Raw genomic sequence first — 53383 nt, 5'->3', positions numbered from 1 at the left:
GTAGTCGTGCAGCGCGCGGGCGACCAGCTCCTTGCCGGTGCCTGACTCGCCCGAGATCATCACGGTGAGATCGGTCTGCATCAGCCGCGCCAGCACGCGGTAGATCTCCTGCATCGCCGGGGAGCGGCCGACCAGCGGGATCGAGTCGAACTCGCCGTCGTCAGCGGGACTGGAGACCCGTTCCTTCGGCTCGGCCAGCGCGCGGCCGACGATGGTGATCAGCTCCTTCAGGTCGAACGGCTTCGGCAGATATTCATAGGCGCCGCGCTCGGAGGCGCGGATCGCGGTCATGAAGGTGTTCTGCGCACTCATCACGATGACAGGCAGGTTCGGCCGCATCTTCTTGATCCGCGGCAGCAGGTCGAACGCGTTCTCGTCGGGCATCACCACGTCGGTGATGACGAGATCGCCCTCGCCCTGGCTGACCCAGCGCCACAGCGTGGCGGCGTTACCGGTCAGGCGCACCTCATAGCCGGCGCGCGACAGCGCCTGGTTCAGGACGGTCCGGATGGCGGTGTCGTCGTCAGCGACAAGTATGCTACCTGCAGGCATTGTTGTTCCTCATCGTGCGCCCTGAGAGGCAGGCGAGGACGTACCCGGAACGTCATCGCGGTTGCTGTGATCGTGTTGCTTGGCGGCGCTGTACATCGGCATCAGCACGCGGAATGTGGTCTTGCGCGGCTGCGACTCGCATTCGATGATGCCGCCGTGATCGCCGACGATCTTGGCGACCAGCGCGAGGCCGAGCCCGCTGCCGGTCTGCTTGGTGGTGACGAAGGGATCGAACAGGTTCGGCAAAAGGTCTTCCGGCACGCCTGAGCCGTTGTCCTTGACGCAGAATTCCAGCGGCAGCGAGACCCGCGATTTCTTGCCGGGCACCGACAGCCGCACGCCGGGCCGGAACGCCGTGGTGAGGTGGATCTCCGCATCGGTGCCGAGATCGGCAACCGCTTCGGCGGCGTTCTTCACGAGGTTGAGGAACACCTGGATCAGCTGGTCCTGGTTGGCCAGCACCGGCGGCAGCGACGGATCATAGTCCTCGATGAAGCGGACGTTGCGGGCGAAGCCGGATTGCGCCAGCCGCTTCACATGGTCGAGCACCGAATGGATGTTGACCGGGCCGCGCGCCACCGGACGGTCGTCGCCGAACACTTCCATGCGGTCGACCAGCGTCACGATGCGGTCTGCCTCGTCGCAGATCAGCCGCGTCAGCAGCCGGTCCTCGGAGGATGCCTGCTGCTCCAATAGCTGCGCGGCGCCGCGGATACCGGACAGCGGGTTCTTGATCTCATGGGCGAGCATCGCGGCCAGCGCGATCACCGAGCGCGCCGCGCTGCGATGGGTGAGCTGGCGGTCCATCTTGTCGGCGATGGTGCGCTCCTGCAGCATCACCACGATATGCCCGGGCCGCTCGGTCAGCGGCGCGACGTGCAGGTCGACCTGGCGATCGCCGCCGATCCGCGGCGTGCCGAGATCGACCTTGTATTCGTTGACCGGCGAGCCGCTCGCCCGCACCTGCTCGATCAGCGCGAGCAGCGGGCTGCCGAACGGCACCAGCTCCTTCAGCGACTGCCGGCGCAAGAACTGCGTCGAGATCTCGAAGAAGGATTCGGCGGCGATGTTGGCATCGACGATCCGTCCGTCGGGTGCGACCAGCAGCACCGGATTGGGTAGCGCATTGAGGATGGCCTCGCCATCGGTGGGCACGGGCCGGCGAAATTCCATGGCTGACGTCATGCGGCAGCACTCCAGGCAAAGTCGTCATAGGCGTCCTCGAGCGCGCGATGCACGCTGGACGGCTGCTCCGAGGTCAGGATCGCCTGCCGCCAGGTCTTCAGCGTTGCCGCCGGCGCGCAGCTATAGGCCGCAGCAGTCTCCAGCGCCCAGCCGAGATGCTTGCGCGCATGCCTGAGCCCGATACGCAGGCCATAGTGGCTGCAGACCTCGTCATAGAGCGCGCGAACATGCTTGAGCTGCTCGGCAAGCGACGGCGCAGCCTCGGCGATGCCGGTCTCGAGCCGGCGGCCGATCTGGCCGGGCAGCCAAGGCTGCCCCTGCGCGCCGCGCCCGATCATGACGGCGTCGGCGCCCGACATCTCCAGCGCGCCGAGCGCCTTGTCGAACGAGGTGATGTCGCCATTGACCACGACCGGGATCGTGACGGCGTCCTTGACCGCGCGCACCGCGCTCCAGTTCGCCTCGCCCTTGTAGAACTGGCAACGCGTGCGGCCATGCACGGTGATCATCTGCACGCCTGATGCCTCGGCGCGGCGCGCCAGTTCGGGCGCATTGAGCGAGCGATCGTCCCAGCCGAGCCGCATCTTCAGCGTCACCGGCACCTTGACCGCCGACAGCGTTGCCTCGATCAACGTCACCGCGTGGTCGAGGTCGCGCATCAGGGCCGAGCCTGACTGGCCGCCGGTCACGTGGCGCGCCGGGCAGCCCATGTTGATATCGATGATGTCGGCGCCGGCGCCCTCGGCGATCCGCGCGCCCTCCGCCATCCAATGGGTCTCGCAGCCGGCGAGCTGAACCACATGCGGCCCGATCCCGGCTGCCTCACAACGCAGCTTCGACATCGGCTTGCCGTTCACCAGATCGTCGCTGGCGGTCATCTCGGAGACCACCAGCCCGGCGCCCAAAGTGGCGGCGAGTCGCCGGAAGGGCGCGTCGGTGATGCCGGACATGGGCGCGAGAAGAACCCGGTTGGCGACAGCAATATCGCCTATCTTCAATGGGTTACGAGGAGTACTTTGCACGCCGGTCACAGCCGTCTCGTCGTTCTGTCAGCCACGCCATTGCAGCCGACGCCGTCTATTCTGCGCACAATTCTTGTGCAGTCAAGGCTCATGCCTACAGTTTAGACATTCCTAGCACCTGTGCAAGTGCACTGCAACAAAATCTGCTTTTCCCACAGTCATCGGCAAACGCTCTGTTTTTGCGCAGCGGTCATGCTAAGGGCTGTGCGCGGCGGTCCCCGCCGCTCCCCTCATCCCCGATTCGTCTGTCACTGGTTCAACATGTCGAAGCCTGAGCGTACCGCAGCCATCCTTGTCGCAGCCGGCCGTGGACTGCGCGCCGGCGCAGGCGGACCAAAGCAGTATCGGACGATCGGCGGACAGACGGTGATCTACCGCGCCATGGAGGCGTTCTCCGGGCACCCCGACGTTTTTGCGGTGCAGCCGGTGGTCAATCCCGATGATGCGGCGCTGTTCGATGAAGCGGTCGCAGGCCTCCGCCATCAACCGCCGACGCCGGGCGGCGCGACCCGGCAGGCCTCGGTCCATGCCGGGCTCGAGGCGCTCGCCAGCGAGAAACCCGACATCGTACTGATCCACGATGCCGCGCGCCCCTTCGTCACCGCGGCCGTGATCTCGCGCGCGATCGCCGCGGCCGGCCGGACCGGTGCTGCGATCCCCGTGATTCCCGTCACCGACACGATCAAGGTCACCGGTGATACCGGCGATGTCGAGGCGACGCCGGAGCGCGCCCGCTTGCGGATCGCGCAGACACCACAGGCATTTCGTTTCGACGTAATATTGGAGGCGCATCGTCGTGCGGCCCGCGAGGGCCGCAGCGATTTCACCGACGATGCCGCGCTTGCTGAATGGGCGGGATTGACCGTTGCGACGTTTGAAGGCGATGCTGCCAACATGAAACTCACCACACCCGAAGACTTCGTGCGCGAGGAAGCGCGGCTCGCAAGCCAGCTCGGCGATATCAGGACCGGCACCGGCTACGACGTGCACGCCTTTGGCGACGGCGACCATGTCATGATCTGCGGTGTGCGCGTGCCGCACAGCAAAGGATTCCTGGCCCATTCCGACGGCGATGTCGGGCTGCATGCGCTGGTCGACGCGATCCTCGGCGCGCTGGCCGACGGCGACATCGGCTCGCATTTCCCGCCGAGCGACGCCAAGTGGAAAGGCGCCTCCTCCGACCAGTTCCTGAAATACGCCGTCGAGCGCGTCACCGCGCGCGGTGGCCGGATCGCCAATCTCGAAGTGACGCTGATCTGCGAGCGGCCGAAGATCGGGCCGCTGCGTGATACGATGCGGGCGAAGATCGCGGAGATCTCCGGCGTTCACATCTCGCGCGTGGCGGTCAAGGCCACCACCAGCGAGCGGCTCGGCTTCACCGGCCGTGAGGAAGGCATTGCAGCAACCGCAAGCGCCACGGTCCGTTTGCCTTGGGACGACAAAGGTTGGGACGAAAAAGGCTGGGGTGCCTGACATGGGCGGCAGCGACGCTCGTGCCCTCTCCCGCGCGCTGCTTGACCTGTGCCGGATGCGCAAGCTGACCATCGCGACCGCCGAGTCCTGCACCGGCGGCTTGGTCGCCGGCGCGCTCACCGACATCCCCGGCTCTTCCGACGTGATCGATCGTGGCTTCGTCACCTATTCGAACGAGGCCAAGCGGGCGATGCTCGGCGTCAAGGCGGCAACGCTCGAGACGTTCGGCGCGGTCAGCAAGGAAACCGCGACCGCGATGGCGATCGGCGCGCTGGAAAAGGCCGGTGTCGACCTTGCGGTCTCGATCACCGGGATCGCGGGCCCCGGCGGCGCGACGCCGGGCAAGCCGGTCGGCCTGGTGCACTTCGCCGTCGCCGCGCGCGACGGCCGCATCCTTCACCGTGAGCAGCGATTTGGCGCGATCGGTCGCAGCACGGTGCGGCAGCGCTCGGTGGTCGAAGCGCTGCGCATGCTGATGGAGTTTGCACGCCCGCCGCAGGCCGCAAAGCCGCGCCGCGAGGCTACCAGCCGATTACGGCCGCGCGTGGCCCGTTCGCCGCGAAGCCACGCCGCGAAACGCCGGCGGCCGCCACGCGGATAGGCCTACGCAAGTCGAATCGCGCGAAGGCCAACCTCACACACCCCTGTGTCAACTGCGACCCAGTGCCGCCTATCTCAGGTGGAACTGCGACGTCGCTTCGCCGTTTTCAAACGTTTTCAATTGTTCGAACTCTGCTGTTTGAATTGTTTGTCCAAGCAGCAAAATCCCACAACAAGGAGAAATGATGAAGTTGGGAACTTTGGTCGTGGCCGCAATCACCTCAGGCGCCATGACGCTGTCGACTATTGCCCCCTCGTTCGCCGCACCGCTCGCGCCTGCGCGGTTGCAGGACCGGCCGACCTCCGTCGAGCACGTGCAGTATCGTCACTGGCATGGCGGCCCGCGTCACGGTTACCGCGGTGGCTACTACGGTCATCGCCATGGCGGTGGTGGAAACGGCGCGGCGATCATCGGCGGGCTTGCAGCCGGCGCGATCATCGGCGGCGCCATCGCGGCGAGCCAGGCCAAGGCCAACAACGACGCCTATTGCTCCCAGCGTTTCCGCTCCTACGACCCGGCTTCAGGCACCTACATCGCGTCGGGCGGCGTGCGGCGTTCCTGCCCGTAACGGCAGCGAACGCATCTACCGCATCATCCGTCATGCCCGGCCTCGTGCCGGGCATTTGCGTTCCGGGGAAAAAGCAACCTCCTCGGCGGACGAGACGGCGTCGCTAGGTCGAGAGCTGGGGCTTGCCGTAGACCTGGTCGGCGCGCTTCTCGAACGCGGCGGCAAAGCGCGAGAATGCGGCGTCGAACATCGAGCCCATCAGCATCGCCAGCATCCGGCTCTTGAATTCGTAGTTCAGGAAGAAGCCGACGTCGCATTCGGTGTCCGACTTCGGTTCGAAGCTCCAGCGGTTCTCCAGATTGCTGAACGGGCCGCGCAGATATTCGACCAGGATCTTCAGGTTGGGCCGGTCGAGCGTCACCTTGCTGGTGAAGGTTTCGCGCACCAGCTTGAACGAGACCGTCATGTCGGCCACCACGACCTCGGTACCGTCGTCCTTGGGCGTCCGCTGGCGGATCTTGAGCGCCTGGCACAGCGGCACGAATTCCGGATAGCGCTCGACGTCGGCGACCAGATCGAACATTTGAGGTGCGGTGTGGCGGACCCGCCGCTTGCTTGAGAATCGTGGCATCAGTGGATACTCGCACGGTTTTGCTTCAGTGCGAGGCGCTTCAGATAATCGTCAGCCTGGGCCCGATCGGTGAAGCAGACCAGCGATTGATCGGCGCGCAAGCCCGAAAAATATTCGATCAGCTTCGGCCGCTGCTGCTGGCGATAGGTCCAGACATAGCGGAAGAATTCGAGATCGATCTTCTCCGGGCAACCTTCCGCCATCTCGGGGCGAACCTGGCCATAGCTGCCGGCAATCCGCCCCAGGATTCCGAGCATGCAGGTCAGCCGCGGCAGGTCGAACCAGATGATCGTATCGGAGAGCTGCCGGCGCAGTTCACCTGCACCGCTCTTCATGTAGTTCCCATCCATGATCCAGCGCGGCGCTTGCGTGACCTCGACCATGCGGCGCTCGAATTCATCCTTGTCGGACTCGACCCAGCCTGGCTTCCAGAACAGCGCGTCGATCGACACGGTCGGGATGCCCGTCATGGCGGACAGCCGTCGCGCAAAGGTCGACTTGCCGGACCCCGACGATCCCATCACCAGCACGCGTTGCATTGGTCCAGTCCAAGGCTCGATCAAGCAACGGCGCGTAATGGCGCCGGCTCACCGCCGTTTACAAAATCTAGCGGCCGCGAGCCGTGCGCGCCGCCTGCAGCTTCGCAAAATCCTCGCCGGCATGATGCGACGAGCGCGTCAGCGGACTCGCCGACACCATCAGAAAACCCTTGGTATAGGCGACACGCTCGTAGCCCGCGAATTCGTCCGGCGTCACGTAGCGCATCACGGCGTGATGCTTGCGCGTCGGCTGCAGGTACTGGCCGATGGTCAGGAAATCGACCTCGGCCGAGCGCAGGTCGTCCATCACCTGCAGCACCTCGTGCCGCTCCTCGCCGAGGCCGACCATGATGCCCGATTTGGTGAAGATGGTCGGGTCCATCTCCTTGACCCGCTGCAGCAGCCGGATCGAATGGAAATAACGGGCACCGGGACGGACCGTCAGATAGCGCGACGGCACGGTTTCCAGATTGTGGTTGAAGACGTCGGGCTTGGCCGCGACCACGCGCTCGAGCGCGCCGTCCTTGCGCAGGAAGTCCGGCGTCAGGATCTCGATCGTGGTGGTCGAGCAGCGCGCGCGGATGGCCCGGATGGTCTCTGCAAAATGCTCGGCACCGCCGTCGGCGAGATCGTCGCGATCCACCGATGTGATCACGACGTGGGTCAGACCCAGCTTCGAGACCGCCTCAGCGACGTATTCGGGCTCATGGGCATCGAGCGCGCCGGGCATGCCGGTCTTGACGTTGCAGAACGCACAGGCGCGGGTGCAGGTGTCACCCATGATCATGAAGGTGGCGTGCTTCTTGTCCCAGCATTCGCCGATGTTGGGACAGCCCGCCTCCTCGCACACCGTGACGAGGCCGTTCTCCTTCACGATCCGCCGCGTATCGGCATAGCCGCGCGTGTTCGGCGCGCGGACGCGGATCCAGTCCGGCTTCGGCGGCGACACGGCATCCGGCCGGTTCACCTTTTCGGGGTGACGCGGGCGGAGCTGAGTGGTGGAGATGGTGTCGACGATGGTGACCATTTGTGCCTGCAAGTCGCGAGAGGCCATAGCTAATCGGTGTTGACGCGGCTCGCAACCCACCCTGTGACCCTAGCAGATCAGCCCATATATTGGCAGTCTTGCGGTCCGTTCCACGCCGATTCCCACCTCAAAATGGCTCAAAAACCCCGATCGACCCGTGCGACCGCGCCGCGCCTCGGCAAAGCTCTGAAACGCGCCTTCTTCGATCGCAGCGTCCACGAGGTCGCGGCCGACCTGATCGGCGTGACCTTCCTGGTCGGCGGCGTCGGCGGCATCATCACCGAGGTCGAGGCCTACCATCACACCGAGCCGGCGGCCCACTCGTTCAACGGACCGACCCCGCGCAACCAGATCATGTTCGGCCCGCCGGGCTTCTCCTATGTCTACCGCTCCTACGGCATCCATTGGTGCGTCAACTTCGTCTGCGAGGCGCCGGGCTCGGCCAGCGCCGTGCTGATCCGCGCGCTCGAGCCGACCCACGGGCTCGCCGCGATGCGCCGACGGCGCGGGCTGGAGGATGAGCGCGCCTTATGCTCGGGGCCCGGCAAGCTCTGCGAGGCGCTCGGCATCACCATCGCGCACAGCGAATTGCCGCTCGACCGCCCGCCGATCGCGCTCCACGAGCGGACCGAGACGCCCGACATCGTCACCGGATTGCGGATCGGCATCACGAAAGCCGTCGACCTGCCCTGGCGCTACGGGCTGAAGGGATCGAAATTCCTCAGCAAGCGGTTTCCACTGTGATACGCCCGGTCAGCGCCGGTCGATGGTGACGATCCCATACGGATTGAACTTGAAATCGTCGGGTTCATAGGAGGTCTCAAAAGACAGCTGCGCCTTGCGGTCGGCGAGCATCGCCTCCAGCCCGCGCTGCGCAAGCTGGTCACCGACCTCATCCATCAGTGCAACCACCTCTCGTTCGCTGCCATAGGCTTTGGCCACATATACTTCGGGAAGCCCGACGAGGTGAAAGCCGACGGTCTCCAGGTGGGTCGCGCCGGCCAGCGGCCGCTTGGCGAAGGCCAGCCGGCAGGCCCGACGCAGAGCGATGTTGTCATCCGATTGCAAAGCTGCGGCAGCCTCGTGAGCAAACGCGACCCAACGCGTGAGGCCGTGGGCAACGCCTGCGCTCTCACCCTTGGCGGCCGTCGCACCTGCCTTGATCACGGCGTCGACCAGAAACAACGCGCCGGCCGAGCACATGACGGCATTGTCCGCCGACATCGGCGGTCCCAGCACATAGAGAACGGATTTGTGGTTGGCGACAGCCGCCTCGTCGGCGTCGGTCCAGGCATTCGGCGCGACGCGATCCCAGCACACGCCGAATGAGCGGCTCATATTGGGATCCGCCTTCCCTTGCGAATAGGTGGTATCGACGCTGAAGCCCGCCGCGAATTGTTCGATCGCACGCGAGGCTGCATCCTGCAGCCGCGGCAGCTCGCCGTCGCCGCCGAGCAAGCAGAGCACGTGGCGCGGCTTGACCGTCGATGCAGCCGCCTGAGCGCGTTCGCCGAAACCGAGCATTGGCAAGACTCCTGTCGCGATCAGCAGCGTTCTTCGGGATATCGTCATGATGATCTCGCGGCTCGGCGGAGCCGGAACGAATTGAGCGGCCGACCTGTCGTCTGGTTGGTCGGATGCCGGCGTGACCGGGTTCACACCGCGTGATGGTAGACCGCCTCGATCCGGTTGCCGTCGGGATCGCGCAGGAACACCGCATCATACGAGGTGTGATAGTCGCGCAGCCCGGGGCGCACCGTCTGCGGTGCCGCCTGTTATGATGCCCGCTTCAACAGCTCGATCGCCTCGAGAATCTTGGCGCGGCGCTCCGTTGCGGCCGCGCGCTTTTCTTTCTCTTCCTCGACAAGTTCTTCCGGCGCGTTGGCGACGAACTTCTCGTTGGAGAGTTTGGCGTCGACCCGCTTGATGTCCGCGTCGGCCTTGCCGAGCTCCTTCTCCAGCCGCGCGCGTTCGGCCGCAAGATCGATCACGCCCTTCAGCGGCAGCGCGACGACTTCGCCGCGCACAAGCAGCTGCATGGCGCCTTCCGGCGCGGCGTCTGCGAAGGAAATCTCCGACAATCGCGCGAGGCGCTTGATGGTGTCGTTCCAGCGCTGGGCACGGCCCCGCGTCTGGTCGGAGGTGGTCACGATCACCAGCGGTGTCAGCGTCGACGGCGGGATGTTCATTTCCGCCTTCACCGACCGCATCGCGGTCACGAGATCGACCACCCAGCCGATCTCGGCTTCGGCTGCGGGATCGCTGAACTCGTCGGCGTCGAGCGCGGCAATCACCGGCGGAATGATCGGATCGACCACCGGACCTGCGGTTGCGATTGCCGCCAGCTGCTCCCCGGTCACGCCCGACTTGCGCGGCCAGGGCGCCAGCACCAGGAGGCCGTCGCGCTTCGCGGTGACGGCCCACAGCTCTTCGGTGATGAAGGGCATGAACGGATGCAGCAGCTTGAGGATCTCGTCGCGGGTCCAGGCGATCATGGCGCGGGTCTCGGCCTTGGCCGCGCCCTCCTCGCCCATCAGTACCGGCTTTGCGAGCTCGAGATACCAGTCGCAGAACACGTTCCAGACGAAGCGGTAGATCGCGCCGGCCGCATCGTTGAAGCGATGATCCTCGATCGTCTCGGTCACCTCGCGGGTGACGCGCGAGGTCTCGTGCGCGATCCAGCGGTTCAAGGTCTCCTTGGCGCCCTTCGGATCGAAGCCGTCCGGCTTCACGCACTCGTTCATTTCGGCGAAGCGGCAGGCGTTCCAGAACTTGGTCGCGAAGTTGCGGTTGGTCTCGACCAGATGCGGAGACAGGCGAATGTCATGGCCCTGCGCCGCCTCGCGGGTCAGCGCGAAGCGCAGCGCGTCGGCGCCGAAATCGTCGATCACGCCGAGCGGGTCGATGACGTTGCCCTTCGACTTCGACATCTTCGCGCCCTTCTCGTCACGGACGAGACGGTGGATGTAGACGGTCGAGAACGGCGCCTCCTTCATGAAGTGGAGGCCCATCATCATCATGCGGGCGACCCAGAAGAAGATGATGTCGAAGCCCGTGACCAGCGTGTTGGTCGGGTAGTAGCGCGCGACCTCCGGCGTGTCGTCCGGCCAGCCCAACGTCGAGAACGGCCACAGCGCCGACGAGAACCAGGTGTCGAGCACGTCCTCGTCACGCGTGATGAAACCCTCGCGCTTGGCGGGGTCGACCGCCATGTCGTGGCCCTGCTCCGGCGTGATGACTTCCTGCTCGACGTAGTACCCGAGCGCGTTGCCGACTGCCTCTTCCTCGGTCTCGGCGACGAACACCTTGCCGTCGGGCCCGTACCATGCCGGGATCTGATGGCCCCACCAGAGCTGGCGCGAGATGCACCAGGGCTGGATGTTCTCCATCCACTCGAAATAGGTCTTTTCCCAGTTCTTCGGCACGAACGTAGTCTCGCCCGAGCGCACCGCGGCTATCGCCGGCTGCGCCAGCGTCTTGGCGTCGACATACCACTGGTCGGTGAGGTACGGCTCGATCACGACATTGGAGCGGTCGCCATGTGGCACCATGTGGGTGTTGGGCTCGATCCGCTCGAGGAAACCGAACTCCTCCAGCCTTGCGACGATCTTCTTGCGCGCGGCGAAGCGCTCGATGCCGTGAAACTCTGCCGCGAATTCGTCGGCGCCCGCCGGCAGGCCGCGCAGATAGTCCTCGTTGCCGGTGAGATTCAGGCAACCTTCTTGGTCGAGCACGCTGATCTGCGGCAGGCCATGGCGCTTGCCGATCTCGAAATCGTTGAAGTCGTGCGCCGGCGTCACCTTGACCGCACCCGAGCCCTTCTCCGGATCGGAATAGTCGTCGGCGACGATCGGAATCTTGCGGCCGACCAGCGGCAGGATGACATGCTGGCCGACCAGATCGGTGTAGCGCTCGTCGTCTGGATGTACCGCGACCGCGGTGTCGCCGAGCATCGTCTCCGGACGCGTCGTCGCGACCACGATGAACGATTTGGGATCCTCGGGGCTGAAGCTGCGGCCTTCGATCGGATAGCGCAGGTACCAGAGATGGCCCTTGACCTCGACTTGCTGCACTTCGAGATCGGAGATCGCGGTGAGCAGCTTCGGGTCCCAATTGACCAGGCGCTTGTCCTTGTAGATCAGGCCCTGGCGGTGCAACTCGACGAACACCTTGACGACGGCACGCGACAGGCCCTCGTCCATGGTGAAGCGCTCGCGCGACCAGTCGCAGGAGGCGCCGAGGCGCTTGAGCTGGTTGACGATGGTGCCGCCGCTCTCGGCCTTCCACTGCCAGACCCGCTCGAGGAACTTGGCGCGGCCCATGTCGCGCCGGCCGGGCTCCTGCCGCTCCATCAGCTGGCGCTCGACCACCATCTGGGTGGCGATGCCGGCATGGTCGGTGCCGGGCTGCCACAGCACGTCACGGCCGCGCATCCGCTCGAAGCGGCACAGGATGTCCTGCAGCGTGTTGTTGAGCGCATGGCCCATGTGCAGCGAGCCGGTCACGTTCGGCGGCGGGATCACGATGGTGAAAGGCGCGGCGTCCTTGCGCTCGGGCCGGCCGGCCTTGAACGCACCGCTCTCCTCCCAGAGCTGGGCCATTCGGAGCTCGATATCGGCAGGCTGGTAGTTTTTCTCGATCATGACAATGCGCTGTGGACCATGGGGAAAGGGTAGAAAGCCGCCGGAGCGCACCGAGTCAACCGGACCGGCACGTCAAAACGGCATTGGGAGCGTTTTCGGGCGAAGTGGACACCGGTTCGGGTGAAGAGAACGCGTCGAAACAGGGAACTGGCGTTTCGGGTCTGATCCTATCAGAACCGAAACTCTGGGGCATTTGGGGGCTGAATAAGGGCTGCCAAGCCCCCTGCGGCAGGAGCTACCGCCGGCGGTGGGGGCTAACGCCCGCGGGAGACCCGCTCGATCTCGGCCTTGACGATCCGCTCAACCAGCCCCGGCAGATTATCGTCCAGCCAGGACTTCAGCATCGGTCGCAGCATCTCCTTGACCAGATCCTCCAGCGTCCGAGCATTGTTGCTCAGCACGGTGTTGGCCAGCGAGTTGAAGGCGGATTCGACCGCCCGCATCGTGGTTCCCGAGATGATCTGCTGCATCGGCGCCGTTTCGATTGCCGGCGGTTCTCGCTCTCGAACCGGTTCTCGCATGGGCTCCGGCGCCCGGGTACGCGCTTCCGTGAACTCGACATCGTCCTGCGGCTCGACCTTGCGGAACGACGGCGTGGCCGCCGGCTCCGGCAGCGCCATGTCGTCAGTGAGCTCGAATACGTCGGCTTCGGGCTGCGGCGACGGCCGGATCTCGGCTGCGGGCGTCGCCTCGTCGAGGCTGGCGAGCAGCGAGTCGATGTCGTCCTGACTGTTGCTGGCCGGTGCTGGTGCAGGCGGCGGTGATTTCGGCGCTGCCGCGGCGGGCTTCGCGGCCGGGGGCGCTGCGGGTGGCGGGCTCTTCATCGCGGGCCTGGCTGCTGGCGGAGGCGGCTCGACCTTCGGCGGCGGCGTAGCGGCAGCAGGTTTCTCGGCCGCGGCCGGCTTCGCCTCGTCGTCGGCAATGATGCGACGGATCGACGCCAGAATCTCCTCCATCGAGGGCTCTTGGACCTTCGCAGGTTGCGTCATCTCCGACTCCACATCGAAACTTATTTTACATCAAGCCCGAGAGGATTCGCCGGTTCCGATGAAGCGGGCGGAGATTTTCATTGCTCCCGCCCGACTTGTCCCCAGATCAAGCCCGCCCGAGGCTTTGTGCAAGCTTCGTGTCGCCCAATGCAGCGTGATCACAGGTGGCGTCGCCCCTGCCATCACGCAACGCCGGCGCCGCGAATCGCCTTGCTGCCCGACAAAACGGTATGTCAGGCCAATTATCGATTGCAAGCAAACGCGCCAGTCTGTGGTTCTGATTAACTCAGAACCACAAACATGGCGCGACAAGCGATGTTGATGTGAAGGTGTTTAGCGGCCGTCGGGCGTGCGTACGCCGGCCCAGTTGTCGCGCACCTGCTGGTAATGCACGGTGGGATCATAGACGTTGGTCGAAAGGCCCATCACCTGCGGTGACAGCCGGCCAATCGCGCTCAGCACGTTGTAGGATGCAACGACGCGGTCGTGTTGCGCGGTGACGAGCGCATTGCGCGCATTGACCAGCGCCTGCTGCGCGTTGAGCACGTCGAGCGTGGTGCGCTGACCGGCCTTGGCCTCTTCGCGCACGCCGTTCAGCGCGATTTCGGACGCGGTCACCTGCGCCTGCGCCGACGCCACCTGCGACTTGCCGGCGACCAGCTGGCCCCATGCAGTGACGACGTTGGCGCGCGCCTGATCCCTGGTCTGTTCCAGGACCAGACGCTGCTGCGCCAGCGATTCCTTCGACTGCCGGATCAGCGAGTATTCAGTGCCGCCCTGATAGATCGGCACCGACACCTGAACCTGCGCCGCTGCATTGAAGCTGCGGTTCACCGACAATTGTTGCTGGTAGCCTTCGGTCACTGACGCCTGCAAGCCAACCGTCGGCAGCAGCGCGCCTTCGGCAACCTTGGTCTGCAGGAAGTTGACGTCGACGCCGTACATCGCGGACGTGACGTTCGGATTCTGGGTCAGGCTGAGTTCGACGGCGGCCGCAAGCGTCGCCGGCAGGAAGCGGTCGACCGGCGAGCCGGGCGCGAGATTCTGCGGCTCGTTGCCGATGATGCGGCGGAAGTTCGACCGCGTCGTCGTCAGGTTCGATTCCGCAGTGAGCTGCTGGGTCTTGCCAGCCGCGAGCTGTGCCTCGGATTGCGCGACGTCCGTCCGCGTCACCTCACCTACGTTGAAGCGATCCTGGGTCTGCTTCAGCGTCTGCTCCAGCACCCGCGTGTTGCTGCGCTGGACCTCGACGATCGCAGCGTCGCGCAGATAATCCATGTAGATGGTCGCGGCGCTCAGGATCACGGTCTGCTCGAGCACGCGCAGACCTTCGCGCGCCGACGACACCTGGCTCTCGGCAGCGCGCACCCGTTGCGGCGTCTGCGCGTTGAACAGTGACTGGTTCACCGTCAGGCCGGCGCTGGCCGGATTTTGGGTGCCGTGGATCGCGTCCTTGATGAGCGTCTGCTGCTGGTCGGTGTACTGATATCCGCCGTTCACGGTCAGCGCGGCGCGCGGGCGATAGCCTGACAGCGCCTGGGGAACGTTTTCGTCGGTCGCCCTGACCAGCGCGCGTTGCGCGTTCAGCTGGGGATTGTTCTGGTAGGACCGCACCAGCGCGGCCTCGATAGTGTCGGCGAGTGCGGGCACGGGGCCCATCTCCGCCAACAGAAGGACGGCAGTCGCAGCCGCGGTGATAGCTTTCACCCCTCGCATCCCCGGTAATCCAATCATTGTAGTCGCCGTCTCCACACGCAAGTCAGTCCGGCGGTCGCTTCAGATGAAGTGAGTCCCGCCTCACCTTAGTCCGCAGCTAAGGGCAACGGAACTACCCCGCAACGGAACGCGGTCGAAACTCTTCACGTGGGGCAAACGGGCCACACTTCTGATTCGGAATGGGATTTTATCAGCCAGTGCGCCGCGGTAGCGGTCAGAAGACGAATGCTGGAACCCGTTCCAATCCGGGCAGCACGGGGGCCGTGGCGTCGAACAGCTCGCGATGTCCGAAATCCCCGTGGGAATGAGTCACAAGGGTGGCGCGCGGCGGGGGCCTCAGGCCGAACACCCCGACCAGCCGGCCCCCCTCCTTGAGCTGGCCGAACAGCCCGGTCGGGATCACCTCGGTCGCACCGTTGAGAACGATGACGTCGTACGGCGCGCCGGCGGGATCGCCGTCGGCAGCCGCAGCGGTCTTGACCGTCACATTCTGCAGGCCGAGTTCGGCGAGCGCCGCGGTAGCCTTCGCGGCCAGCGCCGGATCGCTCTCGGTTGCGCTGACCTCGGCGGCAAAGTGCGCCACGATGGCGGCGGCGTAGCCGGTCGCGCAGCCGACCACCAGGACGCGGTCGGTCGCCTTGATCTCGGCGGCTTGCAGCATCCTGGCGAGCAACGCCGGCGTAATCAGGCAGCGCCTGACCGCGCCGCCCTCGGTCACGTCGAGATCGAGGTCCAGATAAGCCAGCGCCTGCTTGCCGGCCGGCACGAACACCTCGCGCGGCACGGTCAGCATGGCTTCGAGAATACGATCGTCGGTCACGTCGCTCGGACGCACCTGACCATCCACCATGTACTGGCGCGCGGTCGAAAAACCGGTCATTGGCGGGACCCTGCAAGTCGCGGCATTGCCGCTGGAGAAGCTAGAACAGGGCCATCTTTTGGAACAAGCTCCGCCAAAACGCAACACGCCGTTGGCGTGCAAAACGCGCTCCCAAAATGCGCGCCGTGATGCGCCCTATTCGATCGTGACGGCAAGCCGGCCGATCAGGCGGACCACTTCATCGAGATGCTCGGAATCATGCTCCTCGACGGCCCTCGCGAGCCGGCGGACACACTCATCGTCGCTGATGTCGGGAGTATCGCTCGGAACAAGCGTCGGCTGCGGCATCGACAGGTCGATCAGGTTAATGGCCATCAAAATCACCTCTCAAGACCCGGCAGGACGAAGTGTCGACGGTTATTGAGTCGATTTGACGACGTTTTTTGTCTGTCCGTAGCGGACCACAGGCTTGTGATGGGTGTTGAAGGGGTCTTGATGGGGCCAAAACTGGCTCCCCGGGCTGGATTCGAACCAGCGACCATTCGATTAACAGTCGAATGCTCTACCGCTGAGCTACCGAGGAATAGGCGAACAAAACGTTCGCGAGCGGGCAGCGTATAACAAAGCCTTTCGGCCTTGCAAAGAACCAAATGGGCCTCCGGCGAAACTTTAGCGGGGCACGGTAAACCTCTGCGGTGCAAGGCTTTGCCGGCGTTCCAGGGCGATGCAGGCCTGTCCCGGTTGTCCCGTTATCTGCGCCGCGGGCGCAAGGAAACACCGTCAAACACCGTCGGGTGCGGCCATTCCGCCGCGCCGCTGATTCTTCCGCGGGCACACCCCGCCCCTGACGTCATTCCACGATGAACGAGGTGGTCTTGGTGCCGGCGTAGCGCAGCCTCAGGACGTTGAGCTTGCAGAGATTGACGTTCTTCCACAGCACCGATCCATTTTAGTTGGCCCAGTCGACCTTGCGAAGCGCCTCTCTGGAAAGCGCTCTATCGCGTAGCGATGGCGACGATGAACAGCGTGGTCGCCGCAAGGGAGGCGATGGTCCGCACGTGGTTCCAGAGGGTCCAGTCGGTCAGATAGCGCGCCCAGACCGGCGCGGCCGCGGTGCTCGCGGGATCTGTGGCCGCAAGCTGATCGTTCAGCGGCACGTTGAAGACGACCGTGACGACGAACATCCCGACGACATAGAGGCCGCCGCCACAGATCATCGCAAGCGCGCCCGGCTCCTGCCATCGCAACCCGCCGAGCATGACCAGCACGGCGCAAGACAGCGTGGTGCCGAGAAAGACCGGCATGAACAGCGAGCGCACGATGTCGACATTGATCGCGTTCATCGCCGAGATGCCGGCGGCCTGGTCGATGCGGCCGAGCGCGCTCATGACGAACGCCGAGAACGCGAAATAGAGCCCGGCAAGCAGGCCGCAGCCAAGCGCGGAAAACCACAGCAAGCCCGAGGTCAGGATATTGCGCATCGCTCCACCTCCAAAAGCGAGAAGTACTCGCATTTGTAAAATGCGATAAACTCTCGTATTTGAGGCGTCAACCCCCGATTGCGGAGGAGACAGATGGCGAGACGAAAGGCCGCCCCCGCGGCAGTCGCAGGGGCCGCGCCCGGGGCGGAGGCCCCCCTACCCGGGCTGGCGCGGCTTGCTCCGACGCAGCGGCGCAGCCGCGAGCGGTTCGAGCGCATCCTCGCCTGCGCCACCGAGATCATGGCGGAGAAAGGCAGCGAGGCCTTCCGCATGAGCGACATCGTCGAACGCAGCGGCGTCGCATTCGGCTCGCTTTATCAATATTTCCCCGACAAGGCCGCGATCATCGGCACGCTGGCGGAACGGCATAACGCGGTCGGGCGCGATTGCGTCAAGCGCGATCTGGCCGCGGTCTCGTCCGCGCGCGACCTGCACCCGGCGCTATGCCGGATCGTCGACAGTTACTACGAGATGTTCATGCGCGAGCCTGTGATGCGCGACATCTGGCAGGCGACGCAGGCCGACCGCGCCCTGCAGAAGCTCGATGCGGACGACATGGCCGTGCTCTCCGGCCTGTTGTCCGACGCAGTCAGGCGGGTTGCGCCCACCATGCCGGCTGCCAGCCTCACCACCTTCTCGGGACTGACGATGACGCTGATCGCAGCCGCCGTGCGTCACGCCATCACGCTGCCGCCGCGGAAGGCGCGGCAGGTGCTGACACAGTTCAAGACCATGCTGCCGGGAGACCTCGCCGGGCTGGCATGACCGCGACCGCGCCGATGTCGGGAATTTCCCTTTCGCTGCGGCGATAGACAGCGAGCGTAGACGATCTACGCCGTTCGGGAGCGGCTCGCTGCACCGACGCCGTCCCGCTGGCGGACCATGCCGGCAAGAGCTGAGGATCGATGCGACATGGGATCGCCGACCATCCTGCGAAGCTTGCCTCCGCTGTCACGTCTCCCTAAAATTCCTGCGATATTTGACGGCTATGAATACCGCCGGGAAGTCCGGGAAGAGTTTTTCGCAAGATGTGATTTGTCTCACACGAGGAGCCGGCCGTGCCGACCTAGGTTCCCCACGGGGTCATCATCCATTTACCAAAGCGGGCGCCATCGTTCTTTTCATAAAATTCGAACGAATCGCTCAATCCGGACCGAACACAGTTTTGCGATCATGGTGCTCTCGAACCTCGGAGAGCGCGATGAGCGAAGTCGAATTTGATCTGCTGCTGGACGTCGTGCGTACGGCGATCGCGCCTATTGCTCAGGAGGATTTCGTGGCCCAACCGTCGCCCCGCATTCAGCCGCCGCCGCGCGCGGCGAATGACAACCAGGCGCCGTGGCCGCTGATTCCGTTTCCTGAAGGCTCGTACGCCGCAAGCTAATGCGGCTTCTCATTTGTCGGCTGCAAGCCATTGATGAGATGAGTGGAGGCCACGACCAGAATTGAACTGGTGTACACGGTTTTGCAGACCGACCTGTAATAGATTGCCTATTGTAATCAGTCACCGAGTGACTATATGTCCTTGCCTAGGCGCAAGGACCGCCTAAGACCCTCCCAGACATCACCCATCCCGACCTTACTGCACCCGCGCCGCTGTGGCTGCGCTCTTGGAACAAACGGATAACCACCGATGACAATCGTAACAGGCTCGCAAATGGACATATTCCCATTGTCGATCAATGACATCGCTGTTCTTTCCACTCACCCCTGCATAAACCCCGAAGGAGACAGTCCCCTGATGGACGCTACAGCCCTCCCCGAGACCCTTAAGATCACCCAAGAGCTTCCTAGGGAGATTGTTACAGCTATTGCCAAGCATGACCTTAGGAACCTCAGGAACCTTGAGAGGGTCGGCTACGGTGCGACGACCGAGGGCACCGCGCTCACCAAGCGGAACCTGACCAAGCTGGCGGACGCCGTGCGCGCCGCTCTTGAGACCAAGGCCGAGACCCGAGGGAACCCTCAGGAGGCCAAGATGCTCAAGGTGGTCCGGGGCCTCGACCGCGACGTGATCGCCCTCGCCGTGCTCCACAGCGCCCTGCACAGCCTCGGCAAGCAGGAGACGCAGCTGGAGACCACGCTGGCCGTGGGAGCCGCGCTCGCTGGCGAGTGCTGGGCGGCCGGGCTGATCCAGAGCGACGCGGCCCGCGCCAAGTCCATCGCACGGCGTGTGAAGCAGCGCCACAGCAGCGCCAGCGTCCGCCTGATGGCTGCAAAGAAGGAAGCGGCCCAGAGCTACAAGCGCCGCGACGGCACACAGGTGAACGCCTATGAGCAACGTGAGTGGCCCTCGGTGCAGCGGACGTGCGCAGGCACATGGGGCTTGAACCTCCTGACGACTGCGCTGTCCGATATGTTCCGCTGGCGTGAGGAGACCGAGCCGGGGCCTAAGGGCACCTTGGTGGCGACTAGGTATCTTGAGTTGACCGAGGAGGCCGAGGCGTTCGTTGACGCTGCGCTCACTCATTCCCGCACGAGCAGGCCAGTGTGGTTTGCGTCCAAAGAGCTTCCCAAGGCGTGGGACGCGTTCAATGGCTGCGGCTCTCCGGACCCGCGCGTCAGTGGCGCCACCTCGTTCCTGCGGACCCGCTACAAGGCGACCGCAGCTGCAGGCCGCGCCGCTGTGAAGTCGGGGCAGCTCCAGCCCGCGCTCGACGGCGTCAACACACTGCAGTCCGTGGCGTGGACGCTGAACACCGAGATGTTTGACCTGATCACCGAGTGCTACAACCGGGGCATCGCTGTGAAGGGTCTGCCCTCGATCCACCCTGTGAAGCCCCTGCCCCGCTGCCCGGACGAAGAGTGGGCGCAGATGGACGCAGGACAGCGCAAGCTCCGCAAGATGCGCAAGGACGAGCTGCGGCTGCTCGCCAACGAGGCCAAGTGCAATCGCCGCATGTTCGAGACGGACATGACGGAGGCGCGCGAGCTGGCTGTCGTGGCGAAGTTCTACACGCCGATGAATTGCGACTGGCGCGGTCGCATCTACAGCCTGAGCCACTTCAACTTCCAGCGCGAGGACCGCGTGCGGGCCTTGTTCCTGTTTGCACAGGGCGAGCCCATTGGCGTTGACGGGCTTAGGTGGCTCAAGATGCACGTCGCGAACTGCGGCGCGCTCAACAAGATTGACAAGCGCCCAATCGCAGAGAGGGTCCAGTGGTGCGACGACAACATTCTCCTACTGGAAGACATAGCTCGCCGCCCGCTCCTCAACACCGAGTGGACGAAGGCCGACAAGCCTTTCCTGTTCCTCGCTGCGTGCAAAGAGTTGTGCCGAGCGATTTCACAGGGGCCGAGTTACGAGTGCTCGCTGCCTGTGAGCTTCGATGGGAGCTGCTCAGGCCTACAGCATCTCTCTGCTATGACCCGGGCATCCGAGGGTTCACTGGTCAACCTGACACCCAACGAGCTGCCGCAGGACATCTACGCGACAGTGGCCGAGCTGGTGAACAAGCGCCTCGTGGTGGCACTCACCACGGAGCCTGAGAACTCCTGCGACGACAAGGAAGTCCTAGCCGCAGCACGCCAGCGTGAGTTGGCTCAGCTGTTCCTGGATTACAAGATTGGTCGCGGCGATTGCAAACGTGGCGTCATGACCTACGCCTACTCCAGCAAGAAGTTCGGCATGGCCTGCCAGCTCCAGACGGACCTGATGAAGCCTTTGGCTCGTGAGGTTCTTGAGGGCAAGCGGGCGGTTCATCCGTTCGCCCCGTGGGAGCAGGGTTCTGAAGAACGCCCGAGCGCTGCGGCGCGCTTCCTCGCAGATCATATCTTCGAAGCTATTGAGCAGATTGTTCACAAGCCCAGCGAAGCGATGAAGTATCTGCAGAAGCTCGCCAAGGCGCTCGCGCACGAAGGCAAGCCGCTGCGTTGGACGACGCCTGTCGGCATTCCGTGGATCAACCGATACCACGACCCTGTAACCAAGCGCGTCGAGCTGTGGCTCAACGATGGTGGTGTGAGCGTACGCTCGCAGCTCACCGTGGCCGTAGACGACAAGCCCGAGATCAACAAGGACAAAGCCTCCAATGGGGTGGCACCCAACTTCGTTCACGCTCTTGATGCTGCTCACCTGTTGCTCGTGGCTAACGCTGCTCGCAATCGGGGCATCATCTCGATTGCAACAGTACACGATAGCTTCGGTTGCCTTCCTTCGCGGGCTACCGAGTTCAACGCGATCATTCGCGAGCAGTTTGCGGAGATGTATGAGACGCACGACGTCCTAGCCGAGATACTGGCGCAGGCGCGGCTTGACCTGACTGATGACAATTGTGATCGGTTGCCAGATGCAATCTCTCCCGGACCTCTGAACCTCAAGGACATTCTTAATGCCCCCTTCGCCTTTGCCTAAGCATACGCGTGAAGACGGATACTTCTTCAACGGCAGACAAGCCTACTCTCCTGCGAGCATCAGTCGTCGCAGGATTGGGGCAGTTACACGAGACGCTAAGCGCCGTGCTGAGGCTGAAGGCGTGCCTTTCGCGCTCACCCTAGACTTTGTCGAAGCTCTATGTCTCCGCGTCCCTGAGTGCCCCATCCTCAAGGTGCCACTCGCCAGAACGTCGAAGAACGGTCGCGCGCACGCGCCGTCTATTGACCGTGTGATTCCAGCGCTGGGTTACGTCCCCGACAACGTGCGCTGCATTTCCAATCGAGCAAACCGGCTCAAGGGCTCGCTGACACGTGAGCAGCTTGAACGCCTTGTAGCCTACACCAAGGGAGAACTGTGAATGACCTACACGCCCCCGCTTAGCCACGAGCGCATCGCGCGCGCATCCATCCTCAACGCCGTTCCGATCCCCGAGCAGACGAAGGCCGTGCTTGAAGCGCGCGGCGTCGACCTCGGCGAGCTGGAGCAGCGCCTCCGTCACAACATGGGATTCCGCAAGTGAAGAACAAACACTACGTGGTGCTGCCCGACAACACGTTCGAAGGCACCTTCAAGGTCGTGTGTCTCGCGCACGACATCTCGGGCCAGCTCAAGCGTATCGAAGCGGATGGGCTTGCCAACTCCCTCAACCTCGAAAGCTGTATGCAGCAGGAAGGCTTCGGTGCGGAATGAAGTACGATTACGTTTTCGGGGATGATGGCGACTACATCCACGCGATGGCGCACGACGGCTTCGATTGGGTCACACAGTCGGTCTGGCTGATCCCGGGCACCGAGTGTCTCTTCTCAACGCGCTTTGACTGCGCGCGGGGATGAAGATCCTCAGCAAGGCCGCAGACGGCGGGAAGGATTCCGGCGTCACAGGGTTCTTCCTGATCGAGTGCAAGGCGCTGTTCTCCATCGTGCTCCTGAGGTTCTCAAAGGGCACGAGGGAAGCCTACCACGAGCACGCATTCGACGCGTGGACGCTCTGGCTCAAGGGCCGAGTAGTCGAGCATAGGCTAATCGGGAGCGGCTCACGCTTCCCTAGCTGCGAGCGTCTGACGTTCAACGCAGGCCAGCTCAAGCACACACCACGCTCCTGCTTTCACAAGATTGAAGCACTGGACACCGCATGGGCGCTCTCGATCCGAGGGCCTTGGGCGGCGCGCTGGCGTGAGCTGCGCAGCAACAAGCTCGTCACTCTGACACACGGAAGGAAGGTGGTTGATCAAGGCGAAGGCGTGGTCCGGTAAGGACCTCAAAGGCACGTGGCACGTCACCATTAAGATTGATGGCGTGAGGACACTCTGGAACGCAGAGACCCGGTCGTGGCTCAGTCGCGCAGACAAGCCACTCTACAATCTTCCTCAGTGGCGGGACGGCCTCCAGCCCGAGTTCAAAGATTGCGAGACGTACTGCGGTAGCTTCAAAGAGACCATAATCAGGATCAGAGCGAAGACGAAGGCCCGGCCGATCACGGTCGATCAGATGTTCTCACTCGATCCTCTCGACCCGCGTCTCGACGCTGGGCACCTCACCGACCCCACAGCAGACGCTATCAAGACGTTGCTCAAGTCCATCGTGGCCGCTGGCTACGAGGGTCTCGTGCTGCGTCAGGGCGACGTGTGGCTCAAGGTGAAGCCCATCGAGACGTACGACGTGCCTGTGACTGGCGTCTTCGAAGGTGAAGGCAAGCACGCAGGACGCATGGGATACCTGACGACGCCTATGGGCTACGTTGGCACGGGGTTCACTGACGAAGAGCGTGAGTGGTGGTGGACCAATCGCTATCCGGTCACGCGCTGGGCTCCTGCCAAGACCATCGAAGTCGAGTGCATGAAGCTCACCGACGACGGCAAGTTCAGACACCCGCGCTTCCTCCACATCCGCATCGACAAATAGGAGAGCACGCATGTACGGCAACGCGCCGAAGGACCTTGGGCTGATCGACCTCAGCCCCACGGAAATGATGTTCTGGCTGTACTGCCCAATCAAGACGCCCGGCCATTGGGCCGAGACCGTGCCCGAGAACCTTAAGCAGTTCGAGCCCCTCGTGGAGGCTGTCTTCAACGACATTAGCAGCGACAGCGTCCTCCGCTGGCGTGACAGCTACGTCTACCTGACCGCCAAGCGCATCTTCGCGTCCCCGGGCGCTCCGGGCAACCGGCTGGGCTGGCACGCGGACGGCTTCGGCACCAACGACCTCAACTACATTTGGTACGACGCCAACCCGACCATCTTCTGGGTGCCTCAGAAGCCCGTGTCTCTCTCCAAGGACCACACTGTCTCCATGACGGAGATGGCGTGGTGGGCTTCACGTCCGCCGGGCTTCCAGCGACGCTATACCAACAAGCATCTCCTGCGCCTCGACAGCTCCGTAATCCACGCGGTCGAGCCTGACGTCAAGACAGGAATGCGCACCTTCGTGAAGGTCTCGGTTTCCGAGAAGCCCTACGCGTTGGAAGGCAACTCCGTGAACCACAAGCTGGGTCTCAACTGGACCTACGCACCCCGCGCCGTCGAGCGCAACTGTCCCATCAAAGGAACTGCAGCATGAAGACCTCCGTCACCATCCGCATGGGCGCAGCTCACCACGACGTCACGATCAAGAAGCCTGACGGCTCCAAGGTCATCTTCGACTACCGCACGATGTCCAAGGACGAGAAGCGCGTCTTCCATCGTGAGTTCATGAACGCGTTCCGCGCTCGCAACAGCTGATGTTCGTCCTGACGGTAGCGCTTCTGCTGGGGACGCACCCGCGCCCTCAGCTCACCGCCTACATCCCGTACCCGAGCCGCTTCACGTGTGAGCAGGCCCGGGACTATCAGGTCAACCCGACCGACTTCATCCGTCTCCTCAAGCACAAGCCGAAGCAACCAGTCCGCGTGCGCGTAGAGTGCAGCGCTGGATTGCCTGAGGCCTAAGGACGCTCATGTACTCCTTCGAATACGCCTACATGAACCCGGACGACCTCTTTGACACCGCCCACGCGTCACGCACAGTGCACGCGGACGCGGACCTCACCGAGGTGCTCTCCGCAATGCGTGACTTCCTGCAGGCCGCAGGCTTCACCTACGTGGTGGGCCTGACCGCGTACAAGGACGACGGCACCGTGGCGCACGCTACGGACATCCAATGAAGTACACCATTGGACAGCAAGTCTGGCACGCAGGCTGGGACTCGTTTGAGACACGGCTTGAATGTCCAGACTGCGCTGGTGAGGGTCGCATTCGCGTGCTGCTCCCGGATAACGATGTGGTCTCTGTGGATTGCGTTGCTTGCCAGAGTGGCTACGCTAGACCCTGTGGTTACCTCACCGTCCATGAACGCAAGGCCGTAGCCACGCTCACGACCATAACGGGCGTGGAGATTGAGCAAGGCAAGACCAAATGGCGCACGTCTGACCACTACCGGGTCTCTGAAGACCACCTCTTCGACACCGAGGCTGAAGCTCAAGCGGCTGCTTCCGCAATAGCTGCGGCTGCAGACTTGGAAGAGCGTGAGCGTGTGGGCAAGAAGCACAAGGACACACGCTCTTGGGCTTGGAACGCCCGCTATCACCGTAAATGTATCAAGGAGGCCCAGCGTCAGATTGAGTACCACACATCGAAGCTGTCTGTGGCGAGCATCAAGGCCAAAGCCGACAAGAATACCACCATCTGATCACCGCGACTGCCGCCTGTGATCATCAACCCCAACTAAAGGACCTAAGTGGCTAAGGCCGAGAAAATCTCATTCACGACTGCTATCGTTACCTTCATCTATCCCAAGCTCAACGAGCCGGATGTCTACACCCCGAAGCGCGGCAAGCCCGGCAAGCCGAAGTTCAAGACGGACTGGTCCGAGAAGGACGAAGCCGCCGAGACCGCGCTGCAGACCTACCTCAAGAAGGTCGCCAAGAAGCTCTGCCCCGATGCCGACTTCGGTGAGGACGCGGAAGGCAAGAGCAAGTTCGGCTTCCCGTGGAAGAAGAACAAGGACGGCGAGACCGTCTTCACCGCATCGACCGGCATGACCAACAAGGCTGGCGTGCTGATCCGTCCGCCAGTGTTCGACGCCAAGAAGCAGGCCATCCCGGTCTCGCAGTCTATTGGTGGCGGCACCAAGGGGCGGCTCAAGGTCACCGTGGGTGTCTATCCGGACGAGGACGGCATTACGCTGTACATCGACCAGATTCAGATCACCGAGCTGGTCGAGAGCACCTACGGTCAGTGCGCGTTCGATGAAGCGGACGGCTTCTCGTACAAGGGCGTGGGCGAAGCCGACGAGAACCTCGAATCCACGGACCTCTCGAGCTCCGAGGACAAGGGTGACGACGAAGACTTTGATGTGGCTTTCTAGGGATGAAGGCCTCTCCCTCCTACATTGAGGAGCGGAGCATTCCCGAGCCGAACTCAGGCTGCTGGCTGTGGCTCCTTTCAATAGGAAGCCACGGCTACGGCCAAGCTGCGTGCGATGAAGCGATCACTCCGCGCAATCGTGCAGGCGTAACCACGGCTCCGCGTGCGTCATACATCGCCTACAAAGGCCCTATCCCATCGGGGCTTCACATCGACCACCTGTGTCGCAACAGGGTCTGTGTGAACCCTGAGCATCTTGAGGCCGTCACCAGCGAAGAGAACATGAAGCGCGCCGCTGTAGCACGCGGCCGGCTTCGTCACGACAACGAGACGCCTGAGGAAGCTAAGGCCGCCCGGGCCAAGTACGTACGTGGGTGGTATCTACAGAAGAGACTAGCAACCTATGGCTATTAAGCCTGCCCTCTCCCTCGAAATTGAGCCTGTATTTCGCTCAGGATTGGAGGAGAAGGTCGCGGCGCAGCTGAGCCACGCAGGGGTCTCCAACGCTTTCGAAGCGGGGTGGATTCACTACGTGGTCCCGGCGCGCAATGCGAAGTACCTCCCAGACTTCCGCATCGACAAGACCAACATCATCCTTGAAGCCAAGGGCCGCTTTGGTGGTCACAAGTCCGATGCGCAGGGCGCGAAGGAACGCGAGAAGATGATCCTGCTCAAGGAACAACACCCTGAGTACGACATCCGCTTCGTCTTCCAGCGCGCCACTAACCGTATCTACAAGGGCAGCAAGACGACGTACGCGAAGTGGGCGGACGACCACGGCTTCCCTTGGGCGGATAAGGGCACAGTGCCTGCCGCGTGGATTGACGAGATGAAGCGACAGCAACTCAAGAAGCGAAAGTGATCCCATGAAGTTCAAGAGCAAGTCCGACCACCGTGAGCTGGTCGTGCTCGACAAGGACGGCGGTGCCATCAAGGTCGAGGTCGAAGGCAAGTACACGTACATCATGAACTCCGACTACGACGGCGTCCGCCTGACGCGCGCCAAGGCTCTCAAGTTCGCTTGGGCGATCATCAACGAGCTGGACCCCTCGGTCCTCTGAACACGAGCACCTCGGGGTAGCGCCCTGAGCGACGAGTGAAATCGTGACAGGCGGGGAGAGACCCGCACACCCCTTTCAACCGCACAAGGATCATGAAGCATGACCACCCTCACTCTGGGCTCGCCGACGCTTGCCTCCGACCTCTCGCTGCCGCCGCAGGCGCGCATCATCCTTGCGCACTTGGAAGCGGGCAAGGACATCACTGCCAGCCAGTCGATGCTCGTCTACCACATCTACCGGCTCTCGGACTGCATTCTCAAAATCCGTGACGCTGGCTACGACATCCTCACCACGATGCGTAAGGACGAAGTCGGTGGCAAGTACGCGTCCTATTCCCTCGCGCCGAAGAAGGTCCTGCACTGATGGACCCGAAAGCCTCGATACTCAAGAAGCTCCGGGTCACCGCGAGCGCCTGTCCGAGCGCTGCCACGCGTAGCGCGCTGCAGGACCACGCCAACGCCATCAGCAAGACGATGGAGCTGCTGGCCTTCACGTTCACCGACGAGCGCCTGAGAGAGCTTAACGGCCTCTGGGCGCGCGCCTACGTGATGCTCGACGCCGCGCAGAAGCCCGCAACGCCGACAGACCCCACCGGGACACAACAGCCGATCGAAAGGATTGCTGCATGAAGCCTCCGGGCCACGACACGTACTACGACCACCCCGGCCGCGCCAGCGCGAAGCCGCACAAGGGCGTCATCAGGTGCTGGACGCCTGTGTGGCGTGATGGCGGCTATCGCGTCAATGGCATCTACGGCGACGCGCACATCCTCACCAGCCGCGTGACGCGCCACGACTTCATCACTGGCGAAATCGAGACGATGAACAGCCGCTACAAGCTGGACCGTCCCGGGTTCTAGTGGGGACCTTCGTTCAACATGAGCAGTGCCCTGAGTGTGGATCAAGTGACGGGCTCGCCCGCTACGAGGACAACTCAGCGCACTGCTTCGTCTGCAAGCATAACATCAGAGGAGACGGCAACGGCGTGGAGCCGCTCACCGACGACACCAACTCGGAAGACTGGACACCCGTAGCAGGGCACGTTCAGGAAATGATGCACGTAGGCCTGCGGGAAGAGACCCTGCGGCACTGGCGGTGCAAAGTCGGACTGAAGGGACGCACGCCCGTCCACATCTACGAGAGCCGCGACGACAACGGCAAGCTGGTCGCACAGAAGTTTCGTGACAAGGACAAGAACTTCACGTGGCAGGGCGACGCGAAGAACCCTCACCTCTACGGCAAGTGGCTGTGGCCCAAGGGCGGTAAGTATCTCACGATCACCGAGGGCGAGAAGGACGCGCACTCGCTGTCGCAGGCCTTCGGTCTGAAGTACCCCGTGGTCTCGCTGCCGAACGGCACAGGCTCCGTGGCGAAGGTCCTCAAGCTCGACTACGACTACATCACCTCGTTCGACACCATCGTCCTCATGTTCGACATGGACGAACCAGGTAGAGAGGCCGTCGAGCTGGCGTGCTCGATGCTTCCGATGGACAAGGTCAAGATTGCCAAGCTGCCGCACAAGGACGCCAACGACGTTCTGGTGAAGGAAGGTCCGGGCGTTCTGGTCAAGTGCTTCTGGGACGCCGAGCGCTACACGCCTGCGGGCATTGTCTCGGGCTCCTCGTTCACATGGGCGCAGCTGAAGAAGGCTGTGCAGCCGGGCTTCGAACTGCCCTACCCCATCCTGCAAGAGAAGATCATGGGCATCCGCAAGGGTGAGATCACCATGCTCACTGCAGGCTCTGGCATCGGCAAGAGCAGCTGGGCTCGCGAGCTGGCCTATCTGCTGCGCATGACGCACAGCTGCACCATCGGCAACATCTATCTGGAAGAGACCAACGCGCAGACGGCGCAGGCCTACGTGGCCCTGCACACTGACGTCCCTCTCCGGAAGATCATGTTCAACCCGGACATCATCCCTGACGCCTTGGGCGAGCAGGCAGTGAAGGACGTCGTGCACACCAAGATGCACTTCTTCGATCACTTCGGCTCCCTCGACAGCATGGAGCTGATCAACAAGATGCGCTTCCTCGCCAAGGTGGAGAAGTGCGACTTCATCGTGCTCGATCACGTCAGCATCGTCACATCGGGGCTTGAAAGCTCCTCGGAGGGCGAGCGTAAAGACATCGACATCCTCATGACCCGCCTCGCACAGCTCGTGCAGGAGACGGGCGTTGGCATCATCGGCATCGTCCATCTCAAACGAACACAAGGCACGTCATTCAATGAAGGCGGTCAGGTCTCTCTATCGGACCTTCGCGGAAGCTCTTCGCTGGAGCAGCTATCTTTTACTGTCCTCGCGCTTGAACGAGACCAGCAATCGGACGCTGCGGAGCGAGACATTAGTCAGATCAGAGTTCTCAAGTGCCGCGTCACCGGAGACACTGGTGAGGCAGATCGGCTGCAGTACGTTCGATCCACGGGACGCCTCTCTGTAGTTCCTAGCGCACCAACGGCTTGTGCGTTCGGGGATGGTGAGGATGCCTCCTTCTGAAGAGGCGCGAACGATTTGAAGAAGAACGCCACACCAAAGGAGCTTCGTATGTTGGCTGACTACTACAACGGTAATAAATGAAGCGGTATCTCTGGGACAGCGAAAGTGACGGCTTCGTTCACAACGCCACCAAGGTGCACTGCATTGTTATCCGAGACGTTGATACCAAGGAAACTTGGGACTACAAGCCGGATCAGATAGACGCTGCTCTGGACAAACTGGCCGAAGCCGATGTGCTGATTGGGCACAACATCCAGAGGCACGACCTTCCCTTAGTCCTGAAACTCCTGCGCTGGGCACCCAAGCCCGACGTGATCATCCGCGACACGATGATCTGTGCGCGCGTCATCTTCCCGAACGTCAAGGCCACCGATGGCGATCTGGTGCGCGCGGGCAAGATGCCTGCTGGGCGCAAGTACGCTGGCAAGCACACCCTGGGAGCCTGGGGTTATCGCCTGGGCGAGCAGAAGGGCGACTACGCAGAAGACCGCCTGGAGGCCTACCTCGCCGCGGGCGGGGACAAGGACGACGAAGCGGCCATCTCCGCATTCGTCTGGGGTGAGTGGAACCCCGAGATGCACGCCTACATGATCCAAGACGCTGTCACCAACGACAAGCTCTGGGACCATCTGAAGGTCGAGGCCTACTCGCAGGACGCTATCGTGCTGGAGCATCGTATCGCCCGCGTGTGCGATGCCATTCAGGCGGCGGGCGTTCCCTTCGACGTCAAGAAGGCCGAGGCGCTCCACGCCACGCTCCTCACCGCCAAGCACAAGGTCGAGCAGCAGCTGATCACTGAGTTCGGCAGCTGGCAAGTCGAGCTGAAGTCTCTGATCCCGAAGCGCGACAACAAGAAGCTGGGCTACGTCAAGGGCGTGCCCGTGCGCAAGTTCAAGACGGTCACGTTCAACCCAGGATCACGCGACCACATCGCGAAGGTCCTCTCCGACAAGGGTTGGAAGGCCACGAAGTTCACGGACGGCGGCAAGCCCCAGATTGACGAAGAGGTCATCGAAGGCATCGTCGCGCGCTTCCCAGAGTTCGCAGGCCTCGGCGAGTACCTTATGCTCGACAAGCGCATCTCGCAGCTGGCCGATGGCCCGCAGGCGTGGCTCAAGGCCGTGGGACCCGATGGGCGCATTCACGGCGTCATCAATCCTATGGGAACCATCACGAGCCGCGCGTCTCACTTCCTGCCAAACCTCGGGCAAGTGCCAAACATGGCTAGCCCGTACGGCAAGGAATGCCGCGAGCTGTTCTACGCCCCTGAGGGCTTCACGTTCCTAGGTGCCGACATGTCGGGACTGGAGCTGCGAGGCCTCGCGCACTACCTCGCCCCGTTCGACGGCGGCAAGTACATGAAGATTGTCGTAGAGGGTGACGTACACTGGATGCACGCTACCGTCATGGGACTAGCTACGGGAGAACGTGACAAGCACAATAAGTGCCACACTATCATCCGCGAAGACGGCACGAAGCGTTTCATCTACGCCTACATCTACGGCGCGTGGGACGCCAAGGTAGGAGAAATCATCTACAACGCGCTCACTAAGGCTAAGCGCGACGGCGGTGAGGATGGCGCCGAACTCTACGTAAAATTCTTTGGGGACAAGACAGCCACTGAAGAGTCTCTAAAGGCGTTGGGCCGAAAGGTACGCGCCGCGTTTGCCAAGCGCATCGTAGGCTTCACTAGCCTGAAGGACAAGCTGTCTGTCGTCGTCAAGAAGGCTGGCCGCGTACGTGGGTTAGACGACCGTCTAATTCCAATCCGATCAGACCACTCAGCCCTAAACTTCCTCATTCAATCCTGCGGAGCGATCCTCTGCAAGCGTTGGGGTGCTGATGCGTTCGAGGAGCTGTGCAGCAAGTACAAGCTGGGCGAAGACTTCCAGTTCGTAGCCTGGGTGCACGACGAGTGGCAATTGTTAGTTCGAAAAGGTCTTGAAGAAGAAATCAGTGAAGTTATCATCCGCTGCGCGCGAAAAGCCGGAGAGCCCTATGGTTTCCGAGGACCGCTCGACAGCCAAGCCAAGCACGGGCCGACGTGGGCCGAAACCCATTGAGCCAGCTGTACGCTTCTGGAGAATGGTCAACAAGACAGCCACATGCTGGGAGTGGACCGGACACTGCAAGCGGAACGGGTACGGCGAATTCGACAGAGGCTATGCCCACAGAGCATCATGGAAGCTGAACACGGGACAAGATCCCGCTGCTCAGGTGCTGCACAAGTGCGACAACAGGAAGTGCGTACGTATCGACCACCTGTTTCTTGGATCCATAGCTGACAACATGCGCGACAAACAGTTGAAGGGTCGTGCAGCCAATAAGCTTACCCCTGAGGAAGTCAGCGAGATCAGAAGCTCGCAGGGTACTCAGGAAGACATAGGGCTGCGATACGACGTGGACCGAACCACCATAGGCCGAATTATACGACGGCAGACGTGGTCCCATGTCTCCTAAGCCCGCCCCAGTATCCACCCCAGTGGAAGCCCGAATGCAAGAGCTGCTCGCCCTCGTGGTCCGCGCACCACAACGCGTCAAGAGCGACTACGTTAGGGCTAATGCCGAAATCGTAGCGATGGCCGCTTCACTCCAACTAATCACCACCCGGGTCTCCAAGGGCACCTACGCACAAGCGTGGCGCATCACGACCAAGGGCCTGACGTTCTTCCAACAACAGAGAGACACCCAATGAAGCTGTACATGGCTGAACTAAACACTGTCGCTCTCGACACCGCCCTTGAGACGCTCTTCAAGGCCGAGGGCCGCGACGACGCCAAGCGCGTCTACGAGCTGCTCAACAACGCGATGACCAATACCTGGAACGCAGCGAACGCTGGCGTCGAGGCTGCGCGCGAAGCTGCTCTGACGGAAGCCAAGGAGAACTTCGAACTGGCGCTGCAGCAGCAGAGCCGTGAGGCCGCCGAGACCATCCGCGCCGCCGAGAAGATTGGCTACGAGAAGGGCCACGCCGCAGCGATGTTCGCTCAGGCGGCCGAGCGGCTGAACAACGAAGCCGCCGAGCTGAGCCCCGCGCTCACCGAGCAGGCCAAGCGGGAAGCGACCGGCCCGGACTTCGAACTGGTCGAAGCCGTGAGTGACCTCGTCTAATGGCGAAGAAGGTCCTACTGATCGACGGTGATCAGTTCCTCTTCACAGCCTGCATCGCCGTCGAACAGGAAGTGCGCTGGGATGACCAGAACCACGTCCTGTACTCCAACGCCGTAGAAGCCCGTCGTAACCTCGACGGGATGCTGGAGCGCATCTTCACGCGCTTCAATACCAAGGAACACGTGCTCTGCTTCACAGCGGGCACGAACTTCCGCTTCGGCATCGACAGCACCTACAAGAACAACCGCGCAGGGCAACGCAAGCCCCTGTGCTACGCGCAGCTCAGGGAGGACGTGGAGGCGTCATACCGCTGCACTGCTATGGACACCTTAGAGGCCGACGACGTCATGGGCATCCTCGCCACGCGTCCACAGCCGGGTGTGCAGGCAATCATCGTCTCGCAGGACAAGGACATGAAGACCATCCCCACGACCATCTGGGATGGCAAGGATGTCGTCGTGCAGACGGAGGCCGATGCCGACCGCTTCCATATGTATCAGACGCTGATCGGAGACACGGCTGACGGTTACCCGGGTTGTCCGGGGATTGGCGACGTGGCGGCCACGGCGCTCTTGGACGCCCCGAGTACTTGGGTTGCTTACGAGCACACCATGAAGTCCGGAGCCCGCAAGGGCGAGGTCGAGACCCGCTACAAGACGGAGCCCACGGACAGCGTCTGGAAGGCTGTCGTCTCCTGCTACGAGCGCGCTGGCCTCACCGAGGAAGACGCACTGCGTCAGGCGCGGCTCGCCCGCATCCTGCGCTGGTCCGATTGGGACAGCGTCAACAAGAAGCCCCTGCTCTGGAGCCCGCAACGATGAAGTACAATTGTGATGCTTGGGCCGACAGGCGCAAGCGCAAGAAGGCTGAGCGCCGCGCGTATCTTGGGAGCTGGCATCCGAAGTTCGCGTGGTTTCCTATCAAGCTCAAGCACGGCGACTGCCGCTGGCTGGAAACCGTCGATTGCAAGCGCACCGTAAGCAGCACTTGGAGCGGGGACTCCATTAGCTGGAACTACCGCGCGCGATGATCACCACAGCGTTCGTCCTGCAGTCTCTCGCTTCCCTCACCACCATCACCGGCATGTGGCTCTACGGCTCCAAGAGCCTCTGGGGTCCACGTGTCGGCCTGATCGGTCAGGTGTTCTGGTGGAGCATCATGTTCCAGTCAGGCCTCTGGGGCCTCCTGCCCGTCAACATCGCAATGTTCGTGATCCACGGACGTGCCTACCTCAAATGGAGAAAAGACGCCTGATGATTTATCAGAACGCCTACGAGCGCGACCTGTACAACTCACAGAAGAGCCAAGGCTCCGAGGATGCCTTCGACGTCTGCAACGATCCTGATCTGACAATCATCAAGGCCAGCCCGCAGAAGACCAAGTTCGACGACGGCGACATCGTGAAGTGCACCACGCCCGGTCTGAAGGGCGGCGGCTATCGTACGGGTGGTCATTACACCGTGAAGGACACCTACCGCAGCGGCGACGGCGAGCGCATCCATACGGTGACCGACAGCAACGGGAGCACGACCAACGGCTGGAGCGTGAAGCACTTCGAACTGGTGGCGTCAGTGAGAGCCCAGCGTCACCGAAAGGAGATGGAAGCCAAGGCACAGAAGGCGACGTCCACGGCGGTCCTAGGCACCCAGGTTGGCGGCGATCACTACACCCGCCAGAAGATCCAGCCCATCGAATACGTCTGGGCCAATGACCTTGGGTTCTCCGAGGGCAACATCGTGAAGTACGCGACACGCTGGAAGTACAAGGGAGGCATCAAGGACCTTGAGAAGCTCGTGCACCACGGCAAGCTGCTGATCGAGGAAGCTCGCAGGCAGGAAGCGAACGGCGTGAAGTATGGCCTGTAAGGCTCACAAGGACCAACACGGGACGACCTTCATCATCCCCGAGGCGAAGCCGGGCAAGACACCGGGCGGCCGAGTGCTGCCCGGGAGTGCTGAGGTGGTTGCTTGGTGGGCTCAGGACTTCAAGGGCCGCCTCAACGAGACGCTGATCATCAAGCAAGAGAACAGCCCGGACAAGTCGGACGTGATCGAGCTGACGCTCGCGCAAGCGTACGACCTTCATCATGCTCTGGGCTGCGCGATCCTCGCACCGTGAGCGACGCCCTCACCAAGGGCATCTCCGACATCCTGACATTCAACTGCGGTCGCAGGCCCCTCCTCACAGAGCAGGGCGTCATCGCGCTCGTGCTCAACCGATTTGAGGACACCTATGATCTTCCAAGCATTCCCGAAGCTCTCGCGCCTGTCGCGCGGATGCACGGACACCATCGACAACGTCATGCAGGCTCTGGGACGCAACGGCTCCATCGCTGTGCCGGGCTTCAAGAACCCCGAGGGCATCGTGATCTGGCACTCGGCCTCCCGCGTGTCCTTCAAGAAGACCTTTGACGACAACCACAAGGAAGCAGCCTGATGGTCTACGTGATCATGGATACCCGCGACGGAGCCCTGCTCTCTTCGCACGCCTCGCCCGTGATGCCTGCGCTATACCAGAAGCGTGGTGTCGCACGGCGGGCGATGAACGAGCGCTGCCGCTTCGCCCTGAAGCACAAGGTGATCTGCCAAGCACGCATCGTCATCGACAAGCCCGTGGAGGATTCCAATGGCGCGCTCGACTAACATCTACGTCGTGGTGCCCAAGGGCTGCATGACGCCTATAGCGGCTTTCACGGTGAAGCCCGACCTGCGGCGCTACCTAGGTGGCTGTGCCAACGTGCGCGTATGGCACATCACGGACGGCTTCACCGTGCGCAAGGTCACCGAGATCACCCACGAGTTCGACTTCTGACCTACCGCATCAAGCGTGTAGACGGGACAAGGGAGAAAGCCGCAGAGACCGTAAAGCACATGCACTGGCTCACCTTCGGAGACAGCGCCCCCATGATCGACCCCGCTGTGGGTTATTGGTGGCTCCTGTATCACGAGGATGCGCCCGCGCGTGCTGTCGGCTTCTGCGGCCTATCGAAGTCCCCCTACTCCAAGAACTTTGGCTATCTCAAGCGCTCTGGAGTTGCTCTTGAGCACCGAGGGAGCGGCCTGCAGCTGCGAATGATCCGAGTGCGTGAAGCGCACGCCAAGAAGCTGGGGTGGTCCTACGTCATCACCGACACCACGGATAACCCAGCGTCATCCAACACGCTCATTCGCGCAGGCTACAAACTCTTCACACCCCGGCATCCTTGGGGACCCTATGCAACCACGCTCTACTGGAAGCGGACCATCAATGGACAAAGATGAAGTCGCCAGCGGCATCGAGCGCTGCGCCCGCAGCCTGCACTTGCTCGTGACCGAGCTGAGCGCCGCAGGCCGGATGGATCACGAGAAGGCCATGCGCCTCGCGCTGATCGGCAGTGATCTGTTCCTCTACGCATGGCAAGTTAGGAAGGCTCAATGAACCAGCAAGACATCGACACGTTCCTCGCGCAGCTCTCGCCGCCTCAGGAGACCGTGGTGCACCTGAGGGAGGCCGTAGGCGTCCTGAAGGGTATCAAGGCGATACTGCTGGAGCTGGTGGAGCGTGGGGACGCAGGCACAGGCGGCACTGGGGTAGTAGGCCCTCCGCTGGCTGACCTAGTACAGCACATACCCTTCGAAAAAGCCCAGACGTACAAACAACGGAAACCCAAATGAGCACCATCATCGCACTCCTGTTCATCGTCGCCGCGTGGCTTGTCGGCATCGCCGCTTGGGTCACCCACGTGATCTTCTGCATCAAGACGGCCTCCTACGTGTTCCTGATCGCGGGCGCGCTCGTGGCTCCGGTCGGCATCATCCACGGCATCGGCCTGTGGTTCGGCGCGTGGTGAGCCGCGTCGAGGTTTACGCCCGCGTCAATCGGGAGCGGCTGCTGGGCACTATGGAGCGCTGGAGCGCGCATCGTGACGCGACCCACTACAGGGCTCTGACCTACCCGGGCTTCCCTGAGGTGATCAGCATGAACCCGGGCGCTATCAACCGCGTCAGCGTCGAGACCGTGACGTTCGAGCGTGTGACGAAGGTGTCCGAGGACGGCTGGGAGGCCAAGGTGGTCGTGGTGACCGACGCGCCGCTGAGCGCACTAGGGCGCCTCAGGGACTTCCGGCCTGCGTTCGACTATCGGACGTACGACTGTGGGGCTTACCCGCGCGCGTACTACTACGACGGCGTCCGCTGCTAATCAAAAAAAACCTACAGTTGCCCTCACGGGTTTCTGTAGGTTTTTTTCGTTCATTCCTGGATGACGTCGGCGAGAGACGCCACGCGCGCCTCGGACAGCTCAACGAGCCAAGAGTTGGCGGGGTTGAGCCGCAGCTCTTCCAGCCTGGCCGTCTCGGCGTCGTGCTCGTCCTGCAGCGGGTGCCTCTCGTCACGCACTGGCGTGACGCTGGCAACCTCAGCGTCGAACGAGGCCTTGGGAGCGCGGGCCATTACTTGGGCGCGTTCGCGAGGGCCGCAGCGATGCTCTCGGCCACTGAGGGCTGCGAGGGCGGCGCGGACAGGAAGGTGGGAAGCGCAGGCGTTGCCGGGGCCGGAGCCACGCTGAAGGCCACGGGAGCCTCCACGGGAGCCGGGGTCGCTGGGTAGTCCTGCGGTGCCGCCGAGCGCGCGAGCGTCTGGGTGGCCGCGATAACGCGCTGTGTGAGGGCGTCGATGACGGACTGGTCGAGCACTGCGGCGCGGGCCGAAGCCAGCGCGGTGACGTGTTGAGCCACGTCGTATTCGAGCAGCGTCAGGGAGTTCTCAAGGTCCTTGGTTATGATCATGGTTTCTTTCGGAGGGATATGAGTTTCAGCGTGATCTGGAGCGCCAGCCACGCGATGCCGAGGCCCGTGAGGACGAGCTGCCCGGCTGAGTTGATCTGGGGAATCCACGGGCTCACGCAGGCCAGTGCGGCCACAGCGTTCGTTACGTGGCCTGAGGTGTCCTCGGTCGGGATCATTTCCAGTTGACCCGGAGGCTTTCGTACCAAGCGTAGAAGCGTGAGCCGCACTTGGCGTTCACGGCGAGCCGGAAGCGGTCAATCTTCCACAGGCTCTCCACCTCGGCCTGCGTGAGGTCTCGGTCAGGGATTTGCGCGGCGTCTCGGAAACAGGCCTGAATGTCGGCTGGGGGCCGGGGCAGCTGGGAGGGCTTCGTCTGTTCGGACGGCCCGCACGCGGCGAGCAGCATCGCGGCTGAGGCAAGCACCAGCGTTCGGAGGAGTGTCAAGGGAGAGGCTTTCGAGTTTCTTGAGGGTCTGGGCGTTCGCCAGCGAGACCTGGTTGTCCATAGACGTGATTAGCGATAGCGTGGCGATGCGGCTTGTGAGCGTCTTGATCTGCTCAGCCTTCTCTTCGTCCAAGCGGCGCTTGTAGCCACCAAGGTCCGCGTGCTGATAGGTCAGCGCTGCGACCACGAGGACGACAGCCGCAACGGCGGCCTTCCAGTTCTTGGCAAACCAAGCGAAGGCTCCGAGCGCGATGACGCCGAGGAGGACGGCGAGGATCAGGAGCCAGTGTGCTCCGATGTATGAGATTGCAGTGAACATCAGGACATCAACCAATTCCAGACGCGCACGTACCACGGCGTGGGTGCCACTACGGTCTTCGGGAGTTCAGGGGCAGCGGGAGCTGCCGTGGGCAGCTTGAGGTCTTTGATGCCGCGCAGGCAGTCTGCACGCTCTTTGACGCGTCGGTCGTAGAGGCCCTGCACGAACTTGCCGCCTGCGTGTGACCACGCGAGCATGGCATCGCACGAGCCGAAGGGATCGCCGGCGTTCAGCTTCTTGACGACCGTCGAGTGGCAGAAGGCCTTCTCGCCAATGTTGTATGTCAGGGAGCCGTACGCAGCCAGCGTGCGCTCAGAGACGGGCACGGTGATACACGCCGCAGCGGAGCGTAGGTAGCGCGGCATCTTCTTCTGGAGCTTCTCGACGCACTGAGCCTTGGTGTACGTGTCGCCCACCTTGACGCCCTCGGTCTCGCCGTAGCAGACCGTAGGAATGTTGTAGGCCAGCTTGTCGGGCTTCGCAGTGAGCCACAGGCCCTCGTAGGGCATGACCATGCTGCAACACAGGACGACGGCACCAGCGGTGACGCCAACCTTGTGGGAGGTCTTAAGAGCCATTGGACACCTCGCGATTATTCTGGAGAGCGAAGCGCGCAATGGCGGCGGCGACGACCGTGAGGAACGACAGCACAGCGAAGAGATGCTTCGGCATACCGTCACTGAAGAGAGGAAGGATCACCTCGGACCCCGAGAGCGCTGCAGAGAGCAGCATCAATCGGACGGACCAAGAGTGTTTGAGCACCCACCGCCAATCGGCGATCAGGCGCTGCTTGAGGGTCATGGGGCTCCTTAGAGCTTGGCGGCCTGCACGAAGAGTGCGTCGATCTGAGCCGCAGTGAGATTGAGGGCCGCGCCGAGCGAGAGGATCATCGGGTCGTTGCGGTCGAACTGCGCGGCGTAGTTCCACGTGATCAGTGTCGCTCCGCCCGCAGCGTTGACTGCGGCGGTGACTTGATCGAGCAGGCCAGCCCCGAGCAGCGCGAGGCGCGCTTGGAGCGGCGTGACGGTCTGGGGGACTGCCTGCGCAGCTAAGAGTGTATCGGTATCGACCGCTTCAATTGCAGCCTGTGTGGGCTGCGTGATGTCGGTTCGATTCCAAGCGGAAATCTTTGGTCCCGTTCCGTCGTTGACGACAGTGAAGTCTTCACGCGGATTGAGAGAGGGCTGTATACTAAGCAGAGCCGTTACGAAATATTCAGGATGGTACATTATGAACCTGCTCGCCAGCCTTGGAAGTGTGTCGTAGATGGGGCGCCTACCAATGTGGTGGTGGCAGCAGGGAGATAGAGATAGGCTTCTACGTAGTCCGTAGTGCCGTTCATTGGTATGACTGCAGTCACCGTATTGATGTTTGGCCCGTTAGACGCAGTGTACGTACCAACCTTCACCTTCGTACCGTTCTTGTAAAGCTCGGCCTGACAGCTTTCGCCCCCAGTGCCCGTTACAGAGTTGACGCTCAGCGTGAACACATACGAGCCCGCCACGAGGGGCGTGTATTTGCCAGTAGCAAGGCTGAACCAGCTCTCGTTGTTGACGTTAGCCGTAGTCCACGTGATCTTGTTATCGGCGCTCGCAGTAAGCCCTGTTTGGTTAGTGCCGTTGCGGTCAACTTCAAACAGGCCGTTCTTGAGCGCGACGTTCGAGCTGTTCATCTTAAGGCCCGGGTCGAGCCCGATAGCGCCAGTGACACCGCCGACAGACGACACGCCTGCAGCGGAAACCGCGGATGTAACGAACGCCGTGGTGGCGATCTGCGTGGTGTTGGTGCCTGCCGTGGCCGTTGGGGCCGCTGGTACACCTGTGAACGTCGGGGACGCCAGCGCAGCGCGCGAGGTGTCCGTGGGATGCACATGGTCTTCCCGGGCGTACTTCGCCGAGGTGCCAACTGCAGCCGTGCCGTCGATGATCGGGGCCGCAGCTGCAGGCACAGGCAGCGCCGACGACACGAATGCGGTCGTAGCGAGCTGCGTGGTGTTCGTGCCTACGGTAGCCGTGGGTGCAGTCGGAACGCCTGAGAACCCAGGGGATGCCAAGGGAGCCTTGAGCGCCAGAGAGGAGTTGACGGTGCCTAGGAGCGTCGTGTCCGCGTTGGTGTACGCCGTCGTCAGCGTGCCACTGAGCGCTGTGTCAGCGTTCTGGTAGGCCGTGGTGAGCGAGGTGCTCAGCGCCGTGTCCGCCGAAGCGCGCAGCGCCGCCTCAGCTGCGACTGCAGCCGTGGAGAACGCCGTGGTGGCGATCTGCGTGGTGTTGGTGCCCGGGGCGGCTGTGGGAGCCGTGGGGATGCCTGAGAACCCCGGGGAGACTAGGAAGGTCGTGAGCGCCAGCTGCGCGGCGGTCGCGCTTGCGGCGGCTGCAGCGGCTGAGGCGTTGATCTGGTCAACGACGGTCGTGGCGTAGACGATGTCGGTGTAGACGGTCCCGTGCTCATAGAACGAGCTGGAGGGCGAGCCCCCGGGACCCTGAAGGTCGTCGGCCACAGCGTATGCCGTGTCGTCGGGAGTGCTCGTGCTCACCGAGGTGACAACACCGTCCTTCTCATAGAATGAGCTGGAGCTGCTGCCCGCGTTCGTGTCGCCGGAAGCGATCACCGTATAGACAGTGTCGTCAGTCATGTTGGGTTACCAATCGGTATAGGAGGCTGCGATGGTGTTCGATACCTGGGCCGCGCCAGTCAGCTCGTCGCTCATGGCCTGCCCGTTGAGGTCGTCCACGATCTGCTTGAAGCGCGCTTCGAAGTCGGACTGCCGCTTGTCGAGGAAGTACGCGGCGGCATACGAGAGCGCGCCGTAGACGATGCAGTCAGGCGCGATGTCCCCTAGGACGTTGGTGTCCGTGGGAGCGCTCAGGGGCTGGAAGGTCGCGTAGTAGTCCATGCGGATCACGGAGCCCGTGGTGGGCATTGGCGCGATCAGAAACTTGGAGCCCCGGCGCGTGTAAGCGCGGGCACCGCATGACGTGTTGTCGTTGAGAATCCTGAGAACCTCAGGCAGCGAGACGCGCGTGAGTTCTGTCACGTTCAGCGGGTCGGTCTCGTCGGTGATCGCAATGAGCTGCAGGAGGTCCCCGGGCACTGCGAGGCCCGAGGTGTACAGGTTGCCGATGGTCGCCGTGATGGACTTCTCCATCGAAGGAACACGCAAGCCCCGTTGGATTCTGAGGATGCTCTGCTGCAGAAAGCTGGTCGTCAGTGCGGGCGTAAGGTCACGCCTGTTGAGCAAGCCCGTAAACTGAGCTTGGATATCCCCATAGGTCATTTGAGGCCCTTAGATCAAATCTGTTTGTCGGAGGTAATGAAGGCGTCGAGGCCGACAACCTTGAGCATCCGAATGGTTTCGCGCACGGGCTCGCGGTAGACGTCGTAGCCAGAGCGCTTGAGGTCTTCGACGACGCTCACGGGGATCGAACACATGTGGAGGAAATCTCCGGCCGGTCGCCGCGCCGAATCCATCTTCTCGCGCTTGAGAGCAGCGACGAAGTCATCGGGAATGTGTTGTGTGTGGACGAAGCCGAGCTTGTCGCTCATAGGGTCGTCGTGGAAGGTAACGCGTGTGTCGTGGATGACGGTGTCTTGCGACATTGGTCTTTCTAAGCTGAGTGTCGGCGTTCGCTGACAGTGCGGAATGTCGTTGAATGGCGACATCAATAGGAAACGCTACGGACCTCAAGGTTTCCCAAGAGGCCCGCAGGACGTATTCGACGCGCGCACGCGCCGAGGGTAGAGATTAGAAGCCCGAGGAGACCTGCTCCACGACGATGCCCGAGCCCAAGTAGTTCTTGTGCTTCAGGGAGAACTCACCGAGCAGCATCATCTTGGTGCTGTCGCCGGTCTTCGCGAGCGTCTCACGGCTCCACGGACGCAGAGTCGCCTTCTTCCACATGTCGGGTTCGTACACCAAGGTGTTGCCAGCGCGCAGGAAGCGGTTGATCACGACCTTGGTCTCGCCGAACGGAGAGACGTAAAGGTTCACGACGTTGACCAGCGTGGTGGTCTTCGATTCCGCACCGGAGATGGTCCGGTAACGGCCAGCGGCCGAAGCGAACGCAGCCACGACCAGCGAGTTCGCCGGAGTGACCTGAATGATGCTGGGATCAGCACCCGAGGTGTAGACGGCCTGCAAGTTGGTGAGCAGCTTGGCCTCGGTGATCGGGGTCACAGCACCCATGTAGGTGATGTTCGCAGCGCCGATCTGCAGCTGGTAGCCAGCCAGCGTGGCAGCGGTCACCGCGTTGCCCGCCGAAGCCGACTGCGCGGTGCCGACGTAGGCGTTCTCGAGGTCGCGCTTCAGCGCAGCCGCTGACTTCGCCATCTGGTAGGCCATTTCCTTCGCGCGGCCGTACTTCGACACGCGGTCCAGCGTGCCCGAGACCTGAACGGCTTCGGTCATGATCTGGGTGCGGTTGTTGCGCATCACGGTCGGCACAGCGGCGATGAAGGTCGCGTCCGCGCCTTCGACCTGCTGGTTCGCAGCGACGTTGCGCAGCGAGTCTTCCTGCCACTGGAACAGGGTATTGTCTACGCTCTCAGAGCCGATGGAGGTCTGGAACGGCGTCTTGGTCGGCGAGATGTTCGAGATGATGTCGGAGATGTCTTCCTTGATGCCGACAGTCTGGAAAGTCTGGTAGGTAGCCATAGTAGCTTGTAGTTCTTTCGATCTGAGTGGTTACTTGTCCGCGAAGCTCGCGAGGAACGCGTCACCAGCGGCGTCCATTGAACCAGATCGCTTGAGGGTCTTGAGTGCGTTCTGCTGTTCTACGGTGCCCTTGGTCGGGCGTGCGGCGATGGAGCTTGAAGTCTTCACAATCTTGGCGGGGGTCTTGTTGACGGCCTTGGTCGTGACGACCTTGGCCGCGCCGCGCTTGAACAGCATCGCCATGTGCATCATCTTGATAGCGACAGGGTCAACGAGCTTGTTCACGGCGTCCTGCGACAGACCCATCTGAACGCCGAACGAACGCACGTCGTCGTACGTCTTGTCGTTCCAGTTCTTGATGTAGACAGGGTTCGGCGCTTCGGCGGTGGGCTCAGTGCGCAGCGCTTTGATGCAGGCCTTCGCGCTTTCGGCGCGCTCTGCGTTCTGACGCGTCTGCACTTCAGCCATGAACGTGTTGAGGCTCTGGCCGAGGAACGTCTCGTCATCCAACGCTCGCTGGGCTTCAGCGCGCAGCGCGGAGGCTGCTTCAGCTGAGATGTTGGGGTCCTTGGAGACCGCCATCCAGTCGATGTTGCGATACGGGTTCGCCTTCTCGGTCGCACGGCCCAACAGCACGCTCAGCGATGTGACGTACTTGTTCTGCTCAGTCTCCGCCGCCTTGCGGGCGTTGGCGACTTCGGTGGACTTTTGGGTGAGAGACGCTTCCTGACCGAACAGGCGCTTGAGGTCCTTTACGGAAACCTCCTTCTCCTCTTCACCTACCTTGATCTTAACGAACTGACCGTCGTCAGCTACGTACTTCTTCTCGGTGGTGTCGGCAGTAGTCGTCTCAGTGTCTTCATCACCAGACTGATCGTCGTCACCGTTATCATCTAGACTGTCGTCGGAATCATCGGTATCGCTGGCATCGTCTTGTGTATCATCGTCTCCTTCGGCTTCCGGCGATGGCTTCTTCTTGGAAGCGTCGTCTTCAGGGTCGGCGAAGGACTTTAGGAAATCAGAGGCGCCGTCGTTGTCCGGGGACAGCATGTCGGCGAAGTCGTTAGAGTCGTTAGCAACGTCCGATTGGATAGTTGGCATTGGCAGTTAGAGGCTTTCGTCGGGGGAAATGTCGTGCACGGACGGATCATCTTCGTCTGGTCCGGTATCAACGACAGGGGTAATGAGGATCGCGTAGTCGTTCGCGAAGCGCTCGATGTGGGAGGTGAATGCGCGGGAGCCCTGAAGCATCGCGTAGATGCGTTCGCGCTCGACGGCGTCGTCAGGCTTGGTGCCAAGGACGTCCACGGCGATCTGTTGCTCGAACAGTGCGTTGAGGTCCTTGAACTCTGGTGAGGCTAGGAGAGCGGTTGAGAACTCCCCTAGCCTCCGGATCATTTCGGCGTTCACTTGCTGTGCAGATAAGTCATAAACTTCTGGATCAAGTCGGGTCCTGAGGCTTCTTGGGCCTTTGAGGCCGCTTGTGGATCGAGGAAGTCACCAGTGATCGGATCACGCTGCAGCGCTGTGTTTCGCTGGAAGAACGGCATGGTGCTGCCGCTGTCGCTCAGGGACGCGGAGGCGTTCCGAATACGATTGCCTAGCCCATAGGGAGCTGGAGCAGCCTGAGGTGTGACACCGGAATAGCCAGCGAGTGGAGCGCCACCTACGGACGTCGGTCCAGCTGGGCTGTTCGCGGCGGCGTCGATAGCGTTGTAGCCACCATCGGACACCTGAGGTGCCGTGGGTTGGCCGATCGTTCCTGGTCCCACGGTGGTCGGCGGTGGGAGTGGAGATGGAGCCGCTGAGGCTTGCGCAGGAGCTGCTTGAGGCGGGATTAGGCCTGCAGGCAGTGGCGCAGCAGTCTGCGGTAGCGTGGCGGGGCCGAAGAGTGCATCGGGTCCCTGAGGCTGCGCCGACGCGGACTTAGCCGCGCCGTACGCTTTCACAAGAGCGGACAGGTCGCCCGGAGAACTATCCGGACGCCCGTCGCCCCACGTGCCAATCCCGAACGGGCCGGGCATCGGCGGAATGAGTTTACCGAGCACGCCTGTGAGGTTTGAGAAGTCCATTATGGCCTTGGGTTGGGGTTGGCAGCTGCGGAGATTTTCTGCGCCTGCTCGGCGATACGTTCCTCCAGAGCCATCTGTTCGTGTGCGATGTCGATGCGCGCAGCAGTCTCAAGGTCCTGACGGTTATGCGTCCGGTCCTTGTCCATCGCGTTCATCTGCAGCTCGTGATTGGCGTTATCCAACCGCTGGCTGTCGAGTGCGATAGTCTTGGCCTGCTTCGCTTGGTTAGCCGTCGAGGATGCAACAGCGGCGTCCGCCATCTTCTCCTTGATGTCCAACTCACGCGTCTTCATCGGGTCAGGCTGCACAGGCGGTGCCTTGTCCGGAGACGTGATGTACGCAGGCGCTCGGTTGAGGCCCTTGAGCTTCATCCAGTCGCGGATCATCTCGTACTTGTTCTGCGGGCTGAACATGTTCTGCAGCGCAGGGTCCTTGCCCATGAACTGGTAGGCCTCGCCGAGCGTGTCGGCGGCCTTGTCCTTCTCGCCGTAGCCGAGGTGCATGGACACGGTGCACGTGGTGCGCTCCGTCCAGCTCTTCGGGTCCACTTGGATGGGACCGCCAGAGACTTCGATGATCTTCTCGGGGCCTCGTTGATGATGGCGAGGCGGATGACCTCGATCATCAGCGGCACCACGAAGTTGTTCGCGAAGTGTCGTGCGCTGATCTTGCCACGCTGGCCCGACAGGCTGACCATCTGGTCGATGAGGCCCTTGGAGTTCTGCGTGGAGATGGCGTCCTTGTTCATGCCCTGTGAGACAGAGCTGATGCCCGTGGACTGTTCCTTGTCTTCCTTGAGCAAGCCGAGCGTCTGGAACACGAATGGGTTCAGGCTCGTCTGCGGCAGCGGAGTGACGCTGTCCGGACGCCGCACGTTCACGAGGCCGCCTAGGCGGTTCTCAAGCATCTCGCGCGGGTTCAGAAGACCGCCGTTGACGACTTGCCAACGCGGGTTGTTGGTGATGGCGGTGTGGTCGAGGATGCCTCGCACCAGCACGGTGCGCGCGTTCTGCACGGGGATCACCCGGGCGGCGAAGTTGTTGCCGTAGAACACGTGCGGGACCGGGAGCGGCGTGTAGCAGAGGAACGGAGCCCTATCGACCTCTTCCCTGCTCAGCAGGACGTTGCCCACGCGGCAGATGCGATAGAGGCGCACGCCCTTGGACTTGTCGATCTGCATACGGACGTACTCTTCGTAGAGCATCATCTGCCGCATCTCTTCTTGCACCGGCTCCTGGGTCAGGTTGTTATCGACCGGCGCGTTGCGGGCCATCGACTCCTGCGTCTGGTTCGACGGGTCAGCTTCGTCGCTGATAATCGTCGTGACCTTCTTCTTGTCGAAGCCCATCTCGATCAACTCGGCGCGCGTCTTCGGCGTCCGATGTGCAACGTAGGGAGCCTTGGCGATGCTGACGGCGCGGGGCGCGATCAGGAACTCGTCAGGCGGCACGTTGTCGATGGTGACCTGTGAGCAGTCGAGCTTGCGGGTCAGGGAGCCTGAGTAGGTCTCGTCACCGTTGTGTGATCCATCGAACTCGTGCACGTCGTCCTGCGCGGCCAACGCTTGCGCGTCGTCGTGCGGCAGTGCCTCGAATGTCTCTTCTTTGTAGTCAGCCCGCTTTTCCCAATAGACCTTCGCGATGCCGTTGCGGGCCATTAGGCCGTCGTGGATCACGTTGGTGAAGATGTTGAAGCCGGGGTTCTGCTGATAGATGATGTAGGACGCGTAGAGCGAGGCCTTGCGGCACTCCTCGACGGACATATCTTGGTCGGGGTCAAACTGCGCGATGCTGTCGCCGCCTGAGAACGTCTCGGCCACTTGGGCCTTCGCCATCTCTACAGCGTCATACACGTCGGTCGAAACGTAGCTGGACGAGCCTTCGTGCTGACGCGCCGGGAGCACGCCGTTGTAATATTTCGTCACACGCTCGCGCTCTCGGGAGAGCTTCGAATCAAGCCAGCCCACACTTTCAGTGCTTACAGCGAGGACGCGCGTGACGATGTCCTCGTCTGACATAGTCGTGGGTTTGGACATTATTTTCCTAAGTAGGTGATAGCTCTCGCGAGCGTGTCAGTGTTGTCACGGGCGTGGCCCAACATGAGGTTGCAGTGCTGGCAGAGGATGCCTCGCACTAAGCCTGAGCTGTGGCAGTGATCAGTGTGCCAATCGCCGCGACCACCGGGGACTTCGGCGGCACAGATGGCGCAAACGAAGCCTTGCACTTCGAGCAGGGCGTCGCGCTCTTGCAGCGTTATTCCGTAGTTCTGTCGAAGCTTCCCATCCCGCTCCTTAACGGGATTGTCGCGACGCCATGTCTTCAGATATTCTGCTTTCGCTTCACGCCGCTCAACACTGGTTAGGTTTGCGTCGTAGTAAGCTTTGTTAGTCACTGCCTTTCTAGCTTTACGCTCAGGCTTCGCATCGAACTTGCGCCACTGCGCGCGGCGGTGTTCCAGTTTCTGCTCAGGTGTAAAGTTGGAAAGGTCGGCGCGCTGTCTACTAGATTGCGTTGGTGTAGTGCTCTTGAGAGACTTCAACAGGCTTCCATTTGCCGTCGTGCACATACGCAGCGATAGCCATCGAGAGCACACAGTCGTCGTGCTCGCCCTCCTCGGCCTGCATTTTCCCGCTCTCTGTGACGATGAACGTCAGCATCTCGCGGAGTGTTTGAAGGTCGTTGATTTCGATGTCTCTATCGCGGTCGTAGGCGCGCAGCTGATCTATGATGAGTGGCTTGGTGCGCTCACTCGTGAAGAAGCCAAGAGAGATGCTATCTCTTTGGGCCTCTAACGTGCCCTCAGGCACCTCGGTGTAGATGTAGGGATACTCAAGGTCACGCAGCTTCACACACGTCACGAGCCCATGATTATTCCGCTCTGGTGCGACGAGCGCTGAGTTGTAATGGTAACCCAACGTCATGAGCACTTTCGCGAAGTAGTCGGGATGCACGATGCCTCGCCATACCGCGACTTGCCGAAGGTCACCGTCGAGGACTTGGGCGACCGAGGGGTCACTGTCCTTGCGCACGGAGGCTGAGGCACGTAGGCCCATGCCCACGTCTGCGCCGATGACGTAGTTCTGCGATGGATCGAGGTCGTGGTAGACGAACAGCTCGCCGAGCGGATGCTCTTTGAGGACGCCGATGGGAGACCCGGGAACGTCTTCGACCGCCATGCGCTTGATGGGCGTCACGGGGTTGGAAATACGCTCGTTCAAGTAGTCTGGGTTGAACACAGGACGGCCCGTAGATAGGAAGGCTTCGTCGGGTGTTGCGGGGTACTCCTGTTTGAACAGCGCTGCGCCGTTCAGTGCAATCTTCCGCCGTCGCCAGAACAGCTGATCGTTGCTGTTGAGGAGCGGCGCGAACTGCACCATCATCTTCTCTTCCTCGGGCGTGCGTACGAAGTCTGCCGGGGCAGGCTCGCGATACTCGTCGCTCTCAAACCACGGAGAGAAGAACTGCTCGTAGCCGTTGTGCGTCGGGGCGTTGGGATCAGCGCCAACCCACATCTCACGGAATTTGCCCGTCATGCCGTTGGCGGTGCTTTCGAGGAAGCAGGCCGTACCTGGTTCTTCGGGGATCGCCTGCACGAGGCCGTTGAAGTTGTTGTTGGCGAACGCTACGGGCCAGAAGGCCACCTCGGACAGATGCGCCGTGGTCAGCGTTTCGCCGCGAGCGACACCGCGCCCGCCTGCAGTCGCGACACGTAGACCTGTGTCGAGAATGTCGAATTGCATTTCGCCGCGAGAGCTGTACTTCGCGTGCGGACGGAGCCGAGCGGGACAGTTGTCGTGGACGCGCTTGTACATATCGAACAGCGTGATCGTGCTGTCCGTTTCGTGTGCCATCACGAGACCCTTCTGGGCCTTGCGTTGTGATAGCCACCAGTACTGCCAAGCGGTGATAACGGTAGAGAGGCCCTGCTGGCGCGCCTTGAGTACGACGAAGCGTACCTTGCCAGTCGTCTGCTGTTGCTTGACGATGGCTTTCAGAAATCGCTTCTGCACGCGGTTCAGAACGAGAGGGACAATCGTGCCCTTCTTCGTTCTGATCTTGACACAATGTCGCGAGTAGAATTCGAAGTCAGTTAGGAGGCGTGCGCGTACTTCGTTCTCAGTCGCCACGCGCCATGTCGGCCTGAGCCGCAGCAAGCCAGTCTTCGGCCTTCTCGACCGTGACCTTCGATTTGCTCTCGGGCTTCGCGCGCGTCCACTCCAACACGGTGCGGATGTTCGCGGTCTGAATCTTCTGATCGCCCGGAGCGACAGCGAGTGTGAAGGCTTCGCGCAGTGCGCGGGTTGCCATCTCCTCGTCGGAGCCGGGGACGGTGACGGCCGGGATGTCTCCCTCGTCTTCCAACATCTTGATGAATCTCTCTGCTAGTTGTTCTGCCTTCGCCCACTTCTTCTGGGCTTCAGCCTTGCGCATTCCATCGGGAACGCGCGTTCGTGTGTACTTCTGCGGGTTTAGCTTGCGCTCTGCCTTGTTCCGCTCGTTCACCAAACGCATCTTCTCGCGGTACTCTGGGTCTTGCCAGCGTAGGCGCACGGCTGCAGCGACGTTGGGCTTCTTGATACCCGAGGGTCCTCGCGGAGAGGTCTTCCTCTTCTTCTTAGGGACCCTCGGGTCGGTCATTACTTACTCCAGAGTGAGTTGACGAAGCTGCTGTCGAGCCGCTTGTGCACCTTGGTGCGCAACTCGGGTGACATGAAGCTCGCGTAGTAGTGGATTGCCTTGCTGGCGATGTCGCCGCGCCGGATGTGGTGCAGCTGCTCCAGCAACGCCTGCAGCGCAGGAGTGTCGTCTGGGCTATGGGAGGACTGAGACAGTTCCTGCAGCGTGCGCTCGCGCTTGACGCGGTCGCGGATCACGCCGTCCATGTAGGCCTCAGGCAGCTCGACGGCGTCGGGCTTTGCGCGGAGCTGGTGCTCTGCGAATTGCTCGTGCGTCATGCCCTTGCCGAACAGCTCGTGATCCTGAAGGGGCACGTAGTCGCCCGTGTACTTCGGGCCACTGTTGGCGTGCTCGTGGCTCGTCTTGGTGATCTCTCCCGTTGCCGGGTCGAACGCCTCGTCGGCCGCCAAGCTGTCAGGCACCCGCGACTTCTCGACGGGCTTCTCTTTCTCCTTCACTTCGCCGCCAGCCTTCTTGGTGATCTTCTCGGCCACAGCGCTCTTGGCGCGGAGGGTGTCGAGGAGCGCCGAGATGGCTGCGCTGTTCGGAGGAGCTGCGGGCGCGGGCTCTGCCGGTCCCGTGGGGGTCGCGGGAGCCGTGGGTGCTGCGGGCGGCGCTGCGGATGCAGGCGTCGGCTCCACAGGAGCAGGAGCCTCAGGGGCTTGCTCAGGCGGTGCAGCGCGCAGGCGGCGCAAGGCATCCGCGTTTCCGAGGAGGACCTTGGCGCGCTTGCCAAGCTCCGGATTGCTCAATGCGTTGAGGCCGCCCTGCTCGTTGATGACGTGGCTGTTAGAGGCTTCCTCTTCGGCCTGCTGTTGACCAGCGACCTTTCGGCGGGCAGCTGCCATTAGCAGTGCGCCCTTCACCTGTTCGTTCAGTCCATTCACGTCCAACTTAGGAGCCTCAGGCGCGGCCGGGAGGCCATCCTTTAGCTTCTGCTTCAACATAGCCAGCGCAACGGGATTGAACTGAGGCTGTGCTTGCGCGGCTTGCGCCGCAGCCTGCTGTGCTGCGACGTTGCGTCGAGCAGCAGCCATGCGAAGGGCTCCTTGAACCTGAGTGTTCATCTGCTGCGGCGTCGGCGGCGCTGGGGGCGCAGGCGGCACCGGACCCCACGGCGCGGCCGGGGGAGACGGAGGTGGGACCTGAGGGACTGATGTGGGCGGCGGTGCCGGGGCTGCGGGAGCCTGCGGCTGCGGTGCGCCTGTCGGAGGCGCGGGGTTGTTGGTCGAGAACTTGTCTACGAACTTGTTCGCGGGGCTGCGGTTGCCGCTGAGCGCGTCGATGCCGCGCATGGCACCGTATGCAGTGCCCAGAGCAGCGAGGGTCTCCGGGGAGTACGCGAATAGCGAGGCGGCGTGTCCGCCACCCGTCGCAGCGCCTAGCGCAGCCGAGGCACCAGCGCCAATCGGGTTGGCGTAGGCGCGGATGTGCTTCGCAATGGCGTTAGTGATACCTCCAGTGAAGTTGCCTGCGGTGAAGTCGCCTTCTCCCTTAAGCATTGCTCCAACGTGAGCCTGTCGCGCAAGTGCGGCCACGTCCGGCGTCGAGTTCGTCTCCAGCTCATTGAGGTCAGCGTCCGATAGTTCGCGGCCCTTCGCGGCCCGCCTGATGGCTTTGTCTGCCTCGGGTGTCGAGGGACCAGCGGCTTTCGCGGCTTTCGCGGCGGCCTTTAGGTCGGTGATGGTGTCTTCGTGGGCCTGTCGGACGGCGTTGTAGCCTTCCTTCGTGTTACCCAGGTTCGCGCCATCTGCGGCGTCACGCACCTTGTTGGCGAATGCTTCCGTGGCCTGCGCGTTGTCACCGCCGAACTTGGCGTAGCGCTTCGCGGCCGAGGCGTTCGCGGCCATCTTGGGCAGCGCGAAGCCGCCCCCGAGGATGCCGTTGGTGACGCCCGCGTTGGCGACCTCGTCACCGTTGACCTGAACGCCGCCCGGGGTGCCGAGCGTTGCGCCGACCTGACCGATAGCGTTCTGTGCAGCGCCTGACGCGCCTTCGACGCCCGTGGTGACAGCGGCCTGTCCGACCGACTGCGCTACGCCCTTCCCGCCCACGGCGGCAATCTTGCCAGCTCCGGGGAGGAAGCGCGATACGCCTATCATCTGCGGAATCGACTGCGCGGCGACCGTGAGGCCTGCGCGCGTCTTGTCTTCCGCGTTCGGTTCGGCGTTGGAGTCACCAGTGCGCGTGGCGGCGTCGGACTTCGCAGTGTCGCCGAGCGCGTTGAGCGCGAACGGGAGCGCGCCAGCCGCGAGGCCGACGAGCGGATGCACCTTCGCGCCAATCTTGGCAGCTGCGATGCTCTCAGCCATCTGCGGCGCGTTCTCTGCGAGCGCCTGCGGCACGTTCTTCCAGTTGTAGGAAGTCGGGTCGTACCAGTGTCCGCCCTCGGGGAGAACCGGAGCAGACTTGTAATCCTTAGGTGCCACCTTCTGTGCGGCGGCTTCCAGTCCGGACGTGTCGACACCCGCGTAGGTCTTGAGTGTCTCTGCGGGGCCGTGCAGCAATCCAGCGAGGCCTTCCTTCAGGCCAGCTACGACCCCGGACGGCTTCTCCGCCGGAAGAGACTTTGCAATCTCGTCAACGGTAGAGTTCTGTTCGTCCGGGGACAGCTTGAGAAAGCTATCGTCCACCGTAACGCTGTGACCATTTACGGTGAGCGATGCCATTTAGTTGATGCTCCAAGTGATGCCGGTCTTCGTCTTGCTGACCGGGCCGGGCGTTGAGGGTCGAGCGGGAGCTGCGGCGGGCGCTGCCTTGTCGGCGGCGTCCATCTCAGCCTTGCGTTCTGCGTACTTCTTCGCCTGCTGCGTGTTGAAGTTGTCGTCCAGCATCTTGCCGCCCTTGGTGTATTCGATGCGCGCGTCGTTGCGCTCGATGGCGGTCTTGTGCAGCTTCTCGTAGATGTCGAGGATGCGCTGGTTGGCTTCGGGCGACTTGCTGAGACCCACGTTCGCGTCCTTCAAGAACACGAGGTCCTTGTCTGACAGCGAGCCCGGCATTCCGCCGTTGAGCGTGCGGCTCTCCTGCACCATCTTGTTGATCAGTGCCTGAGCGACCTGCGTGTTCTCAACGCCGTCGAGGTTCATCCCGAATGCGCTGTTCGCGAAGTTCTTCATCTTCGCCACGGTATCGCCGTTCGAGCCCTGATAGACATTCGGGTCCGAGAGCGCCGCGCGTAGCGTGTCAACGTTGGCGAGCGAGCTGCGTGCCTTGTCGGCGTCGGCAGCGATGGAGGTGTTGAGGTCCGAGAACTTCTTCGCCTGATCGGTGTCGTAGGCGTCTTGCGCCGGGTCCTTTGGCTTCTGCGCTTGGAAGGTCGTAACCTGTCCGGTCTTGTTGTGGATGCGCAAGCCGATGCCCGTCTGCGGGTCGATGGGGCCGAGCGAGTACGAGCCCGTGTCCTTCAGCGGGGGGTTCGCTGCAGCGAGACCTGCCTTGGTGGCGTCCGGATCATCGCGCAGCAATGCGGCTGCGGTCATGAGGTGCTGCCGCCAGTCGTACGGCTGGTCCTGCGGCCCTGCGGCACCGCGCGCGGCACCAGGAACGAGGATGCCCGGGCCGAGCTGCGCACGCGCACTGAGCGCAGGCGCGTCGTCTGTATTGTCTGCCACGGGGGCTCCAGTGTTTGCGTAAGATAGTGCGCCCTGTGGCTCGCCGAGGGCCTTGTTGAACTTGGCGACGTAGCCAGAGCCCGTGGTGCCGAGGCTATCGCGCTTGTTCGCGCCGGTAGACTGAGGGCCACCTGTGAACCACGCGGACGCGGCGTCTTGAGGGTTGCCGTACTTGCTCACGTAGCCGCCGAAGCGGTGCTTGAAGACGGCTTCCTGCGCGTCAGGGTCGTTGAGGAACTGATTGGCGTCGAGACGCTTGCCGAGGGCCGCTTGGG

Annotated in this window: 71 protein-coding genes, 1 tRNA gene and 1 pseudogene (2 of these 73 only partly in view); 41 read left to right on the top strand and 32 right to left on the bottom strand. The window is 62.5% G+C overall.

The window, feature by feature from the left end; all coding sequences use genetic code 11:
• The 3 genes in view from ntrC to dusB are tightly spaced (at most 9 nt apart) and all read right to left on the bottom strand, a layout consistent with a single transcriptional unit that may run on beyond the window.
• Positions 1-552: the start of a nitrogen regulation protein NR(I) gene (gene ntrC, locus HU230_RS12780; protein WP_021079341.1), read on the bottom strand. 891 nt of this gene lie to the left of the window's left edge; the window shows 552 of its 1443 coding nt (coding positions 1-552); its start codon is at positions 550-552; its stop codon lies beyond the left edge, outside the window.
• 9 nt (positions 553-561) lie between these two features.
• Positions 562-1737: a two-component system sensor histidine kinase NtrB gene (locus HU230_RS12775; RefSeq protein WP_176531356.1), complete on the bottom strand. Its 1176-nt coding sequence runs from the start codon at positions 1735-1737 to the stop codon at positions 562-564.
• A complete protein-coding gene (gene dusB / locus HU230_RS12770; protein ID WP_176531357.1) occupies positions 1734-2735 on the bottom strand; it encodes a tRNA dihydrouridine synthase DusB in 1002 nt (333 codons plus the stop codon). Before dusB ends, HU230_RS12775 begins: the two co-directional genes overlap by 4 nt.
• A gap of 285 nt (positions 2736-3020) precedes the next feature.
• Between dusB and HU230_RS12765 the strand changes: the two genes are divergently transcribed.
• From HU230_RS12765 to HU230_RS12755, 3 genes are all read left to right on the top strand, one after another.
• Positions 3021-4232 carry a bifunctional 2-C-methyl-D-erythritol 4-phosphate cytidylyltransferase/2-C-methyl-D-erythritol 2,4-cyclodiphosphate synthase gene (locus HU230_RS12765; RefSeq protein ID WP_176531358.1) on the top strand — a complete coding sequence of 404 codons (1212 nt, stop codon included), beginning with the start codon at positions 3021-3023 and terminating at the stop codon, positions 4230-4232.
• Position 4233: 1 nt separating this feature from the next.
• Entirely contained in the window at positions 4234-4833 is a 600-nt protein-coding gene (locus tag HU230_RS12760; RefSeq protein ID WP_176531359.1) for a CinA family protein, read from the top strand.
• Positions 4834-5014: 181 nt separating this feature from the next.
• Positions 5015-5401 carry a BA14K family protein gene (locus HU230_RS12755; RefSeq protein WP_092114492.1) on the top strand — a complete coding sequence of 129 codons (387 nt, stop codon included), beginning with the start codon at positions 5015-5017 and terminating at the stop codon, positions 5399-5401.
• 103 nt (positions 5402-5504) lie between these two features.
• Here HU230_RS12755 and HU230_RS12750 read toward each other — a convergent pair whose 3' ends face one another.
• From HU230_RS12750 to lipA, 3 genes are all read right to left on the bottom strand, one after another.
• Positions 5505-5972, bottom strand: a complete 468-nt coding sequence (locus HU230_RS12750; RefSeq protein WP_176531360.1) for a type II toxin-antitoxin system RatA family toxin — start codon at positions 5970-5972, stop codon at positions 5505-5507.
• Positions 5972-6511 (bottom strand): P-loop NTPase family protein, encoded by a 540-nt coding sequence (locus HU230_RS12745; RefSeq protein WP_176531361.1) that lies wholly within the window; start codon positions 6509-6511, stop codon positions 5972-5974. The genes HU230_RS12750 and HU230_RS12745 overlap by 1 nt, the downstream gene beginning before the upstream one ends.
• Positions 6512-6578: 67 nt before the next feature.
• Positions 6579-7538 (bottom strand): lipoyl synthase, encoded by a 960-nt coding sequence (gene lipA, locus HU230_RS12740; protein ID WP_176531362.1) that lies wholly within the window; start codon positions 7536-7538, stop codon positions 6579-6581.
• A gap of 132 nt (positions 7539-7670) precedes the next feature.
• On the opposite strand from lipA, the gene HU230_RS12735 reads away from it, so the two are divergent.
• Positions 7671-8282, top strand: a complete 612-nt coding sequence (locus HU230_RS12735; RefSeq protein ID WP_176531363.1) for a DNA-3-methyladenine glycosylase — start codon at positions 7671-7673, stop codon at positions 8280-8282.
• 9 nt (positions 8283-8291) lie between these two features.
• Here HU230_RS12735 and HU230_RS12730 read toward each other — a convergent pair whose 3' ends face one another.
• The 8 genes from HU230_RS12730 to HU230_RS12690 all read right to left on the bottom strand — a co-directional run bounded on the left by HU230_RS12730 (position 8292) and on the right by HU230_RS12690 (position 17187).
• A complete protein-coding gene (locus HU230_RS12730) occupies positions 8292-9062 on the bottom strand; it encodes a hypothetical protein (protein ID WP_224943245.1) in 771 nt (256 codons plus the stop codon).
• Between the two features lie 251 nt (positions 9063-9313).
• Complete coding sequence (locus HU230_RS12720) at positions 9314-12181, bottom strand: valine--tRNA ligase (RefSeq protein WP_176531364.1); 2868 nt, start codon at positions 12179-12181, stop codon at positions 9314-9316.
• Between the two features lie 254 nt (positions 12182-12435).
• Positions 12436-13170, bottom strand: coding sequence for a PopZ family protein (locus tag HU230_RS12715; protein WP_176531365.1), 735 nt, complete (start codon positions 13168-13170; stop codon positions 12436-12438).
• A gap of 333 nt (positions 13171-13503) precedes the next feature.
• Positions 13504-14886, bottom strand: coding sequence for a TolC family outer membrane protein (locus HU230_RS12710; RefSeq protein ID WP_176531366.1), 1383 nt, complete (start codon positions 14884-14886; stop codon positions 13504-13506).
• A 214-nt stretch (positions 14887-15100) separates the two neighbouring features.
• Positions 15101-15766 (bottom strand): protein-L-isoaspartate O-methyltransferase family protein, encoded by a 666-nt coding sequence (locus HU230_RS12705; RefSeq protein WP_176531367.1) that lies wholly within the window; start codon positions 15764-15766, stop codon positions 15101-15103.
• A gap of 135 nt (positions 15767-15901) precedes the next feature.
• A complete protein-coding gene (locus HU230_RS12700) occupies positions 15902-16081 on the bottom strand; it encodes a hypothetical protein (protein ID WP_176531368.1) in 180 nt (59 codons plus the stop codon).
• Positions 16082-16214: 133 nt separating this feature from the next.
• A tRNA-Asn gene (locus HU230_RS12695) sits at positions 16215-16289 on the bottom strand.
• Positions 16290-16701: 412 nt separating this feature from the next.
• The gene (locus tag HU230_RS12690; RefSeq protein WP_176531369.1) at positions 16702-17187 is read right to left on the bottom strand and encodes an anthrone oxygenase family protein; all 486 of its coding nucleotides are present in this window, start codon (positions 17185-17187) and stop codon (positions 16702-16704) included.
• A 93-nt stretch (positions 17188-17280) separates the two neighbouring features.
• On the opposite strand from HU230_RS12690, the gene HU230_RS12685 reads away from it, so the two are divergent.
• The 37 genes from HU230_RS12685 (at position 17281) to HU230_RS12515 (ending at position 36745) form a co-directional block, all read left to right on the top strand.
• On the top strand, positions 17281-17952 hold the full coding sequence (locus HU230_RS12685) for a TetR/AcrR family transcriptional regulator (RefSeq protein ID WP_176531370.1): 672 nt from the start codon (positions 17281-17283) through the stop codon (positions 17950-17952).
• A gap of 436 nt (positions 17953-18388) precedes the next feature.
• A complete protein-coding gene (locus HU230_RS12680) occupies positions 18389-18571 on the top strand; it encodes a hypothetical protein (RefSeq protein ID WP_176531371.1) in 183 nt (60 codons plus the stop codon).
• Positions 18572-18928: 357 nt separating this feature from the next.
• Positions 18929-21541, top strand: a complete 2613-nt coding sequence (locus HU230_RS12675) for a DNA-directed RNA polymerase (protein WP_176531372.1) — start codon at positions 18929-18931, stop codon at positions 21539-21541.
• 379 nt (positions 21542-21920) lie between these two features.
• Positions 21921-22082: a hypothetical protein gene (locus HU230_RS12670; protein ID WP_176531373.1), complete on the top strand. Its 162-nt coding sequence runs from the start codon at positions 21921-21923 to the stop codon at positions 22080-22082.
• Complete coding sequence (locus HU230_RS12665) at positions 22079-22252, top strand: hypothetical protein (RefSeq protein WP_176531374.1); 174 nt, start codon at positions 22079-22081, stop codon at positions 22250-22252. The genes HU230_RS12670 and HU230_RS12665 overlap by 4 nt, the downstream gene beginning before the upstream one ends.
• Positions 22249-22395, top strand: coding sequence for a hypothetical protein (locus HU230_RS12660; RefSeq protein ID WP_176531375.1), 147 nt, complete (start codon positions 22249-22251; stop codon positions 22393-22395). The genes HU230_RS12665 and HU230_RS12660 overlap by 4 nt, the downstream gene beginning before the upstream one ends.
• A complete protein-coding gene (locus tag HU230_RS12655; protein ID WP_176531376.1) occupies positions 22392-22814 on the top strand; it encodes a hypothetical protein in 423 nt (140 codons plus the stop codon). Before HU230_RS12660 ends, HU230_RS12655 begins: the two co-directional genes overlap by 4 nt.
• Positions 22786-23463: a hypothetical protein gene (locus HU230_RS12650; protein ID WP_176531377.1), complete on the top strand. Its 678-nt coding sequence runs from the start codon at positions 22786-22788 to the stop codon at positions 23461-23463. Before HU230_RS12655 ends, HU230_RS12650 begins: the two co-directional genes overlap by 29 nt.
• Positions 23464-23473: 10 nt before the next feature.
• Positions 23474-24118, top strand: coding sequence for a hypothetical protein (locus tag HU230_RS12645; protein WP_176531378.1), 645 nt, complete (start codon positions 23474-23476; stop codon positions 24116-24118).
• Entirely contained in the window at positions 24115-24279 is a 165-nt protein-coding gene (locus tag HU230_RS12640) for a hypothetical protein (RefSeq protein ID WP_176531379.1), read from the top strand. Before HU230_RS12645 ends, HU230_RS12640 begins: the two co-directional genes overlap by 4 nt.
• 214 nt (positions 24280-24493) lie before the next feature.
• Positions 24494-24700 (top strand): hypothetical protein, encoded by a 207-nt coding sequence (locus tag HU230_RS12635; RefSeq protein ID WP_176531380.1) that lies wholly within the window; start codon positions 24494-24496, stop codon positions 24698-24700.
• Positions 24697-25224, top strand: coding sequence for a hypothetical protein (locus HU230_RS12630; protein ID WP_176531381.1), 528 nt, complete (start codon positions 24697-24699; stop codon positions 25222-25224). The genes HU230_RS12635 and HU230_RS12630 overlap by 4 nt, the downstream gene beginning before the upstream one ends.
• Before the next feature lie 48 nt (positions 25225-25272).
• A complete protein-coding gene (locus HU230_RS12625; protein ID WP_176531382.1) occupies positions 25273-25902 on the top strand; it encodes a hypothetical protein in 630 nt (209 codons plus the stop codon).
• Between the two features lie 2 nt (positions 25903-25904).
• On the top strand, positions 25905-26315 hold the full coding sequence (locus HU230_RS43830) for an HNH endonuclease (RefSeq protein ID WP_176531383.1): 411 nt from the start codon (positions 25905-25907) through the stop codon (positions 26313-26315).
• Complete coding sequence (locus HU230_RS12620; RefSeq protein ID WP_176531384.1) at positions 26305-26763, top strand: PDDEXK family nuclease; 459 nt, start codon at positions 26305-26307, stop codon at positions 26761-26763. Before HU230_RS43830 ends, HU230_RS12620 begins: the two co-directional genes overlap by 11 nt.
• A gap of 4 nt (positions 26764-26767) precedes the next feature.
• Positions 26768-26962, top strand: a complete 195-nt coding sequence (locus HU230_RS12615) for a hypothetical protein (protein WP_176531385.1) — start codon at positions 26768-26770, stop codon at positions 26960-26962.
• Between the two features lie 99 nt (positions 26963-27061).
• Positions 27062-27325: a helix-turn-helix domain-containing protein gene (locus HU230_RS12610; protein ID WP_176531386.1), complete on the top strand. Its 264-nt coding sequence runs from the start codon at positions 27062-27064 to the stop codon at positions 27323-27325.
• The gene (locus tag HU230_RS12605; protein WP_176531387.1) at positions 27325-27591 is read left to right on the top strand and encodes a hypothetical protein; all 267 of its coding nucleotides are present in this window, start codon (positions 27325-27327) and stop codon (positions 27589-27591) included. Before HU230_RS12610 ends, HU230_RS12605 begins: the two co-directional genes overlap by 1 nt.
• Positions 27588-27821: a hypothetical protein gene (locus HU230_RS12600; protein ID WP_176531388.1), complete on the top strand. Its 234-nt coding sequence runs from the start codon at positions 27588-27590 to the stop codon at positions 27819-27821. The genes HU230_RS12605 and HU230_RS12600 overlap by 4 nt, the downstream gene beginning before the upstream one ends.
• Positions 27822-27946: 125 nt before the next feature.
• A complete protein-coding gene (locus tag HU230_RS12595) occupies positions 27947-29455 on the top strand; it encodes a DnaB-like helicase C-terminal domain-containing protein (protein ID WP_176531389.1) in 1509 nt (502 codons plus the stop codon).
• 77 nt (positions 29456-29532) lie between these two features.
• Entirely contained in the window at positions 29533-31518 is a 1986-nt protein-coding gene (locus tag HU230_RS12590; RefSeq protein ID WP_176531390.1) for a DNA polymerase, read from the top strand.
• Positions 31454-31915 (top strand): HNH endonuclease signature motif containing protein, encoded by a 462-nt coding sequence (locus tag HU230_RS44070; RefSeq protein WP_420840859.1) that lies wholly within the window; start codon positions 31454-31456, stop codon positions 31913-31915. Before HU230_RS12590 ends, HU230_RS44070 begins: the two co-directional genes overlap by 65 nt.
• 34 nt (positions 31916-31949) lie before the next feature.
• The gene (locus HU230_RS12585; protein WP_176531392.1) at positions 31950-32150 is read left to right on the top strand and encodes a hypothetical protein; all 201 of its coding nucleotides are present in this window, start codon (positions 31950-31952) and stop codon (positions 32148-32150) included.
• Positions 32147-32566, top strand: coding sequence for a hypothetical protein (locus HU230_RS12580; RefSeq protein WP_176531393.1), 420 nt, complete (start codon positions 32147-32149; stop codon positions 32564-32566). The genes HU230_RS12585 and HU230_RS12580 overlap by 4 nt, the downstream gene beginning before the upstream one ends.
• Positions 32566-33387 carry an exonuclease gene (locus HU230_RS12575; protein ID WP_176531394.1) on the top strand — a complete coding sequence of 274 codons (822 nt, stop codon included), beginning with the start codon at positions 32566-32568 and terminating at the stop codon, positions 33385-33387. Before HU230_RS12580 ends, HU230_RS12575 begins: the two co-directional genes overlap by 1 nt.
• Positions 33384-33596 carry a hypothetical protein gene (locus HU230_RS12570; protein WP_176531395.1) on the top strand — a complete coding sequence of 71 codons (213 nt, stop codon included), beginning with the start codon at positions 33384-33386 and terminating at the stop codon, positions 33594-33596. Before HU230_RS12575 ends, HU230_RS12570 begins: the two co-directional genes overlap by 4 nt.
• Positions 33593-33820, top strand: coding sequence for a hypothetical protein (locus tag HU230_RS12565; protein ID WP_176531396.1), 228 nt, complete (start codon positions 33593-33595; stop codon positions 33818-33820). The genes HU230_RS12570 and HU230_RS12565 overlap by 4 nt, the downstream gene beginning before the upstream one ends.
• Positions 33820-34431: a DUF3310 domain-containing protein gene (locus tag HU230_RS12560; protein WP_224943241.1), complete on the top strand. Its 612-nt coding sequence runs from the start codon at positions 33820-33822 to the stop codon at positions 34429-34431. Before HU230_RS12565 ends, HU230_RS12560 begins: the two co-directional genes overlap by 1 nt.
• Positions 34421-34684 (top strand): hypothetical protein, encoded by a 264-nt coding sequence (locus tag HU230_RS12555; protein WP_176531397.1) that lies wholly within the window; start codon positions 34421-34423, stop codon positions 34682-34684. The genes HU230_RS12560 and HU230_RS12555 overlap by 11 nt, the downstream gene beginning before the upstream one ends.
• A gap of 114 nt (positions 34685-34798) precedes the next feature.
• Positions 34799-35002, top strand: coding sequence for a hypothetical protein (locus HU230_RS12550; protein ID WP_176531398.1), 204 nt, complete (start codon positions 34799-34801; stop codon positions 35000-35002).
• Positions 35002-35208 carry a hypothetical protein gene (locus HU230_RS12545; RefSeq protein ID WP_176531399.1) on the top strand — a complete coding sequence of 69 codons (207 nt, stop codon included), beginning with the start codon at positions 35002-35004 and terminating at the stop codon, positions 35206-35208. Before HU230_RS12550 ends, HU230_RS12545 begins: the two co-directional genes overlap by 1 nt.
• On the top strand, positions 35192-35377 hold the full coding sequence (locus HU230_RS12540) for a hypothetical protein (protein ID WP_176531400.1): 186 nt from the start codon (positions 35192-35194) through the stop codon (positions 35375-35377). Before HU230_RS12545 ends, HU230_RS12540 begins: the two co-directional genes overlap by 17 nt.
• A 92-nt stretch (positions 35378-35469) precedes the next feature.
• Positions 35470-35826: a GNAT family N-acetyltransferase gene (locus tag HU230_RS12535; RefSeq protein WP_210284235.1), complete on the top strand. Its 357-nt coding sequence runs from the start codon at positions 35470-35472 to the stop codon at positions 35824-35826.
• A complete protein-coding gene (locus tag HU230_RS12530; RefSeq protein WP_176531402.1) occupies positions 35813-35983 on the top strand; it encodes a hypothetical protein in 171 nt (56 codons plus the stop codon). The genes HU230_RS12535 and HU230_RS12530 overlap by 14 nt, the downstream gene beginning before the upstream one ends.
• Complete coding sequence (locus HU230_RS12525) at positions 35980-36219, top strand: hypothetical protein (RefSeq protein WP_176531403.1); 240 nt, start codon at positions 35980-35982, stop codon at positions 36217-36219. Before HU230_RS12530 ends, HU230_RS12525 begins: the two co-directional genes overlap by 4 nt.
• The gene (locus tag HU230_RS12520) at positions 36216-36395 is read left to right on the top strand and encodes a hypothetical protein (RefSeq protein ID WP_176531404.1); all 180 of its coding nucleotides are present in this window, start codon (positions 36216-36218) and stop codon (positions 36393-36395) included. Before HU230_RS12525 ends, HU230_RS12520 begins: the two co-directional genes overlap by 4 nt.
• Positions 36392-36745, top strand: a complete 354-nt coding sequence (locus HU230_RS12515) for a hypothetical protein (protein WP_176531405.1) — start codon at positions 36392-36394, stop codon at positions 36743-36745. The genes HU230_RS12520 and HU230_RS12515 overlap by 4 nt, the downstream gene beginning before the upstream one ends.
• A 50-nt stretch (positions 36746-36795) precedes the next feature.
• Here the strand turns inward: HU230_RS12515 and HU230_RS12510 are convergent, their stop codons facing one another.
• The 18 genes and pseudogenes from HU230_RS12510 to HU230_RS12420 form a co-directional block, all read right to left on the bottom strand.
• The gene (locus HU230_RS12510; RefSeq protein WP_176531406.1) at positions 36796-36996 is read right to left on the bottom strand and encodes a hypothetical protein; all 201 of its coding nucleotides are present in this window, start codon (positions 36994-36996) and stop codon (positions 36796-36798) included.
• Positions 36996-37331, bottom strand: coding sequence for a hypothetical protein (locus HU230_RS12505; protein ID WP_176531407.1), 336 nt, complete (start codon positions 37329-37331; stop codon positions 36996-36998). Before HU230_RS12505 ends, HU230_RS12510 begins: the two co-directional genes overlap by 1 nt.
• A 299-nt stretch (positions 37332-37630) precedes the next feature.
• Complete coding sequence (locus HU230_RS12500; RefSeq protein ID WP_176531408.1) at positions 37631-38095, bottom strand: hypothetical protein; 465 nt, start codon at positions 38093-38095, stop codon at positions 37631-37633.
• The gene (locus HU230_RS12495) at positions 38095-38673 is read right to left on the bottom strand and encodes a lysozyme (RefSeq protein WP_176531409.1); all 579 of its coding nucleotides are present in this window, start codon (positions 38671-38673) and stop codon (positions 38095-38097) included. Before HU230_RS12495 ends, HU230_RS12500 begins: the two co-directional genes overlap by 1 nt.
• Positions 38663-38896, bottom strand: a complete 234-nt coding sequence (locus HU230_RS12490) for a DUF7940 domain-containing protein (RefSeq protein ID WP_176531410.1) — start codon at positions 38894-38896, stop codon at positions 38663-38665. Before HU230_RS12490 ends, HU230_RS12495 begins: the two co-directional genes overlap by 11 nt.
• A gap of 8 nt (positions 38897-38904) precedes the next feature.
• Positions 38905-39324 carry an XkdW family protein gene (locus tag HU230_RS12485; RefSeq protein WP_176531411.1) on the bottom strand — a complete coding sequence of 140 codons (420 nt, stop codon included), beginning with the start codon at positions 39322-39324 and terminating at the stop codon, positions 38905-38907.
• Complete coding sequence (locus HU230_RS12480) at positions 39324-40727, bottom strand: C1q-like domain-containing protein (protein ID WP_176528442.1); 1404 nt, start codon at positions 40725-40727, stop codon at positions 39324-39326. The genes HU230_RS12485 and HU230_RS12480 overlap by 1 nt, the downstream gene beginning before the upstream one ends.
• Before the next feature lie 6 nt (positions 40728-40733).
• A complete protein-coding gene (locus HU230_RS12475; protein WP_420840858.1) occupies positions 40734-41369 on the bottom strand; it encodes a phage adaptor protein in 636 nt (211 codons plus the stop codon).
• Positions 41370-41383: 14 nt separating this feature from the next.
• On the bottom strand, positions 41384-41692 hold the full coding sequence (locus tag HU230_RS12470; RefSeq protein WP_176531413.1) for a hypothetical protein: 309 nt from the start codon (positions 41690-41692) through the stop codon (positions 41384-41386).
• A gap of 145 nt (positions 41693-41837) precedes the next feature.
• A complete protein-coding gene (locus tag HU230_RS12465; RefSeq protein WP_176531414.1) occupies positions 41838-42746 on the bottom strand; it encodes an SU10 major capsid protein in 909 nt (302 codons plus the stop codon).
• A gap of 30 nt (positions 42747-42776) precedes the next feature.
• Entirely contained in the window at positions 42777-43796 is a 1020-nt protein-coding gene (locus HU230_RS12460) for a hypothetical protein (protein ID WP_176531415.1), read from the bottom strand.
• Between the two features lie 57 nt (positions 43797-43853).
• Positions 43854-44156 carry a hypothetical protein gene (locus HU230_RS12455; RefSeq protein WP_176531416.1) on the bottom strand — a complete coding sequence of 101 codons (303 nt, stop codon included), beginning with the start codon at positions 44154-44156 and terminating at the stop codon, positions 43854-43856.
• 661 nt (positions 44157-44817) lie between these two features.
• Positions 44818-46835 (bottom strand): annotated as a pseudogene (locus tag HU230_RS12445) (portal protein).
• A gap of 17 nt (positions 46836-46852) precedes the next feature.
• A complete protein-coding gene (locus HU230_RS12440) occupies positions 46853-47356 on the bottom strand; it encodes an endonuclease VII domain-containing protein (protein ID WP_176531418.1) in 504 nt (167 codons plus the stop codon).
• Positions 47319-48944, bottom strand: a complete 1626-nt coding sequence (locus tag HU230_RS12435) for a terminase large subunit (protein WP_176531419.1) — start codon at positions 48942-48944, stop codon at positions 47319-47321. The genes HU230_RS12440 and HU230_RS12435 overlap by 38 nt, the downstream gene beginning before the upstream one ends.
• Positions 48934-49455 carry a hypothetical protein gene (locus HU230_RS12430; RefSeq protein WP_176531420.1) on the bottom strand — a complete coding sequence of 174 codons (522 nt, stop codon included), beginning with the start codon at positions 49453-49455 and terminating at the stop codon, positions 48934-48936. Before HU230_RS12430 ends, HU230_RS12435 begins: the two co-directional genes overlap by 11 nt.
• The gene (locus HU230_RS12425) at positions 49455-52163 is read right to left on the bottom strand and encodes a hypothetical protein (RefSeq protein ID WP_176531421.1); all 2709 of its coding nucleotides are present in this window, start codon (positions 52161-52163) and stop codon (positions 49455-49457) included. Before HU230_RS12425 ends, HU230_RS12430 begins: the two co-directional genes overlap by 1 nt.
• Positions 52164-53383, bottom strand: the 3' portion of a protein-coding gene (locus HU230_RS12420; protein WP_176531422.1) for a hypothetical protein. The gene runs 160 nt beyond the window's last position; the window shows 1220 of its 1380 coding nt (coding positions 161-1380); the start codon falls outside the window, past its right edge; its stop codon occupies positions 52164-52166.

It is taken from the genome of Bradyrhizobium quebecense, assembly GCF_013373795.3.
Classification (GTDB): domain Bacteria; phylum Pseudomonadota; class Alphaproteobacteria; order Rhizobiales; family Xanthobacteraceae; genus Bradyrhizobium; species Bradyrhizobium quebecense.
The sequence above is the reverse complement of the archived record's forward strand: the minus strand, read 5'-3'. Positions and strand labels throughout refer to the sequence as shown.

Coding starts and splice junctions, on each gene's coding strand:
- HU230_RS12670 (WP_176531373.1), top strand. CDS start 21,921: ATGACCTACACGCCCCCGCTTAGCCACGAGCGCATCGCGCGCGCATCC.
- HU230_RS12545 (WP_176531399.1), top strand. CDS start 35,002: ATGGTCTACGTGATCATGGATACCCGCGACGGAGCCCTGCTCTCTTCG.
- lipA (WP_176531362.1), bottom strand. CDS start 7,538: ATGGTCACCATCGTCGACACCATCTCCACCACTCAGCTCCGCCCGCGT.
- HU230_RS12475 (WP_420840858.1), bottom strand. CDS start 41,369: ATGACCTATGGGGATATCCAAGCTCAGTTTACGGGCTTGCTCAACAGG.
- HU230_RS12535 (WP_210284235.1), top strand. CDS start 35,470: ATGATCGACCCCGCTGTGGGTTATTGGTGGCTCCTGTATCACGAGGAT.
- HU230_RS12570 (WP_176531395.1), top strand. CDS start 33,384: ATGAAGTACAATTGTGATGCTTGGGCCGACAGGCGCAAGCGCAAGAAG.
- HU230_RS12745 (WP_176531361.1), bottom strand. CDS start 6,511: ATGCAACGCGTGCTGGTGATGGGATCGTCGGGGTCCGGCAAGTCGACC.
- HU230_RS12690 (WP_176531369.1), bottom strand. CDS start 17,187: ATGCGCAATATCCTGACCTCGGGCTTGCTGTGGTTTTCCGCGCTTGGC.
- HU230_RS12470 (WP_176531413.1), bottom strand. CDS start 41,692: ATGTCGCAAGACACCGTCATCCACGACACACGCGTTACCTTCCACGAC.
- HU230_RS12630 (WP_176531381.1), top strand. CDS start 24,697: ATGAAGTACACCATTGGACAGCAAGTCTGGCACGCAGGCTGGGACTCG.
- HU230_RS12660 (WP_176531375.1), top strand. CDS start 22,249: ATGAAGTACGATTACGTTTTCGGGGATGATGGCGACTACATCCACGCG.
- HU230_RS12530 (WP_176531402.1), top strand. CDS start 35,813: ATGGACAAAGATGAAGTCGCCAGCGGCATCGAGCGCTGCGCCCGCAGC.
- HU230_RS12480 (WP_176528442.1), bottom strand. CDS start 40,727: ATGACTGACGACACTGTCTATACGGTGATCGCTTCCGGCGACACGAAC.
- HU230_RS12750 (WP_176531360.1), bottom strand. CDS start 5,972: ATGCCACGATTCTCAAGCAAGCGGCGGGTCCGCCACACCGCACCTCAA.
- HU230_RS12610 (WP_176531386.1), top strand. CDS start 27,062: ATGACCACCCTCACTCTGGGCTCGCCGACGCTTGCCTCCGACCTCTCG.
- HU230_RS12605 (WP_176531387.1), top strand. CDS start 27,325: ATGGACCCGAAAGCCTCGATACTCAAGAAGCTCCGGGTCACCGCGAGC.
- HU230_RS12580 (WP_176531393.1), top strand. CDS start 32,147: ATGAAGCTGTACATGGCTGAACTAAACACTGTCGCTCTCGACACCGCC.
- HU230_RS12505 (WP_176531407.1), bottom strand. CDS start 37,331: ATGATCATAACCAAGGACCTTGAGAACTCCCTGACGCTGCTCGAATAC.
- HU230_RS12585 (WP_176531392.1), top strand. CDS start 31,950: ATGCAAGAGCTGCTCGCCCTCGTGGTCCGCGCACCACAACGCGTCAAG.
- HU230_RS12680 (WP_176531371.1), top strand. CDS start 18,389: ATGAGCGAAGTCGAATTTGATCTGCTGCTGGACGTCGTGCGTACGGCG.
- HU230_RS12500 (WP_176531408.1), bottom strand. CDS start 38,095: ATGTTCACTGCAATCTCATACATCGGAGCACACTGGCTCCTGATCCTC.
- HU230_RS12465 (WP_176531414.1), bottom strand. CDS start 42,746: ATGGCTACCTACCAGACTTTCCAGACTGTCGGCATCAAGGAAGACATC.
- HU230_RS12490 (WP_176531410.1), bottom strand. CDS start 38,896: ATGACCCTCAAGCAGCGCCTGATCGCCGATTGGCGGTGGGTGCTCAAA.
- HU230_RS12550 (WP_176531398.1), top strand. CDS start 34,799: ATGATCTTCCAAGCATTCCCGAAGCTCTCGCGCCTGTCGCGCGGATGC.
- HU230_RS12620 (WP_176531384.1), top strand. CDS start 26,305: ATGGCTATTAAGCCTGCCCTCTCCCTCGAAATTGAGCCTGTATTTCGC.
- HU230_RS12565 (WP_176531396.1), top strand. CDS start 33,593: ATGATCACCACAGCGTTCGTCCTGCAGTCTCTCGCTTCCCTCACCACC.
- HU230_RS12510 (WP_176531406.1), bottom strand. CDS start 36,996: ATGGCCCGCGCTCCCAAGGCCTCGTTCGACGCTGAGGTTGCCAGCGTC.
- HU230_RS12720 (WP_176531364.1), bottom strand. CDS start 12,181: ATGATCGAGAAAAACTACCAGCCTGCCGATATCGAGCTCCGAATGGCC.
- HU230_RS12710 (WP_176531366.1), bottom strand. CDS start 14,886: ATGCGAGGGGTGAAAGCTATCACCGCGGCTGCGACTGCCGTCCTTCTG.
- HU230_RS12655 (WP_176531376.1), top strand. CDS start 22,392: ATGAAGATCCTCAGCAAGGCCGCAGACGGCGGGAAGGATTCCGGCGTC.
- HU230_RS12700 (WP_176531368.1), bottom strand. CDS start 16,081: ATGGCCATTAACCTGATCGACCTGTCGATGCCGCAGCCGACGCTTGTT.
- HU230_RS12765 (WP_176531358.1), top strand. CDS start 3,021: ATGTCGAAGCCTGAGCGTACCGCAGCCATCCTTGTCGCAGCCGGCCGT.
- HU230_RS12760 (WP_176531359.1), top strand. CDS start 4,234: ATGGGCGGCAGCGACGCTCGTGCCCTCTCCCGCGCGCTGCTTGACCTG.
- HU230_RS12705 (WP_176531367.1), bottom strand. CDS start 15,766: ATGACCGGTTTTTCGACCGCGCGCCAGTACATGGTGGATGGTCAGGTG.
- HU230_RS12730 (WP_224943245.1), bottom strand. CDS start 9,062: ATGCTCGGTTTCGGCGAACGCGCTCAGGCGGCTGCATCGACGGTCAAG.
- HU230_RS12685 (WP_176531370.1), top strand. CDS start 17,281: ATGGCGAGACGAAAGGCCGCCCCCGCGGCAGTCGCAGGGGCCGCGCCC.
- HU230_RS12755 (WP_092114492.1), top strand. CDS start 5,015: ATGATGAAGTTGGGAACTTTGGTCGTGGCCGCAATCACCTCAGGCGCC.
- HU230_RS12485 (WP_176531411.1), bottom strand. CDS start 39,324: ATGTACCATCCTGAATATTTCGTAACGGCTCTGCTTAGTATACAGCCC.
- HU230_RS12540 (WP_176531400.1), top strand. CDS start 35,192: ATGGCGCGCTCGACTAACATCTACGTCGTGGTGCCCAAGGGCTGCATG.
- HU230_RS12590 (WP_176531390.1), top strand. CDS start 29,533: ATGAAGCGGTATCTCTGGGACAGCGAAAGTGACGGCTTCGTTCACAAC.
- HU230_RS12645 (WP_176531378.1), top strand. CDS start 23,474: ATGTACGGCAACGCGCCGAAGGACCTTGGGCTGATCGACCTCAGCCCC.
- HU230_RS12560 (WP_224943241.1), top strand. CDS start 33,820: ATGATTTATCAGAACGCCTACGAGCGCGACCTGTACAACTCACAGAAG.
- HU230_RS12600 (WP_176531388.1), top strand. CDS start 27,588: ATGAAGCCTCCGGGCCACGACACGTACTACGACCACCCCGGCCGCGCC.
- HU230_RS12495 (WP_176531409.1), bottom strand. CDS start 38,673: ATGGCTCTTAAGACCTCCCACAAGGTTGGCGTCACCGCTGGTGCCGTC.
- HU230_RS12525 (WP_176531403.1), top strand. CDS start 35,980: ATGAACCAGCAAGACATCGACACGTTCCTCGCGCAGCTCTCGCCGCCT.
- HU230_RS12430 (WP_176531420.1), bottom strand. CDS start 49,455: ATGACCGACCCGAGGGTCCCTAAGAAGAAGAGGAAGACCTCTCCGCGA.
- HU230_RS12575 (WP_176531394.1), top strand. CDS start 32,566: ATGGCGAAGAAGGTCCTACTGATCGACGGTGATCAGTTCCTCTTCACA.
- HU230_RS12715 (WP_176531365.1), bottom strand. CDS start 13,170: ATGACGCAACCTGCGAAGGTCCAAGAGCCCTCGATGGAGGAGATTCTG.
- HU230_RS12735 (WP_176531363.1), top strand. CDS start 7,671: ATGGCTCAAAAACCCCGATCGACCCGTGCGACCGCGCCGCGCCTCGGC.
- HU230_RS12635 (WP_176531380.1), top strand. CDS start 24,494: ATGTACTCCTTCGAATACGCCTACATGAACCCGGACGACCTCTTTGAC.
- HU230_RS12520 (WP_176531404.1), top strand. CDS start 36,216: ATGAGCACCATCATCGCACTCCTGTTCATCGTCGCCGCGTGGCTTGTC.
- HU230_RS12555 (WP_176531397.1), top strand. CDS start 34,421: ATGGCCTGTAAGGCTCACAAGGACCAACACGGGACGACCTTCATCATC.
- HU230_RS44070 (WP_420840859.1), top strand. CDS start 31,454: ATGGTTTCCGAGGACCGCTCGACAGCCAAGCCAAGCACGGGCCGACGT.
- HU230_RS12775 (WP_176531356.1), bottom strand. CDS start 1,737: ATGACGTCAGCCATGGAATTTCGCCGGCCCGTGCCCACCGATGGCGAG.
- HU230_RS12640 (WP_176531379.1), top strand. CDS start 24,115: ATGAAGACCTCCGTCACCATCCGCATGGGCGCAGCTCACCACGACGTC.
- HU230_RS12425 (WP_176531421.1), bottom strand. CDS start 52,163: ATGGCATCGCTCACCGTAAATGGTCACAGCGTTACGGTGGACGATAGC.
- HU230_RS12675 (WP_176531372.1), top strand. CDS start 18,929: ATGGACGCTACAGCCCTCCCCGAGACCCTTAAGATCACCCAAGAGCTT.
- HU230_RS43830 (WP_176531383.1), top strand. CDS start 25,905: ATGAAGGCCTCTCCCTCCTACATTGAGGAGCGGAGCATTCCCGAGCCG.
- HU230_RS12460 (WP_176531415.1), bottom strand. CDS start 43,796: ATGCTGTCCCCGGACAACGACGGCGCCTCTGATTTCCTAAAGTCCTTC.
- HU230_RS12615 (WP_176531385.1), top strand. CDS start 26,768: ATGAAGTTCAAGAGCAAGTCCGACCACCGTGAGCTGGTCGTGCTCGAC.